The following is a 57091-nucleotide window of genomic DNA, read 5'->3' as shown; positions in this document are numbered from 1 at the left end:
GCGCCCGGTTCCGGGCGTCGTCCACATCCGGTACGACCTCCAGCGTCAACGCCGCGAGCCGACCCGGCCCCGTCGACTCGTCGATCATCGACGGCCCCCGGGCCGCGGCGAGCAGGCCGGCGATCACATGCCGGTCCACGTCGTACAGGACGTCTCCACCGGCACCCAGGTACGCCTCCTCGTCCCCGGCCACCCGACGCAGCACCCCCCAGTGCAGCAGCAACCGGACCACGGCCACCATGTCGGCCCGCCGCTCCCGCCGGTCCAACGCGAACGAGAACCCTGCCGCCGCCAGCGCCGGCTCCGCGGCCCCCGTCACCACCTCCTCGGCCAGCCGGCCCAGCGTGATCTGCCCGTCGGCACGCTCCAGAGCCGCCAGCGCCAGGCAGGTCAGCACGTACCGCTGCCGGGAGAACGGGGTCCGCGACCGCGGATCCCGCGCCGGATGGGTGCCGTCGTGCGGGTCGGCGGTCAGCTTCACCAGCCGTACCGTGTGGGCGTCGGCCACCACCTGCCAGCCGGTCTCCCGGTCGAACCACTCCCGCAGCTCCGCCGCGTACGCCCGGACCAGCCGGTAGGTCTCCGCGTCGGTGAGCCCAGCGACCAGCAGCGGGCGGGCCAGCAGCAGCCGCGCGGCCCTGCGCCGCCGCGCCTCCGGCACGTCGTCGGCGACGGCGCGCCCCCTCACCTGGCCGCCCCGACAAGGTCGATGATCTCGATGAGATGCTCCGGCCCGGTCAGCACCCCGTCCTCGGTGACGACCCGCACCGGTGGGGCCGCGTCGACCCGTCGCAGCCGGACCACCATCGTGCCGTCCGACGTCGTGGTGGTCACCTCCGACTGGTCCGGCCGGCGGGTGGCCAGGGCGTCACCGAGCAGCTGAAGGAACAGCCGGAACTCGGCGGAGTCCAGCTCCGCCAGCTCGGAGAGGCGGATCGGGCCCGGGGTGGCCAGCGCGGCCCGGGCGCGGGCGGTCTGTTCCGCCTCCCGGCGCACCCGCTCGGCGAGCACGCGACGCTGCTCCGACCGGTCGATCACCCGGTTCGGCGCGCCCCGCCGCTCGTAGGAGCCGGTACGGCGCAGCCGAGGGCTGATCTTTAGGCGAGGTGCCTGCGCCCACGGCGTGGCCGCCGGCACCGGCCGCTCCTCGACGGCGGCGAGGGTCTCGGCGGTGGTGGTGAGGTGCCGCGCGGGGGAGAGCCCGAACGCGGTGTGCCAGAGCCGGTGCGCCGCCTCGTCGTCCGGCGCTTCGGCGAACCAGAGGGCGAGTCGGCGGAAGTCCGCCGAGCGGTCCGACCGCCCGGCCCGCCGCTCGTTGATCGCGGCGACCGTGCTCAGCAACTGCCGGATCCCACCGATCGCCGCCGTACGCAGCAGCCGCGCCTGGGCAGGGCGGCTGCTGTCGCCGCTGACGAACCAGTCGCGTAGCCCCGCCCAGCGCAGGCGCCAGGTGTCCAGGGACTGCCGCATGGCAGCGTCGTGCCCACCCCACGCGTTCCGGTCCAGGTCATCCTGTGCGTCCGCGCCGCCGTGCTCCTCGGTGGGAGCGGTGTCGGCGGCCTCGCGGCGCGCCGCCACCTCCAGCAGCGGTGTCACGCCGACCGCCTCGATCTGGCGGGTGAGCGCCGCGATCTCGGCGCCCCGGTTGGCCAGGTCGGCGATGAACCGCTCCAGGTAGGCGATCAGCTGCTCCTTGTAGGCCAGGAACGCCGCGACGTCGGCGTCGGAGAAGTCCATCGTCCGGCGCAGCGACGCCATGAAGGCCTGCGCGTTGTCGGCCAGGCCGGTGAACCGGTCGACGAGGCTCAGCAACAGCAGGTGCGTCTTCGCCGCGTCCGGCGGCTCGCCAGCCGCCGCCGCTTCGGCGACGGCCAGCAGCCCGCGCAGCTGTTCCGCGATGTCGGACAGGGCCACCGACTGCAGGGCGCCCCGCCGCCCGATCGCCTCCTCATACCTGGCGATCGCCTCCTCCGCCGCGTGCCCCTCCCGGGTGAGCTGATAGAGGTAGCGGGCCCGGTGGAAGTCCTCAACCGTTGTCACCCGGCCGGTGTCGGGGTCGGCGCGCAGGTTGCCCCACTCGGCGAGCTGATCCAGGGCGGCGCGAACGGTTTCCAGCGACGGCCCCGCCCCGATGTCGATCAGGACGTCCTCGGGCCGCAGGTGCACGGTGAAGCGCTGCTTCGCCGAAACGAATGCGTCCAGGATCTGCCGATACAGCGCCGAGTTCTGCGCCTGGAGGTGGGCGAACGGTTGCGCCGGTGAACCGGTCCCGAGGGGCATGGCGTTCATCCTCGCATCGTCGGGCGTGATCTTCGATGCTGGGACTCACCGTGCGTGCTTGCCTCAACGCCCAGCGGAACAAGACGTGGGCGGCGGAGCCTGCCTGCCAGCGAGCCGCTTGACTACGAGGGCCGCAGGTCGCGGCCGGCCGCACGCAGATGGACGACCAGCGTGTCCACGGGAATGCCCAGCACGCTCGCGAGCAACGTCAGCGGATCCGGGTGGCCCTTGCCCATGAGGTCCTCATAGATGGCGAGCAGCCCGCGCAGGCGGGCGTCTGCGTCCTCGGGCCGGGGGGAAAGTTCGGCGATCCGCCCTTCCACGTACCGGCGCGCCATGATCTGGAACGCGTTCACGCCGAGCATCACGTCGTCGTCCGGCTCCGGGTGGCGATCCTGGTCGGTCGGCATGGCGGTCCGTCCTTTGCTCAGGGGGTGGGGGTGGTCGAGGGGGTGGCCGCGCCGATCAGCCCGCCGAAGAAGACCATGACCGTCAGCAGGACCATCGGGGCGACGAAGACGTAGCCGAGGACCAGGCCCGCGACGGCCATGCCTCGCCCCGACTTCGCGTTGTTGCGGGTCTCGTTCAGACCGACGTGGCCAAGAATGACGGCGAGCAGGCACGGCAACCCGAACAGGCACCACCCGCCGAGGACGCCGAGAATCCCGAGCACCATCGACGCCACGGCGACGCCAGAGGTCGGCGGCACCTGTACGACAACATGGGCCGCCGGATAGCCGTACGGCGGGCGCGGGCTTGGTGGCGGGGGAAGGGCCGGCACCGGCGGCGAAGGCCGGTACGGGTCGTAGCCGGACTGGTGGGTCACGGTGACTCCTGTCTGGGGTGAACGGATGTGCGGCGCGGGTGCCGTGGAGTGGGAGTTGCTCCGCTGGGTCAACCAGGGGCTCAGCGGGCGGGGCGCCACTCGCCGCACCTCTCGGAGCTGAAGGCGTAGTCCGAGGAGCGGATGGTGACCTGCACCCGCCGCGCGCTGTTGGTGAAGTAGTTGTCGATGATCCGGCCGGAGCTGTTCTGCCGCTCCCAGTAGCAGCCCTCGACGTCGGTGGCGACGTACGTGCCCGGCTTGATCTCCTTGCCGACCCGGAAGGTGCCTGGCCCGAACAGCCGTCCCTCCGCCTCGAGCTTGACGTCGGCCTGGCCGCGCCGGACCGCCTCGCGCCACTTCTTCGCGTACGGGTGCTTCGGGCAGAGCGTCAGGGCACCGTTTCTCTCAGCAATCTGCGCAGGACTGGCGGCGAACCCCGGCTCGGCGTAGACGTCGTCCGGGTCGACGGCGGCGCAGATCTCGTACAGCGTCGAGATGTCCTGGTCGTCGTAGCCGGACGTCTTGTAGGCGGCCTGCTCGGTGGCGGTGACGATGGCGACCGTCCCCTCCACCTCGCACGAGCTCGGCTTCGCCAGCCAGACCTGGCTGAAGTCGGGGCGCCCGTCCGCGCCGGGGGAGATCGTGAGCGCGGAATCCCAGTCCTGACCGGTGTCGCACGAGACGGTGATCGGCCCCTGCTGGGGGACGTTCTTCGGGTCGTCCGGGTACGGGTCGAGTCCGTCGGGCATCCCGTCGCCGTCCCGGTCAGGCGGCGGCGTCGGGCTGGGCGTCGGGGACGCGCTCGCAGTGGCGGACGGACTGGCCGAGGGCGTGGACGCGCTACCCGTGGCCGTCGGGTCGTCGCCGCAGCCTGCCAGGACGACGGCCGTCAGCGCGGCGGTGGCCAGCGGGACGCCGAGCCGGCGGGTGCGCGGGTGTGACCCGGCCCGACGGAGGAGCGAGGAGGCCGGCGACTGAACGGTGGTGGTGTGGCGGGGGAGGAGCATGACCGTCTCCAGGCGTGAGAGTGGGGGATCAGGACGCGACGGTGGCGTGCCAGTCGCGCAGGAACGCGTCGGCCAGGGCGTGCGCCCGCGGGCGTACGTCGAAGGGCTCGCCGACCCGGCGGCGCGCCATGTGCGACAGGCCGTCGGCGGCCTCGTTGAGGGCGTGCCCGCTGTGCCCCCGCACGTGGGCGAACGACAGGTCCGGCCGCTGGCCCACCAGCTCGGCGAGCCGTACGAGGGTCGGCTGGTCCGACCACCGGCGCGGCCGCAGGCTGTAGCCGGCCGGCATGGCGGTGGTGTCGCCGCCCTGCCAGCGGTGCAGGTACCGCAGGGCGCTCAGGCTGTCCAGCAGCACCGTCATGCCGGCCGGCACCGCGTCGTACGCCGACAGCAGGAACTCGACCGCCCGCAACTCGTCGACCAGCACCCGCGAGGCGCCGGTCGGGTCCAGCCGGCCCGTACGCCGGCCGCGCAGGCCGTAGTGGCCGTCGCTGACGACGTACCCGATGCCGCCGGCGCAGCCCTTCCAGCTCGCGTCGGTCGCGGCGACCAGGGTCGCGGACGCGCCCGCCCAGCGGCCCACCCGGCCGCGGCCCCGCTGCTGCTGCGGCTGCGGCCGGCAGGCCGTGCCGTGCTCAGCGGCCAGCCGCTCGGCGGAGTCGAGCAACTGGCCGGCCGAGGCGAACGCGTCGTAGTGGGCCGCGGTGACGGACAGCTTCACGGCATCGCCGATCCGCTGGCAGTCCGGGCAGCGGGTCAGCCGTACGTAGGTGCGCAGCGCGAAGGCGCGCTCGCGCAGCGGACCGGGGAGCAACTCCAGGGCGTGGATGAACTCGTCACGACGCACAACGCCTCCTTGACGTGGGAGTGGGTAGGTGGTGATCAGTCCGCGAGCGTGAAGACCATCTGGACGCCGCTGTCCGGGTGGTAACTCCACGAGGCGCGGATTCCGTCCCACTCGCCGGACCGCCGTCCGTCCAGCGCCCTGGTCGCTTCGACCTCCGCTCGCACGGAGTCCGGCATCTCCAGTTCGGACCAGTAGCACTCGAGCTGGTCGAGGCTCAGGCCGCTGGTTTCCTTGCCGAGGCTGCGCAGGGTCAACGTGCTGCCGTCGTCACCCAACCTCGCGTAGTCGTCCGACGCGGCCCCGCACACCTGGCGGGCCGCCTCGAGCGGGGACTGCCGGTTGACGAGTGCGAAAGCGATGCCAGTCGCCAGGATTACGAGGGCCACCGCGGCTACCACGATCAGCACACTGCGGCGCCTCCGTCGAGGCTGCGTGGGCCAGGTCTCGGGGATGAACGGCATCCCGGGTTGTGCAGACTTGCGCGGTTCCTGGGAATGGTGCGCCGGTATCGGGTTGGTCTGGTCGGTCATGGCGGTCTCCGCTGTTGGCTGACGGGTGGGGGTTGCGTCGGAGGCAGTGGGGCGGGCGGATCACCCGCCCCGACCGAATGCGAGAGGTCAGCTCAGCGCGACGGTGACGCCGCCGGAGAACATCGAGTCGTGCAGCTCGAGCTTGGTGAGCTTGACGTTCTTCGGAATGTCGAAGACGAAGACGCCGGTCACCTGGTTGCCGGGGTTGATCTCCTCGAAGAAGGTGCTCTGGTCCTTGTTGGCGTAGAGGCCGGCCTCGGTGTCGGACGAGTACTCGGTGCCGTCCGCGGCGTAGGCCTTCTGGCTGCTGCCGTCGAGCAGCTGCGCCTCCTTGCCGATGTTCTTGACGTTGACCGTGACCAGGCAGAACTGGCCCTGGGCCTTGTCGCCGAGCATCGAGGTGCCGACCTTGGTCACGCCGCACTTGGCCGACTTGACCGTGAACTCGAACTTCCCGTCGCGGGCCGGCTGGCCGATCTTGGCGGTCTTCGCCGGCTTGTCGTCGCCCTTGGCGCCGCTGTCGCTGCCGGAGCCGCTGGAGCTGTCGGTGGCCCCGGAGCTGCAGCCCAGCGCGACGACGGCGGTGGCGATGAGGGCGAGCGTGGTGGTCTTGCGCATCGAAATCCTCCTGGTGTGAACCGTGGCGGCGTCAATGAGAGCATCATCTGTGAACGCTGTCAACGGACACGATGCTTGACGGGTGTGACACACTTCGGAGGTGCAGGTGAACCCGACCATTACGGCGGCGGAGATCGCCCGGCTCGCCGGGGTGGGTCGCGCCGCCGTCAGCAACTGGCGGAAACGCCATCCCGACTTCCCGGCCCCGGTGGGTGGCACCACGGCCAGCCCCGAGTTCGACCTCGCCGAGGTCGAGCGGTGGCTGCGCCGGCAGGGCAAACTCCCCGAGCTGTCCCGGGCCGACCGGCTCTGGCGCCACCTCGCCGCCGCTGGGGAGACCCCCGCGACCGGGCTGGCCGCCGTCGGCGCCCTGCTGCTCGCCGGGCAACGCGCCGGACGACCACGCCGTGGACACACCGACACCTCCGTCGTCGCCGACCTGCGACCGGAAATCGACGCGCTCGCCGACGAGCTGGGGCCGCAGACCGCCTTCGACGAGCTGTGGCAGCGCTTCTCCGCGCCCGGCCCGGGTCGTCCCTGGGCCACCCCGGACGAACTGGCCGACCTGATGGTCGAGCTTGCCGGTGTCGGTGGCGGCTCCGTCCTCGATCCTGCTGCGGGGTCCGGCGCCACGCTGCGGGCCGCAGTGCGGGCCGGCTGCGTCGCGGCCTACGGACAGGAGCTCGACGACGACCTCGCCCGATTGGCCGGGCTCTGGCTCGCCCTGCGCGAGGTGCCCGGCGAGGTGTGCCCCGGCGACTCACTGCGCGCCGACGCGTTCGCCGGCCGCACCGTCGACGCCGTCATCTGCCACCCGCCGTTCGGCGTCACGAACTGGGGCAACGAGGAACTCGGCTACGACCCGCGCTGGGAGTACGGCGTCCCGCCACGCACCGAGCCGGAGCTGGCCTGGGTGCAGCACGCGCTGGCCCACCTCCGCCCCGGCGGGCACGCCGTGATCCTGATGCCGCCGGCGGCCGCCGGGCGGCGCGCGGGCCGGCGGATCCGAGCCGAACTGCTGCGCCGCGGCGCGCTGCGCGCCGTCATCGCACTCCCGAGCGGGGTGGCCGCGCCGCACGGCGTACCGCTGCATCTGTGGGTGCTGCGACGGCCCACGGCCGACGCGCCCGCCCCGGCGCGGGCGCTGCTGGTCGACGCCGCGGAGGGCGACCTTCCCGACCTCTCGGCACGGGTCCTTGCCGCCTGGCGGGCCTTCATCGCCGCACCCGACGCCGAGATCGAGGAGGTCGGCTTCGCCCGCGCGGTGCCGGTCATCGAGCTGCTCGACGAGGAGGTCGACCTCACCCCCGCCCGTCGGCAACCCGCCGTCGGGGGCGAGCAGAGCGGGGAGCGTCTGGTACGCACCAGAGAGCGGCTGGTTGCCATCGTCGGCGACCTGCCGGCGCTGATGCCGCAGGTCACGCCCGTGCCCGACGGGGTAGCACCGCTCGTCGTCACGGTCGCCGAGCTGGCGCGCAGCGGCGCGTTGCAGCTGATCGGCCCCATCCGGGCCAACTCGTCCACGGATGGTGGCGGATCGACCGGTGGGCCGCCGGTGCTCACCGTGCAGGACGTGCTGGCCGGCGTCGACGCCTCCGGCCAGGCCGACAACCGGCTCGGCCAGGAGATCCCCCTGGCGGTGGGCGATGTCGTGGTGCCGATGATCGCCCGCACGCTCACGCCTCGGGTGATCACCGCCGAGGGAGCCCTGCTCGGTCGCAACCTCTACCTGCTGCGCCCCAACCCGGCCGCGCTCGACCCGTGGTTCCTCGCCGGGCAACTGCGCACCTCGGCCAACGAGAAGCAGGCGTCGAGCCTGTCGGGCACGCTCCGCCTCGACATCCGGCGGGCCCAGGTGCGGCGCCTGCCGCTCGACGAGCAACGGGCGCACGGGGAGGCGTTCCGGCGCCTCGACGCCTTCGAGTCGGCAATCCGACAGGCGGCGTCGCTGGGGGCCGAGCTGGTCCAGCTCACCGCGGACGGCCTCGCGCGTGGATCACTCCAGGCTGAGCAGCGGCCGAGCCGTAAGCGACCGAGCAAGTAAGGGACCAATCGCCGTCCCTGCTGACGAAACGGGCTCCTCGTAACCGGGTGGTGGACTGCACCGCCTCGGCGCACCGGCCATACTCCTTCACTTAAGGCAATCGAAAGGAACCTGGTGAGTACCAAGCACCAAGAGCTCACGGACTTGATCTGGAACGTGGCCGACCTGCTCCGCGGCGACTACAAGCGCTCCGAGTACGGCCGCGTGATTCTCCCGCTGACCGTGCTGCGCCGCCTGGACTGGGTGCTGGAGCCGACGAAGGATGCGGTGCTCGCCAAGCACGCCCAGCTCAAGCAGCTCGGCGTGCAGAACATGGATCCGGTGCTGCGTAAGGCCGCTGGTCTGTCGTTCTACAACACCAGCGAGATGTCCTTCCGCAAGCTGCTCGGCGACCAGGACCACGTCGCGATCAACCTGCGTGCCTACATCGGCGGCTTCTCGCCCGGCGCGGTCGACGTGCTCGACAAGTACGGCTTCGACGCCCAGATCAGCCGGCTTGCCGAGGCCGGTCTGCTCTACCAGGTGGTCGCCAATTTCGTTGACGTCGATCTGCGTCCGGATGTGGTCTCCAACCACCAGATGGGCTACGTCTTCGAGGATCTGATCCGACGCTTCTCTGAAATCAGCAACGAGACCGCCGGTGAGCACTTCACCCCGCGCGAGGTCATCAAGCTGATGGTCAACCTGCTGCTCGCTCCCGACGAGGACGACCTGGTCACCCCCGGCATCGTCAGCAAGATCTACGACCCGGCCTGCGGCACCGGCGGCATGCTCAGCGAGGCCCAGGACCACATCCAGGAGCACAACCCGCACGCCACCGTCGAGGTGTACGGGCAGGAGCTCAACGGCGAGACGTACGCAATCTGCCGCTCCGACATGATGCTCAAGGGCGGCGACCCGACGAAGATCGCCTTCGGCAACTCGTTCAGCCAGGACGGCCACGAGGGCGAGCGCTTCGACTACATGCTCGCCAACCCGCCGTTCGGCGTGGAGTGGAAGAAGGTCGAGAACTACATCAAGGCGGAGGCCGCGCGCGGCCACGCCGGCCGCTTCGGTGCCGGCCTGCCCCGAATCAACGACGGCTCGCTGCTCTTCCTCCAGCACATGATCTCGAAGATGAAGCGCCCCGAGGACGGCGGCAGCCGCCTGGCGATCGTTTTCAACGGCTCGCCGCTGTTCACCGGCGCGGCCGGCTCGGGCGAGTCGGAGATCCGCCGCTGGATCCTGGAGAACGACCTCCTGGAGGGCATCGTCGCTCTGCCCGACCAGCTCTTCTACAACACCGGCATCTCCACGTACTTCTGGATCCTCACCAACCGCAAGGACCCGGCGCGTGCGCGCAAGGTCGTGCTGCTCGACGGCCGCGACCACTGGACCAAGATGCGCAAGAGTCTCGGCGACAAGCGCAAGATGCTCACCGACGAGCACATCGACGACCTGACCCGGGCGTACGTTGACGCGCTGTCCATCGCGGACGATCCGGAGCACCCGCAGCACGCCAAGGTGAAGGTCTTCAAGACCACCGACTTCGGCTACCAGCGGATCACTGTCGAGCGCCCGCTGCGCCTGCGCTTCGAGGTCACCGAGGAGACGGTCGCCCTGCTCGCGGAGGCGAAGGCGGTGCTCAAGTACGCGGAGCGGGAGTCGCTGCTGGCGGCGGCGAAGTCGCTGATCGGTACGGCGTCCGCGACTCGTGCTGACTTTGCGATGAAGCTGAACGGGCTGGGGAAGCTGCCGGCGGCGGTGGAGAAGGCGGTGTGGGAGGCGTTCTCGGTCAACGACCCGGAGGGGGAGGTGCAGACCGACCGTAAGGGCAAGCCGTTGCCGGATGCTGACCTGCGGGACAACGAGAACGTGCCGCTGGACGAGGATGTGCACGACTACCTCAAGCGTGAAGTTCTGCCGCATGTCCCAGACGCCTGGATCGACGAGCCCAAGACCAAGATCGGGTATGAGATTCCCTTCACCCGCCACTTTTACGTCTACATTCCGCCACGTCCGCTTTCGAGTATCGATGCCGAGATCAGGTCCCTCGAAGCGGAAATTCAAGCATTGCTGGCCGAGGTTACGCGATGACTTTCCCGGAAGTTAAGCTGAAGCGGATCCTGTCTAGAAGTGACGCAGGGGCTTGGGGGATGGATCCGCGCTTGGGTAACGGGGTTCCGGTGCTGAGGTCCACCGAAATCAGTGTGGATGGACTGATCAATTCTCAAGGTATGGCGATGCGTGCCTTATCGCCACGAGAGGTATCCACGACGCGTCTACGGGCCGGCGACCTGGTCGTCGTAAAGTCAAGTGGTAGCGATGCGCACCTTGGCAAGACGGGAATTGTGACACGCAACCTCGCCGCAAACGTCGTTGCTTTCTCTAACTTCCTTCAACGCCTTCGAGTCTCCAAACGGTGTGAACCGCGATTCGTCTGGTACTTCCTCAACAGTCTGCTTGTTAAGCGGCAAGTGAGGCAACTTAGCTCCACTTCCACAGGTCTTCAAAACCTGAGTGCCTCGCTGATAGGCGAGCTGGTCATGCCATGTCCGCCCATCGAGGAGCAGCAGCGTATCGCCGACTTCCTCGATGCGGAGTCGCGTCGGATTGGGAAGGTTGAAAGTGGAAAACAAAGGCAGTTGGTCGCACTCGATGAGCGGTGTCTCGCCGAGATTTCCGAATGCCTAACGCCAGGCATTCTAACCCAGCCTGCCGATTCACCCCCTATGCCCTGGCTGCCGAAACTCCCTTCAAATATCCCGCTTGTGCGGCTAGGATTCGTTTGTCGACTGCAGTCGGGTCTTACGGTTGACGGTGCCCGTGATTTAAGTGGTGAGGTGGTTACGCGTCCCTATCTAAGGGTCGCCAACGTTCAGGCCGGCCATCTCCGTCTAGACTCGGTCACTGAAATTACCGTCCCGCGCGCAATAGCTGATCGAAGCACGCTCCAGCGAGGCGATGTTTTAATGACCGAAGGAGGCGATCTTGACAAGTTGGGTCGCGGCGCCGTCTGGCGAGGAGAGCTTGAGAATTGCCTCCACCAAAATCATATTTTCGCCTTGCGGCCCGCCGGGACGCAGCTTGACGGAGAGTATCTTGCGCTAGTAACTCAGTCGCTTCATGGCAGATGCTATTTCGAAAGCACGGGAGTCAAGACTACGAATTTAGCTTCGACAAATAGCGGCAAGATTCTTGGCTTTCCTTTGCCTCTTCCGTCACTCGACCTGCAACGTAGGAAGGTAAGGTCCTTGCGCAGATCGTTGGACTCAACGGAACGAGTTCGAAACCTCATCGACCAGCAGGTGATGCGTCTCCGTGAACGGCGGCAGGTGCTGATAGCGGCGGCGCTGAGGGGTAAGGTTGACGTGGCGACGGCGCGGAGTCTGGATGGATAACTGCATTAAGGCGTCGGGGCGCCTCGGGCATCCGGTCGGTAGGTCAAGGCGCCGCTCCTTGGTGCCGCAGTATCGCAAACTGTCCCGGCGACAGCGGCTCGCCACATCGAATTAGCCGATTTTCGAGAGCTGGAGTCATGGCGCGTCGACCACGGCATTGGCCGATGATCGCAGCATCACAAGCCGAAGCGTCTCTCGCGGTGCGTCTGTATAACGACCCCGCAGAGGAGCGTTCATTCGAGGGTTTCGTGGTGCATATGCATCTCGCTTGGCTATACCTGCTGCATGCGGAGTTCACTCGCGACGGTAAAGACTTCCGCTACAGGCAGCGAGGCAATCCGCGTTTGCTGGAACGTGTCGACGGCGAGCCAAAACGTTGGGAGTTGGCGAAGTGCGTCGCGGAGCGATGGTCAAACGATGACCCTACTCGCAGAAATATAGAATTCTTTATCGGGCTCCGCAACAAAATCGAGCACCGTTACGCAAGCAAGGCGGACCTGTCCCTCACGGTGGCGTTGGGGGGATATGCCCAAGCGCTTCTTCTGAACTATGAAGAGGAGTTGGTTGGGCAGTTCGGTGAGACGGCAAGTCTTGCGGGAATGCTCCGATTCCCTCTTTTCGTCGGCAGTTTCACTGATGCTGGCGAAGTCACCCTTCGCCGGTTGCGTAAAGGTCTTCCTGCGCCCCTCAGGAAGTTTATTGCCGAGTACGAATCAGGTTTGCCAAACAACCTCGTACACGATCGCCGGTATGAGTTTCGCCTTCGCGTAACGAACGAACTCGCCCCAAAAGACCCGGAAGCTCTAGCAATTCAGTACACCCGCTACGACGATATGACTGAGGAGCAGAAGGCAACCGTCGAGGAACTTGGGCGGAAAGGCTTTGTCGTCGTGCGCGAGCAGAAGCGCGGCGTAGTGAACTACGAGCTACTCAAGCCTCGCCAGGTAGTCCATGAGGTGGCCCAGCAGATACCCTTCGTTTTCCACATGGGATACTTCATTAGGGCGTGGCATAAGCTCAAGGTTCGGCCTAAAGGCGGCTCGGAATACCCTGAACGGACCGATGAGAAGTACTGCCATTACGACGAACTGCACGGCGATTATGGTTACACTAAAGCATTCGTCAAAAAGCTCGTGCGACATCTGGATTCTGTCGAAGGTTGGCGCAATTTGTTCGAGGATGATCCCCAGGACAAAGAAACCGGCGAGTGGATCGTCGAGCCAGAGCAACGCCTGCCCGGACAGCGGCGCAGTATAGAGATTGGTCCTACGTCGTCAACTGGTAGTTGAGCGGCAGGTGTGAGATGGGGTTTCTGTGACTGCCGATGCAGGGGAACGGATACGGCGATGAGCGTTCATCAGGAGCAGTCGTTCGAGGCGGCGGTTCAGGGCTGGCTGCTTGCATCCGGCTGGTTGCCCGGCCAGCCCAGCCACCACAGCCGGCTGCTGGGGCTGGACACGGCGGAGCTGTTTGCGTTCGTCGGGGCGACGCAGCCGGACGAGTGGGCGAAGCTGCTGGCGTACCACGGGAACAACCCGGACGAGGCGCAGCGGCAGTTCGCCCAGCACCTCGCCAAGCAGATCGACGAGCGCGGCCCTCTCGACGTTCTCCGCCGTGGCGTCAAGGACAAGGGCGTCCTGATCCGCCTCGCCTACTTCAAGCCCGCACACGCCATCACCGACGACGCGCTGAAGCTCTACCGCGCCAACCGCCTCACCGTCACCCGCCAGCTCGCGTACTCGACCAGCAGCAACAAGACCCTCGACCTGGTCCTCTTCGTCAACGGCATTCCGCTCGCCACGGCCGAGCTGAAGAACCCGCTCACCGGCCAGACCGTCGAGGACGCCAAGGAGCAGTACCGCAAGACCCGCGACCCGAAGGAACTGCTCTTCGCTCGGCGTACCCTCGTGCACTTCGCCGTGGATCCCGACCTGGTCTTCGTGACGACGAAGCTGGCGGGGGAGAAGACTCGGTTCCTGCCCTTCAACACCGGCTCCGACGGGCCGGGCGTCTCCGGCGGCGCCGGCAACCCGCCGGCCGGCGACAAGGGTTACCGCAGCTCCTACCTGTGGGAGCAGATCTGGCACCCGGACACCTGGATGGACCTGGTCCGGCGGTTCCTGCACACCGACAAGGACTCCGGAAGCCTGATCTTCCCGCGCTACCACCAGTGGCACGCGGTCACCCAGCTCACCGACCACGCGGCCCGCCACGGCTCCGGCCACAACTACCTGGTCATGCACTCGGCCGGGTCGGGCAAGTCGAACACTATCGCCTGGCTGGCGCACCGGCTGTCCAGCCTGCACACGGCGCCCGTGGTCGACAACGAACGGCTGCGCCCGAACGAGCCGGTCTTCGACAAGGTCATCATCATCACCGACCGGGTGGTGTTGGACCGGCAGTTGCAGGACACCGTCTTCCAGTTCGAGCACGTGCCGGGCGTGGTGCAGCGGATCGACAAGGACTCCGCGCAGCTCGCCGCCGCCCTCCAGGGCGAGACCGCCAAGGTGGTCATCACCACCATGCAGAAGTTTCCCTACATCCTCGACAAGGTGCAGGGGCTCAAGGGCAAGCGGTTCGCGGTCATCGTCGACGAGGCGCACTCGTCGCAGTCCGGCGACTCGGCCGCCGCGCTGAAGAAGGTGCTGCTCAAGCTCGGCAGCGACGACGTGGACGAGTCGGGCGACCTGCTCACCGCCTCCGCGCTGGCCCGGGGCAGGCACGAGACGCTGTCGTACTTTGCGTTCACCGCCACGCCGAAGCCGAAGACCCTCGAACTCTTCGGCACGCCGCACCCGGTCACCGGGAACCCGCAGCCGTTCCACACGTACTCGATGCGCCAGGCCATCGAGGAGGGCTTCATCCTCGACGTGCTGCGCAACTACGTGACCTACAAGGCGTACTGGAAGCTGGCCAACGCCAACCCCGACGACCCGGACGTCGACCCGAAGAAGGCCGGCGCGCAGCTCGCCCGCTTCGCCAGCCTGCACCCGACGATGCAGGCACAGAAGGCGGAGATCATCGTCGAGCACTTCCGCAAGCACACCGCGCCGCGCCTCGGCGGTCGCGCCAAGGCCATGGTGGTCACCGGCTCCCGCGAGGCCGCCGTCCGCCTGCACACCGCCATCCGCAAGTACGTCGACATGCAGGGCTACGTCGGCTGTGACTCCCTGGTCGCGTTCTCCGGCGAGCTGGAGGTCGACGGCGTCGAGCACACCGAGGCGCGGGTCAACGGGTTCAGCGAGGGTGAGCTGCCCGAGAAGTTCGCCTACACCGCCGCCGACGACAAGCATGCCGGCACGCCGAGGGCCAAGCAGGACACCGAGTACCGGATTCTGGTCGTCGCCGAGAAGTACCAGACCGGCTTCGACCAGCCGCTGCTGACCACGATGTACGTCGACAAGCTGCTCAAGAGCGTCGCCACCGTGCAGACCCTGTCCCGGCTCAACCGCACCCACCCGCTCAAGGCCCAGGGCGACATCTTCGTCCTCGACTTCGTCAACGAGGCCGGCGACATCGCCGAGCAGTTCAAGCCGTACTTCGAAACCGCTGCCACCACGCCCACCGACCCGAACCTGCTCTACACCGCCCAGAACGCGGTCACCGGGTATCCGGTGCTGGTCGACTCGGAGATGCAGGCGTACGCCGAGGCGCTGCTCGCCGCGGAGCGCAAGGCGACCAGCGACACCGGCCTCCAGCGGGCGCACGCCGCGCTCTACCGCTTCACCGACCCGGCCGTCGACCGCTACAAGGCCCTCGCCGCCGACGACCCCGAGGCCGCCGACGGCTTCCGGTCCGCGCTGCGCGACTACACCCGGATGTACGCGTTCCTCAGCCAGGTCGTGCCCTACCACGACGAGGACCTGGAACGCCTCTACCTCTACGGGCGTGCGCTGCTCAACCGGCTGCCGCGCAGGCAGGACCCGTCCGTCGACATCGGCGAGGTGCAGCTCACCCACCTGCGGGTCAGCAAGACCGGCGAGCACGACGCCTCGCTGTCGCCCGAGGGCGAGCAGATGCTGCCCGGCTTCGTCGGCGGGGGAGCGGGTCGGCAGCACGACCCGGAGAAGGTGGCCCTGTCGGAGCTGATCGACGCGTTCAACGACAAGTTCGGCATCGGGCTGGGCGAGGCGGACAAGGTCTGGGTCGAGCAGCAGATCGTCGCCCTCGCCGAGGACGGCACCCTCGAAGCCGCCGCGATGGTCAACGACGAGAGCAACTTCGGCGTCGTATGCGACAAGCGGATCGAGGACGTGATCCTGTCCCGGCACGACGACAACGGCAAACTCATGCAGCGCTACCTCGACGACGAGAGCCTGCGGTCGCAGCTCAACCAGTTCGCGCGCCGGCAGGCGTACCAGATGATCCGCCGCCGCAAGGGCATCGCATAACCTGAATGAATGGTCCCGTGGGTGGGACCGGCTGCTCGCGCTGGGAGGCGATGGCGATGCAGGCGCAGGACCGCGTGGCCGACCGCTACGAACTCACCTACGCGGTCGGTCACGGCGGCATGGGCGAGGTGTGGGCCGGCTTCGACGAGAAGCTCGACCGGCCCGTCGCCATCAAGTTCCTCCGCAGGCTCTCCATCCCGGAGGGCGAGCGGGAAAACGCGGTCGAGCGGTTCATGCGGGAGGCCCGGGTGACCGCCCGGCTCGACCACCCCGGGGTGCCCAGCGTGCACGACGTCGGTGTTCAGGGCGACGACATCTACATCGTCATGCAGCTCGTACCCGGCATGCTCCTCTCCGACCTGGTCGCTGAACGCGGTTGGCTCTCCGTACCGTGGGCCGCGGCGATCGGGGCGCAGATCTGTTCCGTGCTGGCGACGGCGCACGCGGCCTCGCTGGTGCACCGCGACCTCAAGCCGCAGAACCTGATGGTGACACCCACCGGCTCGGTAAAGGTCCTCGACTTCGGGGTAGCTGCGCTGCTCGGCCCGGCAGACGTACCCCGGCTGACCGCCACCGGCCACACCCTCGGCACGCCCACCTACATGGCGCCAGAGCAGGCGCTGAACAGCACGGTGGGCCCGAAGGCCGACCTGTATGCGCTTGGTTGCGTGCTGTTCGAACTGCTGACCGGCAACCCGCCCTACCGGGCGGACAACCCGCTCGGCATGCTGCACCGGCACATGAACGACCCGATCCCCTTGGTGACCGACCACCGCGCTGGCGTGCCGGAGGAGCTGGTGCAGCTCGTGGTGCGGATGCTCGCCAAGGATCCGCAGCAACGTCCGGGGTCCGCCGCCGAGGTGTACGAGATCCTGATGCCTCTCGGTGCTGTCGAGTCGGACCTTGCCGCCGACCTGGCGATGGCGGTGGTGGACGGCCAGCGGGTCGATCCGACGATGCCGTACCGGTACCCCTTTGGTCCGCTGCCGCCCCGGGCGCCCCTCGCCCCCACGAAGATCGACTTGGTGCGGCCGCACAACGCTCCGGAGGTCATCCACGTCCCCTCTCCCGACGAGCTGGCGGAGGTCGAGGAGCGGGCCTGGGAACTGGCAGAGGAGGAGCGGTTCACCCAGGCGGCCGAGCTGCTGGAGACCGCACTGCGCCCGATCCGCAAGGCACACGGCGCGGCCAAGCAGCCGAGGATCCTTGAGCTGCGCGTCAACCTGGCCAACCTTTACGTCCTCGCCGGCGCGTTCCGGCAGGCCCTGCCCGAGTTCCAGCGGCTGATCCCCGATCTGGCCGCGCGACCGGTGCCCGACCAGGAGCTGATCTGGCAGTGCCGGCAGCAGGCGGCTGTCTGCCAGGCGGAACTGGGCGAGGCCACCGCAGCGCTCAGTGAGCTGGAAGCGGTGTTCGTTGAGGAGGAGCGGGTCATGCCACCCGGCTCGCCGGAGTTGGTCGCTCTGCGGCAACAGATCGCCATGCTCGCCGCCGGGATGGGCGATGTTTCCGGTGCGCGACGCAGGCTTCAGGGTCTGCTCGATGACGTCAGCGCCTCCTCCGGGGCACAGTCGCCGGCGGCAGAGGAGATCGAGATGTTGCTGGTTCGTCTCGATCGGCTGGACGGCGGCGTGCCGGGTGTCAAGGGCCACCATGAAATCCGTTGACCACTTGTCCCTGAGGTGCTTGTCGGGAGGTGGCACACTTGCGGTTCAGCCCTTGTTGGACTTTGGGACGCCAATTCTTGATCTTTCGTTAGGATTGGATCTTCATGGCTGAAGTGATAGCTGCGATCGTCGGTGGGGTCTTCGCAGTGCTTGCCGCCATTATCGCGGCCCGCCATCAGCAGAGAACAAGCAAGCGACACGGCCGGGGCAACGGAGGCGCGGCCACGCCCTCGCCCGCGCCTCCGCGAATGGCGGAGAACAAGGGTGGTTCGGTTGGTCGCGACTCGGGGAAGGGTGGGGGTGCCAAGGTTCCTTCGGAACGAGCGGCCGATCGCGGCGACAATGACCCGGAGAAGAGAGAGTTGCCGCTCCATCGTGTGGGTGAATCGTATCGAGGGCTCAGTGGGGAAGATCTGGAAGTGCGGTTCCTGACCGACGCGGAACTGCGCGTTCGGCGGGGCGACACGTTCATCTTCGATGACAAGGCGCAGGATCGATAGCATGTTCATCCCTCCGCGATTTCATAAGTCGATCCTGTCGCATGCGATCTCGGTTGCGGCCTTTCCGAAATACCCCCTACTGCTCGCGGTCCAGGGCCGCCCCGGGGATGGGAAGTCCTATCAGACCCGCGAGAGCCTCCGTGCCGGCGGGTTCGTCGTTTTTGCCCTCTCGGCCGCGATGCTCGGTGGTTCACACGAGGGGGACTCGGTGCAAGGTGTGCGTGACCTGTACGGGAGGGCGCGTGCCTACCGTGAGGCTCCAAATTCTCGCGGCTACCCGGCACTGTTGCTCGAAGATTTCGACCTCAGTCCTGCAAACCAGCGGGCGAACAGCCGTTACACGGTCAACTCTCAGCTTCTGGTGGGGTTCCTGATGAACCTCGCTGATGACATTTCTATGTGTGATGTCGGGACCACCGACCGATACCCGATTTTTCTCACCGGCAACGACTTCAGCTCAATGCATGGGCCCTTGATGCGCCCAGGTAGGTCGAACATATTCACCTGGGAACCGAATGCGGACGAGCGGTCGCAGGTTGTCTTCACCATGCTGCAGCCGTATATTCCGCAGTTGTCCATGAATGAGGCTGCCAAGCTTTCTAACAAGTATTCGGCGGCGCCACTGGCCGCCTATTCGGCTGCGCTGAATGACTGTCTGGCGTCGCACGCCTACGACTATGCGAGCAAATACAGAGTTTATGATGTGAATGCGATCAGGCGAGCATTCAGGGCTCCGAAGTTCGGATTGGAGGAGTATGAGGCCGCATTGAAGTTGCGCCACGACGAGTCCGCCAAGCCGCGCCGATTTCTGTAGGAGGGAAGATGTCTCTCAGCGGTCCCCGCATCAAGGTGAATGTCAGCGCGAAGGTTGCTGCGCTGACCCGCGCCAACGTCATTGGTCACGTCTCGCGCGAGGTCGCGGCAGCCGCCGGGGTCCCGGCCGCCGCACTCAAGACGATATTCGAGGGATTCCGCGACGGGTTGTTGCGGCGAGTCAAAATTGCTCAATACACAAGGTCGGGCGAGCTTGTCGGATACCTTTGCATCGAGGTGGACTGGGAAAAGTACGCGATCAACCTGATACAGGGTGCGACCTCCTCGGTGTTCCGACTCGATCCCTCGGCACCTGTCACCGGGCAGATGGCGCCGCTATTGGAACTCGCGGCTGAGTTCGTGGCGGCGAAGACCAGCGAGAACAAGGTCGAGGAGGTCGTCTGCCACTACAACGCTCTGCCCGACAAGCTCGAGGAGCTTCGGCGCCGCTTCGGCACGGTCCCCCTTACCGATGTGGATCGGAAGCGCATGAGTGAAGCCGCTCTCGATCGGGAGCTTGTGGTGTCGGACCAAAACTTGTCTGAGGCGACGGTCACCTACCGGTATAAGAACCTCGAATCCTGATCGCTGGCCTGCAACGCAGTCACGAACGCGATCCAGGAGCCAGGGGTGAAGACGAGCGCAGTACCGCCGGAGTCCTTCGAGTCGCGGACAGCGACGGTGCCGGGCAGGTTGGTGGCCACCTCGACGCACTCGCCGCCGTTGCCGCCGCTGCGGGTGCTCTTTCGCCAGACGGCTCCGCTGAGGTCAGTCATGCCGCATCTCCCCGATGATCCTCTTGATCGTGTCTCTTGATTCTGCCTCACCTTGTGCCAGCCGTGCGGCACTCGCGAAGGCGGCCTCGTAGGCCTGCAGTTCCGCAGGCTTGTCAAGGTAGAGCGCCCCGGTGAGCGATTCGCTGTACACGACTGACGGCTCGGGTGCCGCCCGGCCGCCTTTGGTGACGGGAAAGTCCAGGATGACGAACGATCCTGCGACGGCGCCGACGTGCGGTCCCGCATCCAACGGCACCACCCGGAGCGAGACGTTGGCACGTTCGGAAGCGTCCACGAGCGCGCTCAGCTGGCCGGTCATGACAGCTTCTCCACCGACCCGACGTCGAAGGACGGCCTCGGAGATGATCACGTCCAGCTTGGGAGGCTGCGGCAGGCGACGAGTCAGCAGGCCCTGTCGCTGTAGGCGGACCTGAACTGCGTGCTCGCGTTCCTCGTCGCTTGCGGCCGGTTGGTCGATGCGAGCGAGCGCCTGAATGTACTCGCGGGTCTGCAGCAGGCCCGGAATCACGGTCTCCTGATACTGCCGCAGTGAGGCGGCGGCGGATTCCAGGCCCACATACAGCTCGAACCAGCTCGGGACCGCGTCCCCGTACGCGTGCCACCAGCCCTTCGACTTCGTCTCCGTGGCAAGCCCACGCATCGCCTCGGTCATCTCGGCGGACACCCCGTACAGCTCGCACATCGCCTTGACGTCGAGCACCCGGACCGGGCCCATGCCGCATTCGATCCGCCAGATCTTCTGCCGGCTGTATTCGAGGGCCTCGGCGGCGGCGTCGAGGGTCACGCCTGCCTCGGTGCGGTACTGGCGCAGCAGCCGGCCGAGTTGCCGGCGCGGCACGGTCGATCCGACATCCTCGGTCACCCGGACACTCCCTGATTCCGTCGCGCAACACTGCGTCACCTGGTCATGTAACAGCTATCGGTAGCAGCAAAGAAAGTCAATACATCTGGGAAGAATTCTGCCGTGGAACGTTGCCTCAACGCTGCGCATCGTCACAGGATGACCACAAGCCCTGGTGTCGTACCGCTGATCGAAGCTGCGGCGGCAGGGCGGGGTGGGCCCGTGCGTGCGGGGAGGGCGGACGGACCCACCCCTTCCAGTACACGAGGGAGAGGCAGGCAGCAGATGAGCGTCCGCAACCAGCGACCGGGAGCGACCTACCGCTCCTCGGCGTACACCAGCCTGCTGCCGTGGCAGGTGCGTGAGCGCCGCTTCAAGTCGGTCGGGCTCGGACGCCGCGGCCTGGAACCGGCCGACGTGTACGGCTTCCTCGACCGCGTCGCCGGCGACATGGCCACCGTCTACGCCGCCCTGGCCGCCAGCGGCCGAGAAACCGCCGTCCTCAAGGACGCGCTGCGCCGCTGGCAGTCCGAGCAGGCCCGCGCCCGTGCCGACCGGGGACACGAGGCATGACCCAGCGGTATGTCATTCACCTGCCCGTCGCCGCCGCCGACCTGCCGGCGGCGCAGCGGCTGGCCCGGGTGATCAGCCGTTGGCTGCTGGTGCTGCCGCAGACCGACCCGGGGGAGATCACCGTCTCCGACGAGGACAACCAGAACGTGCGTCACCGGGTCTTCTGCGACCTGCGGATGTCCGGCGGTCGGCGCTGCCTGCTCCGTGCCGACCACGACGGTGTCTGCTCCCGCCGCCTTTCTCGGTGAGTGTGGTGCCGACTGGTTACGGGAAGCTAGAAGCTGGTGCCGGTTCGGTGTCACGGAGCGGAGGGAACGGCTGCTGTTCGAACAGACCGACTTCACGGCTGAGCTGTGGTGGGTTCTTGGCCGCACCGCACTGCACGACGCGGTTGACCGACTCGACGGTGCTCACGTCGACGGGGACGGCGTCGTGTGCGTCGAGGCCGGTCGGAGCTCGCGCCACTCGCTCATCGCGGCGCTGGATACGCTCCGTGACTTTCCGGACGTCCACGTCGTGGCCGAAGGCGGGCCGGAAACCCATGGCTGGTGGAATGGCCGGCGACTGCTGGTGGTGACCCGTTCGGGACCGGTATGGCGGGCGGAGTTGTGGAAAGGGTTGCTGACCGGTATCGCCGTGTTCGCCCGTGGCATGCCCTTGCGTCCTGCCGACCAGAGATGGACGGCACCCACGCCCGAGGAAGCCTTCGCGCACGCAGAGACGGGGTCGCCAGGTGCGCTGCTTCGGTGAACAGGCGTAGAGGAGCAATCGAGACAGCCAACCTCACCGTTGCCGAGCGGGTTTTGCAGGAGTTGCTGCGGACGCGGCTCCCGCTCGACGACGACGTGCTCGCGCGGCGGCTCGGCGTACAGCTCCGGCAGACGATCAACAAGGTGTGCCGCAGGCTCGAAGAGGACGGACGGATCCGCCGCTACATCGGCTCGAGGGGGAAGATCGTCAACGAGTACCTCGCCGGCACACGTCCCGCAGGCTCAATTGTGCAGCAGGAGGTCCTGCCGGAGCCGGCGGCGGGCGACAGTGCAGCACAGCGACGTGCCGAAAGAGTCATGCTCAGGCTGCTGAGTGATCGGCTTGGTTGTGAGTTGAAGCCGCGCAGATTCACGGTGGCGGACGGGGTTCGGGTGGAGATCGACGGCGCTGACCAGGATTCGACGGTGCTCGTCGAGGCCTGGGCCCATCAGGGACCGCCGAAATCCGCTCAGAAGCACAAGGTCCTGGCTGATGCCAGGCGGCTCCTCTTTGTCGCCTCGACCTTGACGACCACACCACGCCTGGTGCTCTGCCTCTCCGACCAGGAGGCAGCCCGGCACTTTACGACCGCCCGCTCGTGGGCATCCGCTGCATTTCGTAACTTTCACGTCGATGTTGAAGTGGTCGAGCTCCCACCAGGTTGCGCCAGGCGCGGGCGGCGGAGCTGGGCGTCGCGGTGAGCGTTCCCAAGCTCAACAACAACGACGACAGCTATGTGCTGCTGGAGTGGCTGGTTCCGGCCGGTGCAACCGTCGAGATCGGACAGCCGATCGTGGCGGTCGAGACCTCCAAGGCGATCGAGGAGCTGGCAGCGACGCACGCGGGCGTCCTGCGCCAGGGCCTCGCCGCCGGGGCCGACTGCGTCCCGGGCTCGACCATCGGCTTACATCCAGCCGCCGGTGCCGTCCCTGCTGCGGCGCCCCCGGTCGCTGAGCCGTCCGCGTGGCGCTGCCGGGGCGGTCGCTGCCGCCGTCGTAACGCCGCATCGCCGAGGTGGTGACGACCTCACACCGGGAGATCCCGGTCGCCTTCACCGCCGTGCGGGTCGACGTGACCGCCGCCCTCGCGTACGCGCGCCGGGCCGCCGACGAGACCGGCGCCGATGCCAGCCTGACCGAGATCGTCATCGCTGCCGTGGCCAGGTTGCACGAGCAGTTCCCTGCCCTCTACGCCCAGCTCACCGGGGACGGCCGGGTCATCGACGCGGCACAGCCGTCGGTCGGGCTCACCGTGGACGTCGGCACTGGGCTGTTCCTGCCGGTGATCCGCGACGCGGCGAAGCTGGACCTGGGCGACCTCGCCGACGCCGTGGTCGAAGTGCACCGCGAGGTCGTGCTGGACGTCGGAGGTGCGGTGCGCGAGCGCATGACGGCGGACCTCGGGCTGGCCTACGACCACCGGCTGGTCAACGGGGCGCAGGCCGGGGCGTACCTGGCCGCGCTCAGCGCCGCCCTGCAACTGTAACCGTGGAGCCCCCCCACACGAGCATCATCGCCGCGTACGCCCGGCTGTCCGGCGGCGGGTCCAGCAGGTGCGCGCCAGGCGCTGCCGACCTCGCCCGACGCGACGTACGAGGTGCTGGAGGCGCTTCCCGACAGTTGGCTCGGCCCCGCCGCCCCCGGGGCGCCCTCGCCCGCCGCCGAGCTGCGTAGCCCGGCCGCGCTGTGGTCAGTTTCCTGTCACGCAGAACTCGTTGCCGTCGGGATCGGCCAGCACGACGGCGCCGTCTTCACCGACCTCGAGCCGGGCGGCCCCGAGGGAGACCAGCCGGTCGACGTCCGCCTGCTGGTCGCCGCCGGCCGGGGCGAGGTCGAAGCGCTGCCGGTTCCTCACCTCTTTCGGGGCCACGGGTGGGCCTCCCCACGCGACCTTCGTGCCGCCGTGCGGTGACTGGATCGCGGTCTCCTGGTCCTGGTCCCACACCAGCGGCCAGCCCAGCGCCTCGCTCCAGAAGAGGCCGACCTCCCGGGTGCCGTCGCAGGCGAGTTCCCCGAGCAGGCCGCACCCAGCGAGGAAGGCGTTGCCCGGCCCGATCACGCAGAACGCGTTGCCCTCGGGGTCGGCCAGGACGACGTGCCCCTCCTCGGGGCGCTGCCCGACGTCGAGGTGGCTTCCGCCGAGCCTCAGCGCCGTGGCCACCGTGTGCTGCTGGTCGTCGTTGCTGGCGCTGGTCAGGTGAAGGTGCATGCTGCGGTTCGGCCCCACCTTGTCCGCGCGGCTCGGGACGAACCGGAGGCTGAGCTGGCCGTCTTCGCCGGGCAGGAGCGCGCCACCGGCGTCCTCGACGACCTGCCGGCCGAGCATGCCGGCCCAGAACTGCGCCAGATGGGCCGCGTTGTGCGCATCGAAGGTCACCGTCAGCAGTCGCGAGATCATTGCCTCACAGTAGGCAGGGGCCAGCAGGGCAACAAGGTGATTAGCCGGGCCGGACGATTGAGGGTGACGCTTCCCGCCGGGGCGGCGATAGGGCCTGCTGATATTCCGACGTCCACGCCGCCGTGGCGAACGTGCGCTCAACAGCGGCCCGATATACGTCGCACGTTGGAGAGGTGACGTTGGCGCTGCCGCCACGCCGGGTTGGTCGGGCGTTCCGGTGGCGTTCCTACGGTCCGGGTCATGACACCTCGCCCTGCCCACCTCCCACGCGGGAACCCGAGCCGCACGATCGCCGCGCTCGCCGTCCTGACGCTGTCGACCGGCGTGCTCGCCGTGCTGCCCCCGTCGCCGCCGGCCGCCGCCGGACCCGGCGCGGTGGCCGTCGCGGAGGACTTCTCCGACGGCCGGCTGCCCACCGGCTGGCGGGCCGTCGACGGCACCTGGAAGGTGGAGAACGGCCGGCTGTACGGCACGTCCGCCAGCTCCAGCCAGAACAACAAGATCACCTTTGGGCGGCACCTGAACGACTTCCGGTTCGAGGCGACCGTCCGGTTCGAGTCCGTCGCCTCCGCCACCCGCTGGACGGCGCTGGGCCTCGACGTGCCCGCCGACGGCGCGAACCCCTGGTGGATCGCCACGATGCGCAGCGGCACCACCGCGAGCAACGGGCTCGAGTTCGCCCAGCGCACCACCGCCAACACCTGGAACGTCACCAACACCGGCGCCGGCCCGTACGCCGCCGGCACCGGCCGGGACGTGCGGGTCGCCGTGGAGGTGCACGGCAGCCAGGCGCGCTGGTTCGTCGACGGGCGGGAGGCGCTGAGGACCAGCAGCCTGCAACGCTCCGCCGACGGCGGGCAGGCCCTGCTGGTCAACGGTGCCACCGTCTCCTTCGACGACGTGCGAATCACCGAGCTGGCACCCAACGGCTACCTCCGCCCGGACGGCAGCCCGCTCACCGTGATCGCCCACCGCGGCGCCTCGTCGGCCGCCCCGGAGAACACCCTGGTCGCCCAGGAGACCGCGCGGCGGGCCAACGCCGACTGGATCGAGAACGACGTGCAGCCGTCCCGCGACGGCGTGCCGTTCGTGCTGCACGACGCCACGGTGGACCGGACCACCGACGGCGCCGGCCGGATCCGCGACCTCACCGCCGCCCAGCTCAAGGCGCTCGACGCCGGCTCCTGGTTCGCGCCGTCGTACGCGGGGGAGAGGCTGCCCACGCTCGCCGAGCAGCTCGCCGACCTGCGCGTTCGGGGCGGCAACCTGCTGCTGGAGATCAAGGGGGCGCACACCCGCGACGAGGTCGCCCGGATCGTCGAGGTGATCCGCGCGGAGCGGATGACCGGCCGGGTGTTCATCCAGAGCTTCGAGACCGACGCGCTGCGCCACACCCGCGAGCTGGCCCCGGAGCTGCCCCTCGGGCTGCTGCGCGGCAGCCTCGACGCCGACCCGGTGGCGGTCGCCCGCGAGCTGGGCCTGACCGCGTACAACCCGAGCGGGACGGCGCTGCTGACCCGACCGGGCGTGGTGCGCGAGCTGCACGACGCGGGCGTGGCCGTCCTGGTGTGGACCATCGACTCGGCGAACCAGTGGCAGGCTCTGGAGCAGGCCGACGTCGACGGGATCATCACCAACCGCCCGGCCGAGCTGGCCGGCTGGAACGCCGCGTACTCGCAGCGTCCGCCCGCCACGCCGACCGTCGCGATCGGCGCGCCGGCCGACGGCGCCACCCTGGACCGGGCGCAGGCACCGACCGTCACCGTCACCACCACGCACGCCGAGACGGTCACGGTCACCCTCGACGGCGAGCGGGTCGAGCCCGGCGTGGCGCTGGACCTGACCACCCTGCCCGCCGGTCGGCACACGCTGCGCGCCGAGGCCGTCGGACCGGCCGGCCGGGCGACGGCGACCAGCACCTTCACCGTCGCGGTCACCCCGGCCGGGCTCGGGTACGTGATCCTGACCTCCGACGTCGAGCACGGCACCCGCACCGCGCTGAGCACGCTGCTCGTCCAGGGCCGTTACGCCGAGCTGGCCCGCTACGCCGACCAGCAGGCCGGCCAGCGGCTCCCGGTGGAGCTGGCGCGCGTCGTCGCGGCCGACGCGCGGGCCCTCGCCGCAGACTGACCGTACGACGACGACGGCGGCGGGTGGGGATGTTCCCCGCTCGCCGCCGTGAGCGGGTGCTCGCCCACGCCGAACTCGCTGCGGTCGCGAAGGATCCCGCCCTCGGCGAGCGGCACTGCGAACGTGGAGGCGGTCAAGCTCCTCGTGTCGGCCATGCGACTCCATCGCGCCAGCCACCACAGCTCGGACCTGTGGTGGACGGGGCGACGGTGCTGACCGTGTCGGCCTGCGCTTGGGCGGCTGACGGCGGGGCGGGCGCGCTGATCACCAGGCGCAGGGCGCGTAGTCCTTCAGGAAGCAGCCGTACAGGTCTTCGCCCTGTTCGCCGCGGACGATCGGGTCGTAGACCCGGGCCGCGCCGTCGACCAGGTCCAGCGGGGCGTGGAAGCCGGCGTCCGCCAGCCGCATCTTCGTCGGGTGGGGCCGCTCGTCGGTGATCCAGCCCGTGTCGACGCTGGTCATGAGGATGCCGTCGGCCAGCATCTCCTGGGCGCTGGTCCGGGTCAGCATGTTCAGCGCGGCCTTGGCCATATTGGTGTGCGGGTGCCCCGGCCCCTTGTAGCCGCGGGCGAACTGGCCTTCCATCGCCGACACGTTCACTACGTACTTGCGGCGGGCGGTCGCTGCGGCCATCGCCGGTCGCAGCCGGCTGACCAGAACGAACGGCGCGGTCACGTTGCACAGCTGCACTTCGAGCAGCTCGATCGGGTCCACCTCGTGCACCCGCTGCACCCAGCTGTTGACCGGGTCGAGGTCCGGCACCAGACCGCCGGCGTCGATGGCGGTGGCGGCCGCGATTCGTTCCGGCGAGGCGGAGCCGCTGGTCAGCGCCAGCGCGGTCAGCGCGTGCGGGGGGATCGCGGCCGACTGCGGCGGGGCGGCCAGGCTGCCCGCCGGGTCGTCCCGGCCGGCAGGTTTGGCGAACGTGATCATCTCCGGCAGCGGGCCGTCCGGCAGGGCCGCCGCCTCCGCGGCGACGAGTTGCGCGTACGCCCCGGGCGTGCGGCGGACGGTCTGCGCCGCGTTGTTGATCAGGATGTCGAGTGGTCCCTGGCCACTGACCGAATCAGCGAGGGCGATCACCTGGGCGGGGTCGCGCAGGTCGATCCCCACGATCCGCAGGCGGTGCAGCCAGTCTCCGCTGTCGGGCATCGCGGCGAATCGGCGGACCGCGTCGTGGGGAAACCGCGTGGTCACCGTGGTGTGCGCGCCGTCGCGCAGCAGCCGCAGCGCGATGTACATGCCGATCTTCGCCCGGCCGCCGGTGAGCAGCGCGCGCCGGCCGGTCAGGTCGGTGCGGGCGTTCCGGCGCTCCCGGTTGAATGCAGCGCAGGGCGGGCAGAGCTGATGGTAGAAGGCGTCCACCTCGCGGTAGCGCTGCTTGCAGACGTAACAGCCGCGCGGATTGTGCAGGGTGCCGGCCGTGGCACCTACGGTGGGGGAGGTGAGCGGGATGCCCTGGGTCTCGTCGTCGATCCGGCCCGGGGCGCCGGTGGCGGTGGCGGCCGTCACCGCGCGGTCGGCCGCCGCGATGGCATCCCGCCGTTCCTCGCGTCGCCGCTGCTTGATCACCTTGTAGAGTTTCGCGGTAGCCCGTTGCACCCGCACCACGTCGGGGTGGTCGGGAGGCAGGTTCTCCAACGCCTCGAAGACGCTGAGGCAGGTCTCCAGCCGGTCGCGGTCAATGCCGTATTGACCGGTTTCGGTAATGTTGTCCGCCGTCATGCGTCGCTGTCTCATCCCGTTCCCTGCGCCGGGTCTACCCGGTCCCACCCCAAGTCCGACCCGGAACTGTACGCACCGCACGGCCTCCGACGCATCCCGCGTCTGCTGCTCAGCCCAGAGACCGTCGAGGCCAACCTCGCCCCGGGTCTACCGAACAATGCATCTCCAGCCACGGCGAGTTCGGGGCGGCCTTTGGGCAGGCTTGGTTTCTGCGGTTTTGACCGGTTCGGCCAGGTCGGCTGTCGCGGTTGGCGGGATCAAATCGATCAGCATCTTGACGGGTGGGGCGGGATGTGACGTAGTTGATCGAGCGGTTCGAATCGATATCGGCCGGCCCGCTCCGGTCTGTGACGTCTAGGAGGCTTGTCCGTGTCCTTGTCTCGCCGCCAGTTCCTGTCCCGATCGGCCGGAGCCGGTCTCGCCGTGGCCGTGGCCGGTTCGGTCGACGCCCTGTTCACCGCAGCACCCGCGCTGGGGGTGTCCGGCCCGGAGGTCGGGTACGGTCCGCTCGTGCCTGACCCAGCCGGCATGCTCGACCTGCCGGTGGGCTTCCGCTACACGGTGCTGTCGCGCGAAGGCACCGTCCGGCCGGACGGTGGTGTCGTGCCGAGCCGGTTCGACGGTATGGGTTCCTTCGCCGACGAGGCGCGCGGCACCCGCCTGGTCCGCAACCATGAGTGCTCCCCGACCGCGAAGATCACGGTCGTGGCTCCGCCGGAACGGACGTACGACCCGGCCGCCGGGGGTGGGACCAGCACGCTTGCCGTCGACGCGTCGAACCGCGCCGTCTCCGAGCACGTCAGCCTGGGCGGCACGGCCATCAACTGTTCCGGCGGCCGGACGCCGTGGCACACCTGGCTGACCTGCGAGGAGACCGAAGACAAGGCGGGGGTCCGCGGGTACACGAAGGACCACGGGTTCATCTTCGAGGTTGACCCGTACGACGATGCTCGCAACACCGATCCGGCACCGCTGACCGCGATGGGCCGGTTCCAGCACGAGGCGGTCGCGGTCGACCCGCGCACCGGCATCGTCTACGAGACCGAGGACGCGTTCGTGGCACCGCTGGGCAGCTTCTATCGCTTCCTGCCTAACCGGCCGCTCGGCGGTCACGGGAGCCTGCGGGCAGGCGGCGTGCTGCAGGCTCTGCACGTCCCGGACCTGCCGGACCTGTCGGTGGTGACCGAGGCGGGCAACTCCTTCTCCGGCGTCGAGTGGCTTGACGTGCCGGACCCGCTGGCGACGACGGAGTCGGTCCGTGCCCAGGACTACGGCAAGCCGATCACCGGTGGGTACAAGATCGAGGGCGCTTGGTGGGGGGAGAAGGACGGCTGCGCCTACTTCGTCTCGTCGTTCGCCCGGCGTGCGCTGGGCTCGGCCCGCGACCACGACGGCCAGGTCTGGCGGTACGACCCGCGAGCCAACACGTTGCGCCTGGAGACCATCTTCACCCGTCCCACGCCGGCGCCGGAAATCCCGGAGTTCGACGCCCCGGACAACATCTGCATGTCCCCGTACGGGGGCCTGATGATGTGCGAGGACGGGATCGGGGACCAGCACATCCTTGGTACGACCGCCGACGGCGAAGTGTTCGTCTTTGCGCGTAACCGGGTCAACGTCGGCACCACCGGGGACCCGGAGTACGGCGAGCTGGCCGGAGCGACGTTCTCCGCCGACGGCCGGACCATGTTCTTCAACGTCTACAACCCGGGCATCACGTACGCCGTCACCGGCCCCTGGAACCGCCGCCAGGGCTGACTGTGAGGATGGCGCGGTCCTCACAGCCGCCCTGCGGGGCTCCCCGGTCCACATGTGGTCGGGGAGCCCCGCCGCGCCTGGGCCTCGGGGCGTGTGGGTGCCGGAAAGTGTCCCCGCAGATCGTCGTCGATCGACGCGATCGGCGCGGCCGGCCCGCCGAGGTCAGCCCCACGGTTGCGTCGTCCACCTGAAGCTCGGCTGCCTGCCCGCCGGGCCGCAGGAGTATGGGCACTGGTGGTACGGGCCGAACGGAAATGGCTCGGGTTGTGCGGACGGGGTCTCGGGTCAAGGCGGGGCGCCGGTGAGAAACGCGTCACCAGCCCCGCAAACGGCATCGGTCCTGCGGTGAGGCGGGGTCGCCGGTCGTGGGCGGCAAGCAGGTGTCGTACGGTTCGACGGACGGCAATGGGCGGCGGCCGGCGGCTCCTGCCCATCGGCATCCCCTGTCAAGCACCACCTTCGGCGAGGTCAACCACGACGACCGCGTTTTGGAACCCCGCAGGCTGTGCCGGTGCCGCAGTTCATGGACAAGGCCAATGGTGTGGCCGCGACTGATCGGGTCACGGGTGCGCCGTTGGTGGGAGACCGAACCCTGTCAGGTCTTCATTCCCTGGAGTTGGTGACGTGCCGCTGCTTGCGAGCCGACACCACGTCCGATACACAATGGGCAGTGCGAAGGAGCACGCCGGAACGACGACCGACGTAATTCGCCGACATCGATGGAGGCACGTCCATGACGTTGACCCCGGCGGCTGGCGGCGGTTGCGGCGAGTCGTCGACGCCACCCCCGCCGATCCAGTCTCCGAGGCCGTTGAATGCCGACGTCGAGTGGGACAGCTTCGACCCCCAGGCATACGTCCGGCACAACTACGCCGTTCTGCGTGCCGACGATCGTGAGATCCTCTGCCGTACCAGAGATTTTCTCGCCGAGGCGAAGCTCTCCGGCGCGCACTGTGTCGACGTGGGTTCGGGGGCGAACCTCTACCCGGCGCTGTCGCTTCTGCCGTTCGCGCGCACGATCGACCTGTGTGACTGGTCGATGTCGAACGTGAGCTGGCTGCGTACGCAGATCGACGGCTACGACGAGCTCTGGGACCCGTACTGGCAGGTGTGCGCGGAGCACCCGGCGTACTCGGCGCTGACCGATCCGCGGGGCCGTCTGGCGCGGGTGGGCCGAGTGCTGAGGACCAGTGTCTTCGATGCGCCGAGGCGCGCCTGGGACGCCGGCACGATGTTCTTCGTGGCCTGCTCCATATCGGCCGACCACGCGGAGGCCGAGCGGGCGATCGGTCGGTTCCTCGGCGCGCTGCGACCCGGCTCGCCCTTTGCCGTGGCGGTCATGCTCGGCTCCCGCGGCTACAGCGTCGGCCAGCGCCTGTTCCCGGCCGTGGCGCTGCAGCGCGCCGAGGTGGTGGCCAGCATCGCGGCCGGTGCGTACGGCCTGGCCGTCCACGAGGTGCGGCTCACGCCGCCGCTGCGGGACGGGTACCTGAGCATGCTGCTGACCACCGGCCGTGCTCGCGGTTAGTGCCGATGCCTGATCATGGGAGGCGCCGGTGCCGTGAGGTCCGCCCGGCCCGGCACGGGCATTCACACCGCGCCCGATGGGTCGGGTTGCCGACACGCGGCCATCGAAGCTGTTCAAGTGGCACTCGACTGGCCCGCTACCATGTTGTTGCACGTCGTTGTGGACCATTCTGGATCATCGTGTGAACGGCACCACCAGCAGTTTCGAGTCGACGACTACAGCAGACGGCGGTGAATCGTGCGGATACAGCCACGCCAGGAGATCCTCGACATCTGGCGGGCCACGGTGCGTAGTTGCTGGCAGAACGGTGAATGGCACTGGGGTGGTCGAAGTGGCAGCAACTCGATCAGCGATGCGGAGCAACTACTGACCCTGCTGCTCCCGGCGGCCAAGGTCCCCGTGCTGTCGCTCGACGACCCGGATCGCGCCGACGAAGAGGTGATCGAGGCGCTCAGCCCGATCGGCGGCGCGATCGAGATTCCCCGCCGGCTGGTCAGCGTGATCACCGACTACTTCACGCGGTACACCGACGACACCGGCACCCCGATCTTCAGCGGCGGAAGCTACCTCACCCCGCTGGAGGGCGGCTCGGAGCTCACCGACGAGCAACGCTCCCTGGACATCGTCGACTCGTTCGCGGTCTCCGTCACGCTTACCCTGGCGACGATCGGCTTCGTCAAGGTCTACCGTGGCGCCACCAAGCGACGCGACCTGCTGGCGCAACTGGACGCCCTGGAAGCGATGGCCAGCGCGCGGCTCACCGCGGCCATGGTCGGCCTCCTCCGCAGCTTTAGTACCTTCGTCTTCACCTCCACCGACGAGTACGGCCTCCGGCTGTGCGACATGATCAACCAGGACGAGTTGCCGCGCCGCGAGGTCGTGGCCGCGCTGCGCGAGCAGCTGCGGGAAACCATGGCCAGCCTGCGCAGCGTGGTCATCGGGTCGGGCCGGGTGACCGAGGACCTGGACAACAGCGAGATGCTGTTCGAGTGCGGCTGGTCGTGGGGGATCATCGCCGGGGCCGAGGAGGTCCCGACCACCGAGCCGATCGGCCTGCAGCGCGAGGGCTCGGCGGAGAACGCTCCCTACCTCTACTTCACGGTCATCGCGATGGACGCCATCGAGGACCTGAACTCCGAACGCACCCGCCTGCTCGGGCTGCTCAACGAGGAACAGCAGCGGCTGTCCCGGGCGCTGCAGCTGCGCTGGGAGCTGACCCGGACCTACTGGGCGACGGTGGCGACCTTCGGCAACCGACGGCGGTGGCCCATCGAGGACATTCCCTGGCGGACGACCGACGGTGACCGGACCGACTACTACACCCTCCAGGCCACCTCGCTGGCGGTGAAGGGCCTGATCGCCGGCGGGCGCGGCGCCGACGAGGAGCTCGGCCGGATCGCCTCGGTGCTGGTGGAGCTGGCGCAGCGGGCGCGGATCACCCGGCGTGCCTCACCCGACGAGCCGGCGCTGCTCCTGCACGCGCCAGGCAAGCGGGTGACCCTGAACGACGACACGTCGAAGCCGATCATGACGTGGAACGTGAACGAGTACTCCACGGTGCTGCTCCAGCGGGCGGCCACCGTCGCCGGTCTGCTGAGCAACGCCCGGCAGCGCAGCGAGCTGCTCGAGCTGGCGGACGAGGTGTGGGACCACCTGCTGCTGCGGCGTATCCCTGACGGCCAGCACCGAGGGCTGTGGGACCACGCCGGCGGTGCTTTCCCCGGGCTGGCGCCGAAGCCGGACGCACCCTCCTGGTATCTGACCGAGCGGGTGGTGGAGGCGCTGGTCAGCGCCGGTCAGCTGCTCTGGGACCGGCCGTTCCCGCGGGCTGGCCGGCTCGCCGCGTACGCGCAGGATCTCATCGACGAGGCCGAATACCTTTTCGACCGGGAGTTGATGCGCGGCACGTTCGCCGGTGAGGCGATGCAGCGCAGCATGCGCAGCATCCGGGCCAGCCTGCGCCGGGCGCAGCTACTGGTGGACGAACGCCCCGGCACGGCGGCCGCCCTGGCCAACACCCTGCTGCTGCTGCTCAACGACGTTGCCACCGGGCAGCAGAAGGCCAGCGAGGGGATCTGAATGCTGGTCTTCGTCACGTCGCACAAGGGCGGTACCGGGCGTTCGGTGACCGCGGCGAACATCGCCTACCGCAGCGCGTTGTCCGGCCGCCCCACCTGCTACCTGGACTACGATTTCGGCTCGCCGACGGCCGGCATCACGTTCCAGATCCCGCAGGCCGTCAACGGGGTGGAGGGCGCCGGGCCCAACGGCGGCGGCCTGCACCGGTATCTGCGCGGGGAGATCCCGTCTCCGGAGCAGTTGGACGTGTGGGCCACGTCGGAGCGGGCCAGCCTGCGGCAGCGTCCCATCGGGTCCGGTCCGCTGGTGCTCCTGCCCGGGCAGCGCAACGGCAGCGAGTTCGGTTTCACCAACGACATCGCCAAGCGCTGCGCCGAACTCTTCCTTCGTCTGGAGGAGGAGTTCGACCTGACTCTGGTGGACCTCAGCGCCGGCCGGTCGTACGCCAGCCAGATCGCGCTGGCAGCCACCGCCACCCCGACCCTACGCAAGGTCACCGTTCGCTGGTTGGTCTTCCACCGGTGGACTCCCCAGCACGTCACCGCGGCTGCGGATCTGGCCTTCGAGGCAGGCGGGATCGTGGCCATGGGCAAGGAGTACGGTCACGAGCCGGAGCGGCTGCGGGAGTCGCTGCGGTTCATCCGCACAGCGGTGATCGACTCACGCGGCCCCGAGGTCGGCTACCTCGACCTTGCGCAACAGGCCTTCCTGCGCAAGTGCGACGCGGAGCTGTCGGAGTTGGCCCGACGGCGGGGCGTCGGGCGCACCACGCTGTTCGGCGCGGTGCCGCTGGATCCTCTGTTGCAGTGGCGGGAGCAGCTCATCTCGGACCACGACGTGCAGAGCAAGATCGCGAACGTCAAGACCGTGGACGCCTTCGTGGATCTGACCGAGAAGCTCTTCGACGAGACGGCATGGGAGACCGTGTGATTGGCGTGGATGTCAGGTTCCAGGAGGCAGCTGCGGTGCGACGTACAGAGAGCGTGGCGTACTCGCATCTGTCCGTGGAGTTGGGGCACTTCTACGCGGAGGACTTCGGCGACGGGTGTCAGGAACTGCGGCGCAAGTTCGAGCGGATCGCGGACTGGTCGGCCGCGATCCCGGCCCTGGCCCGACGAGGCCTGCCCCCGCACCGGCAACCGCGGATCAGCACCTGCTTCATGGTGGACGACTACTTCCACCGCTTCGGTACCCCCGGTGAGGTGATCCCGCAGGTGCAGAGCGCCGCGGCGGAGCACGGCCTGACGCTGGACTACGTCGCCCGGGAGTCCAGCTTCGCGCGGCACGACGGTGTCGAGCTGGCCCAGCTGGTGGTCGACACACTGGTGGTGGAACCGCCCCGGCACACCACCGGGAGTCGCCCACCGCTGAGCGAGTCGGGTTGGCTGTCCAACGGCAAGCGGTCGCCCGGGCACGTCGACGCCCCGGCGATGACCCTGCCGCGGCCGTGGTCCCCGCCGGTGCAGTCCGGCGATCCCCAGCACTCCATCTTCGTCGACATCGAGCTGTGGTCCGACGAGCCGAACACCCGGGTGTGGGCCTGCGCGCTGCTCGCCTCGGTCTGGCAGTTGACCCGGCTGGGCGTGCTACGGCACCGGGGTGAGACGATCAGGCAGCCGTGCCGGCTTGCCGGGGAGCTGCCCAACGACTGGGACGAGCTGCCGGCGATCGTCCAGCTGAATCCGGCCGCCGCGCCGTTCTGCGCGTACCGCACGCTGACCCTCATGGACACCCAGTACCTGCCGGTGGAGCTGGCCGTACGGACCATCCTCGGCCAGGTGGCGGTACCGCCGGCAGTCGCGCAGCAGGTCGCCAAGCGAGCCGGCGGCGAGGGCCTGCAGCTGCCGAGCGAGCTGGTCGACCGGTTGAGCTACGTGTTCATCGGCGAGTGAGCGTGGTCAGCGGCCGCACGGCTGCTTGACCGCCACCCGGTCGGCCAGGTCGCGCAGCAGTGCCATGTTGTTCACGCTGATCTGATCCCGGATCCAGTTGACCGACGACTTCCACTGCCGGCTGAACCCGGGTACCTGCTCCAGGCGGTCCCAGATCGGCCGCAGCCGCGGGTGGACCCGAGCGCCAGGCAGCCACAGGTGCAGCAGGTGCTCCAGCACCGGCCGCAGCCGCTCGATGTGCTCCTGCCCGGAGGCCGGTCGGGTGACCGCGGCCTCCACCAGGGAGGACAGCATGGTCAGCAGCCAATCGTGCAGCGCGAGATCTTCGCAGAGGCCGGCCACGGCGGCCGGCACGTCCTGCGGGCCGACCACGAGTTCGACCGTGCGCAGCGTGGGGGAGTCCACGGTGACCACCGCCGAGACGGCTCGGCCCGGCTGCTGGTCTACCTGCGCGGTCCAGCGCAGCCGGGTGCGCGCCGAGCGCAGTGGCGGGTGCCGGTCCAGCAGGTCGGACATCTGCACGCCGTCGAGTACCCGGCCGGTGATCGCCTCCAGGTTCAGCACGTCCGCGTTGTTGCCGTGCAGGAAGCCTGCGGTCAGGTCCGCGGCGTCCAGCCTGCCGACCGTCTCGAGGACGCCGGGGTTGGCCAGATAGTGCGACCATGGCTGGCGGCGATCTCCGGCGACGACCTGGATGACCGAGGAGGCCTGCACGATTCGGCCGCCGGTGATGATGGCCCGGGTGACCACCGCACCCACCCCGCGCAGTTGGCGCTTCCTGGCGCTGGGAAGCCAGCAGTCCACGCCGGTGCGGACGTCGGGCGACACCGCGTAGAGCGAAGGACGTCGGGAGGTCAGCACGACCTCGCCCTCGACCAGACCGAGCACCTCGGAGCTCTGCTCCTGGGTCAGCGCCGTGCTGTGCTGCAGCAGGCTGGTGTGCACCTCACCCACCGTGAGCATGGCTTCCTCCGCATTGCCGGCACCGGTCCGCGGTCGTCCGCGGAATGCGGTCCCATGGTGATTGACGTACGCCGCCGTGACCCGCACCGACACGGATCCGGGTGGGATTACCGAAACTCCCCGTGAGCACGGGATTCGGCTCGCCCGGATCCGTATCTGTCCTGTCGCCATCATAGGCCCACCGTTGGCGGGATTCCCATGTACGGCAGGGGTGGCGAGTGTTTGCGGGACAGAGGGATGTGAAGGCAGCTGATATTTTCATTGGTGCGGTCGCCAGCCACCCCCTGGAGTTTGCCGTTCATGAAGGTCTACATTTCGGCCACCCAAAAGGACCTGCTGGAATATCGTGCTGCCGTGCACGTCGTGGCACGTCGTCTCGAGATCGAGGACGTGGCCATGGAGGCGTACGGCGCCGACGTCCGGCCACCGCTGGAACGCTGCCTGGCCGACGTGCGCCGGTGCGATCTCTACGTGGGGCTGTTCGCCTGGCGGTACGGGTTCCGGCCGCCCGGCCAGGACTCCTCCATCACCGAACTGGAGTACCGTGAGGCACTCGCGGCCGGAAAGCCCTGCCTGATCTTCCTGCTCGCCGAGGACACGCCCTGGCCGGTCGGCATGATCGACCGGGACGCCGACTGGCAGCAGATCGTCGCGCTGCGCCGGGAGCTCAAGGAACGCCACCTCTGTGCCTTCTTCTCTGGGGTGGACGACCTCGCCGCCAAGGTGACCGTGGCACTGGCCGAGGTGCGCAGCGGCCGATCCCCGGCGCGCGAGCCCGCCGACCCGGACACCCACCTGCCGGAAGCCGTGCGCAGCCAGTACTACAAACAGCTGGCGCTGAGGTATCAGGCCGTTCCGCTGGACGCGGTCTCACCACGCCCCACCATCGGATATCTCACGGTCGGGTTACCGAAGATGTTCGTGGAGCCTCGCGTGCACGAGGACACCCGGCCGGAGATGCCACTGGCCTGGTGGCGTTGGGTCAGCTCCACAGGCGACGATTATGCCAGCGGGCTGCCCGGGGTGGTCAACCCGGAGGAGGTGGAGCGGCTCTGGGAAGAATACGCGGCCAAGGACGCGCTGGCCCTGTTCGACGTGGTGTGCGATCCGGGCCGGCGAGCGATCGTGCTGCTCGGCGACCCCGGCTCCGGCAAGTCGGCGGCCGCGCGGTACCTGGCGCTGGCGCTGGCCGGGGTCTGCGCCGAGCCCCGGCTGGCGGCGCTGGACCGGTACCTACCCGTCCTGATCGAGCTGCGCTCCTACGCCGCGCACTGCGGGGACGGGCGGTGCGACGGCCTGCTGGACTACGTGGGCCACCGCCACCAGCAGGGACTGGCCGGAATCGACCAGGGCGTGCTGGAGGCGTACCTGCGGCAGGGCGGCCAGGCGCTGTTCCTGTTCGACGGCCTGGACGAGGTGTTCGACCCCGCGCAGCGGGAGGAGGTGGCCGCGCAGATCGCCACGTTCGCCAGCGAGTACCCGGGGGTGCGGACGATGGTCACCTCGCGGGCGGCCGGTTACCTGCGGCACACGTTCGCCAACGCCGGCTTCGACCACTTCACCCTGGAGGATCTCGACGACGAGCGAATCGCCCGGTTCCTCGGCAACTGGTACCGCTACGTGATGCCCACCCCAACGGCGGAAGCGGACCGGCAGCGGCGACAGATTCTCGACGTGGTGCGCAGGTCCCGAGCGATGCACGAGATCGCCGGCAACCCCCTGCTGTTGATGCTCATGGCGATCGTCGGCCGGGGCCACCCGCTGCCCCGCAACCGGCACCGGCTCTACGCGCACGTCACGGACGTCCTGATCTCCGAGTGGGACGTGACCAAACAGTTGCGGGAAAGCCACAGCGACGTGCCGCTGCTGGACCTGCAGGCGAAGCGCCGGTTGGTGCGCCACCTGGCGTATTGGATGCAGTTCCGGGAGTCCGGCCCGGCAGGAAACTACATTGAATCCGACGAGCTGGCCCGCATCTTCCGGGACGACCTCGTCGCGTTCTACGGTTTCGAGAACGAGCGGGCGCTCGCCATGGCCTACTCGATGATCGACAAATTGCGTCAGCGAAGCTTCATCCTGGAACGGTACGGACTGCGACTGTTCGGGTTCGTGCACCGCACGTTCCTGGAGTTCTTCTGCGCAGAGGAGATCGTGGACAGGTTCGAGCACGATCCGGACGCCTGGGGCCTCGACCAACTGCGCGCGCTGTTCCGGGAGCACTGGGCCGACCCGTCCTGGCGGGAGGTGCTCCGGCTGGTCGCCGGCGCCCTGCCCGCCCAGACCGCGAACGACCTGGTCATCCTGCTCGCCACCGAGGCCAACCAACCCTGGCCGCCGCTGAACCTGACCGGCCCGCCATGGAACCTGGTGCTGGCCGCGCAGTGCGTGGCGGAGGCGCCGCAGCCCGCCGAGCTGGCCGGCGCGGGCGACGCGGTGCTGTGCCAGGTCGTGCGGCTGGTCGAACACGGCATTTCCGCCGACGACCCCAACCTGGTGGAGCTCACCGAGCAGGAGCTGCTGTCCTCGATCCGGGCGCTCGGACCGAGCTGGCCCGGCCGGGAAGCCTTCCTGCACTGGTACCGCCGTCGCGGGGTGCGGACCAGCTGGCGTTCCGGCTCCGCATTCGCCACCCGGATCGCCGCGGCGCTCTCCACCGCCGAGGAGCAGCTGGAGGAACTGCTGGTCCGGGAACTGGGGCAGGGCCGCGAGCGGCAGGCCCACCTCACCCTGGTCGCGGGGCTGGCCGAGGCCGCCGGCCGGCTGGACACCACCACCAGCCGCAGCCGCCGCCGATGCCGAGACCTTTTGCTCGCCCAGGCACAGGCCGAGGTCTCCACCGCGGTGCGGCAGGCCGCCGTACGGGCTCTGGTCGCGCACTTCGGCGCCGACCCCGACCACGTCGACGTGCTGCGTAACCTTGCCGACTCACCCGATCTCGCGGTGCGCGCGCTGGCCGTGCAGTCCCTCGGCGGCCGGACCGAGCTCTCCGAGGACGTCCGCCAGGTGCTGGCCAGGGCCACCGAAGACCCCGCCACCGCGGTGCGGCGGGCCGCCGCCGGAGTGCTCACCACGCGCTGCGCCGACCTCCCGGAGGCCCCCGAGACGCTGCAGCGACTGCTGGCCACCGACACCGACCCGGGCGTGGTGCAGTGCGCGCTGGAGGGGCTGCTGGCCCTGCCGGAGCACGCCGGGACCGCCCGCACCCGGGCGCTGGAGCGGGTGACCGGCGACTCCCCGGACGAGGTGCGGCGCTGCGTGGTGAGCGAGCTGCTGCCGGGGCGGTCCGGCCCGGAGAGCATCGAACTGCTGCTGAAGCTGGCCGGCTCGGACACCTCCGCGCGGCTCCGCGCGGTCGCCGTGCAGCGGCTGGCGCTCGTATCCGACCCGGAGGGACGCTGCCGAGCCCGGCTGGTCGATCAGATCGAGCAGGACGAGGACGCCTCCGTGCGTGCCGCCGCCGTGACCGCGCTGATCGACCGGGACCGCGCCGACGACACCGGATGGACCGTGGTGGCGCACGCGGCCCGTGCCGACGAGGACGCGACGGTGCGCCTCGCCGCGGTGCGCGCGCTGGCTGAGGCATACCCGGACCACCGCACCGGAGAACTGCTGCTGGAGAAAGCTCACCGCGACCCGACCGCGAGCGTCCGGCTCGCCGCGGTCGACCTCCTCACCGGTCGGCCGCTACTCGGGCACGCCACTCGTGATCTGCTCATCAGCCGCGCTTCCCAGGAGCGGGACGCGATCGTCCGGCTGCGGGTCACCCTCCGCCTGACCCGCCTCGCCGACCCGCCCGACCCTGAGGTGCTGGAGTGCCTGGCCGAGCAGGTCAGCCGGGACCCCGACCCGAACGTGCTGCGCGCGGCCGCCCAGGCGCTGGCCCGCCACGGCGAGACCGACGGCCTGATGGAGACACTGTGCCGGCGGGCCCGCCGAGACAGCTACGTCGGCATCCGGCTGGCCGCCGTGCAGGCCCTCTGCGCGTACGGGAGCCCCGATCTGGTGACCGACGTGCTGCTGGAGTGCGTCGAATCGGACAGCGACCCTGCCGTGTTCGACGCGGCGGTGTGCTGCCTGACCGAGCAGGGCTCGGCATCCATGGCGGTGACACTGCGGCTCCTGCGCCGCCTGGCAGACCAGGACCCGGCGATCCGCGCCCGCATCGCCGCCGCGCTCGGCGCGCACTTCGGAGCCGACCCGGAGGTCCGGGTACTGCTGGTGGGGCTGGTCCGCGACGACCCGGACCTCGAGGTCCGGCGCCGGGCCGTGGAACAGCTGGGAGCCACGCTGGCCGGCCGAGTGGGGGTGCAGGAGCTGCTGCTACGGCTGGCTGACGACAATGACTGGGAGATCCGGCGGACCGCGCTGCTCGGGTTGACCCGCCACTACTGTAGGGACATCCGGACCCGGGTTGTGCTCGCGCGGCTTGCTCGCCAGGAGGACGACGCCACCGTACGGCGGCTGGCCGGGCAACTGCTGGCCGCGCTGCCCGACACCAAGCCCGACGACTTCCCGTGACCGGGCCCGACCGGCCGGGCGGTGCCGTCGCCCGTGAGCAGGTCGAGCCGGACGGGGCACCAACCGCAGCCGCGTCCGCCGTCAGCAACACGCTCGCACCGACCGCGGCATCGGCCTGCGCGTGGTCCCGTACCCGCACGGGCGACCGGTCCCGGCCGCGGAGACGGCCTCCGAGCGCGGTGGTCCCCGCCGCCGGCCCGCCCGAGCTGGTAGCGCGGAGGCGGGTGCGCCGAGCGCGGTCCTGATCGACCTCGTCAAATATCATCAGGCTCATGACAGACCCGGTCGCCGGCTCGCCCCGCCTGGTCGAATGGTGGCTTCGAGTCGTGTTCGGAGTCATCGGACTGGCCGCCTTCATACTCGGCTACGTCGGCTTCGAGCGCCTGCTCCAGGCCCGGCCGGACACCGCGCACGACCCGTACGACGTGCTCTACTACGACCTGCAACTCTTCGTCTTCGGCGCCGAACCCTTCCAGAACTCCGGACCCTACCCGTGGCAGCTGCAGGTCGCCCGGTTCGCCGCCCCGCTGTTCACCCTTCTCGCCGTGGCCGAGGCCAGCCGGCTGCTGCTGGCCGCCGAGAGCCGCCGCCTGCGGGCCCGGCGAGCCCGTGGCCACGTCCTGGTCTGCGGCGACTCCCAGTTCGCCCACATGCTCGCCGACCGACTCTTCGCCGACGGCGAACGCGTGGTCGTGGTGCGCTCCGAACCGTTCGGACCGCTGGAGTATCGCCTACGCCGGTATCTCGGCGTCATCGGCGACCCGGCCAGCCCCCAGGTGTTGCGCGGCGCCGGCCTGCCCCGGGCCCACACCATCTACGCCTGCAGCGAGGACGACGACCGCAACCACGCGATCGCCAACACCGCCAGCCGGCTCACCCAGGACCGACGGCAACCACCCCGGGTCTACGTACTGGTCCACGACTCCGAGATGTGCCTGTCACTGCAGGCCCGACGACTCGGCGCCGCTGGATCCAGCCGGCTGCGGCTGGACTACTTCCACGTCGACGACGTCGCCGCCCGCGCACTGCACCGGCACCACCCGCTGCCACCCGTGACCGGCCGACCCACCAAGGTCCTCATCGCCGGCACCGGCGCCTTCCGCCGAGCCCTCCTGGTGGAAACCGCTCGGCACTGGCGGGCACGCCACGCCGACACCCCTCCCGGCCAGTTCGTGCCACCCCTGCGGGTGGACCTCGTCGCCCCGGACGCCGACACCGAACTCGCCGTCGCGGCGTCCCGCTACCCGTTCCTGACCACCGTCTGCCAGCTCACCGCGTACAACCGGGACCTCGACGGCCTCGTCGGGCTCGACCAGCTCGACCGAGGCCGCTACGACCGCATCTACGTCTGCGCACCGGACGAGACCAGCGGCCTGCAGTTCGTGCTGGACACGCCCGCCCTCTGGCAGAGCGCCGAAAGCTCCGTCTTCGTACCGGTCTACCAGCAGGCGGCGCTCGCCGCCGCCTTCCACGGCGACTCCCGCCACGACCTGCTAGACGAGGTGCACGGCAAGCTCCGCCTCTATCCGGTGCTGACCCGCGCCTGCGATGCCCGGTTGATCGCCGAGGACCTCACCGAGCGGCTGGCCCGGCTGATCCACGAGCGGTACCTCCAGGCCCGGCAGGGCGCCGGGGTGCGCCCCGGCGACGCGCCGGCGATGGTGGACTGGTCGCGGCTGCCCGAGTCGCTGCGGCGGGCCAACAGGGCCCACGTCCAGGACATCGCCGCGAAGCTGTTGAATCTCGGGTGCGTCGTGGCGCCCCGGCGCGGCGGCACCGGCGACGCTTCCGCCGCCGGGCAGGTCATCGACGACCGGATCGAGGAACTCGCCCGCCTCGAGCACGAACGGTGGTGCCGGGAACGGCGAGGGGAGGGCTGGACGTACGGCGAGCCCCGCGACGACGCCCGGCGGCGGCATCCCGCCTTGCGGCCGTGGGACCAACTGCCCCCCGGCGTCCAGGAGCAGAACCGCGAGGAGATCCGGGCGCTGCCCGACGTGCTGTCCGACAGCGGGTTCGAGCTGATCCGGCTGGCACCCGCGGTGCCCGCGCAGCGGAGAGGACCGGGGGATGCCGGCTGATCCCGCACCGGTGCGCGTCGGCATGACCGGGCACATCAACCTGACCCGCGACACCGAACTGCTCGTCGCCGACGCGCTCCGCGTCGAGTTGCGCCGGATCAGCGACCGGCCGGTGCACGGCGTCACCTGCCTGGCGGCCGGTGCGGATCAGGTCTTCGTGCGCACGATTCTGGAGATGGGCGGCACGCACGAGGTGATCCTCCCGGCCCGCGACTACCGGACCGCCGTGATCCGCCCGGAGAACCGGACGGCCTTCGACGAGCTGCTCGCCCGGGCGGCGGCGGTCGTCCACACCGGCTACGACCGCTCGCACACCGCCGCCTACGTGGCCGCCAACCGGGAACTGGTGCGACGGGTGCAGCGACTCGTGGCGGTGTGGGACGGCGAACCTGGCTGCCACGCGGCGTCGACGGACCGGACCGTCGGCTGGGCGCGGCGCCACGGCATCCCGACCACGGTCCTCTGGCCCGTCGGCGCCCGCCGGATGGTCCTCGGGGACTGACGGGCCAGCAACGGCGGGCGGCTGCCTGCGACGAAAGCTGGATCCGTTGGGTTCGAGAACCTGAACACGTGGGTCGGGTGACGCCACGATTTTGTTGGCAACGGTTTTCATTGTAACGTTCACCGCCGGAGGGCTCGGGCCTGCGGCGTTACCGCCGGGCGGCAGCTACGCGGGCGACGAAACCGATCTCGTTTTCTGGGGGTGTGGTGGGGCAGGTGGTTATGACCACTACCGACCTGTGGGTACACGGGAACGGTCGCGCGCTCGTCTCCGATGTCAACCTGACGTGTGCGCCGGGCGAGCGTGTCGCGTTGGTCGGCGCCTCCGGGTCCGGCAAGAGCCTCACCGCGAAGGCCGTGCTGGGTGTCCTGCCCCTGGGCCTGGTCGTCGCCGGCAGCATCCGCATCGCCGGCGAGGAGGTGCTCGGTCTGCCGTGCGCCCGCCGCGGCGCCGCGTTCAGACCCGCTGCGGTGCTCCAGGACCCCGCACTGGCGCTGCACCCGTTGGTCACCATCGGTGAACAGGTCGCCCTGCCACTGCACCGCGACGTCCGGCGCGCCGACACCCGGCGGGTGCTTCTCGAACTGCTGGCCGCTGTGGGCCTGCCGGACCCGGAGCGGGTCGCCGGCCGCTACCCGAGCCAGCTTTCGGGCGGGCAACGCCAACGCGCCTGCCTCGCCGTGGCCCTGGCCGCCCGCCCGCCACTGCTGATCGCCGACGAACCGACGACCGCCCTCGACGTCGTCACCCAGGCCGCGATCGTGCGGCTGCTACGGGAGCGTACCGGCGGCCCGGACGGCCCGGCGCTGCTGTTCATCACGCACGACCTCGCCGTCGCCGCCGAGCTGTGCACCCGCATCGTGGTGCTGCACGAGGGGCGCGTTGTCGAGGACCGCCCGGCCCTCGACGTGCTGCACGACCCCCGGCATCCCCGGGCCCGTGACCTCGTTGACGCCGCCCGGCTCTCGGCGGACGCCCTGGCCGCACGCCGATGACCGTCATCGAGTGCAACCGGCTTCGGCACGCCTACCCGCCGTCCCACCGCTCGGCGTCCGCCCTGCCCGTGCTCGACGGCGTCGACCTCAGGATCGCCGCCGGTGAACGCGTCGCGTTGGTCGGCCGGTCCGGGTCCGGAAAGTCCACTCTGGTACGGGCGCTGCTCGCCCTGGAACCGGTGCAGGCCGGGGCAATCCGCTGCGACGGCCGGGACGTGACGCCCGGACCGGTCCACCGGCTGCGCTGGTTCCGCCGGGTCGTCCAGTACGTGCCGCAGGACCCCGGGTCCACCCTCGACCCGCGCGCCCGGGTCCTCGACATCGTCGCGGAGCCGATTCGCCGGCTGTGCGGGGTCACCGACCGGGCCCGGCTCACCGCCGCGGCCGTGGCGGCGCTGGAGGCCGTACGGCTGCCGGCGGACCTGCGGACGGCCCGCGCCCGGGATCTCTCCGGCGGGCAGGCCCAGCGGGTGGCGATCGCCCGGGCGCTGAGCCCCGAGCCGCGACTGCTGATCGCCGACGAGCCGGTCAGCGGCCTCGACGCCCCGCTGCGGGCGCACGTCGTCGACGCCCTGCGCCAGGCGTCCGAGACCCGGGGGACCGCGCTGCTGCTGGTCTCCCACGACCTGTCCGCGGCGGCTGCCCTGTGCGACCGGATCACGGTGCTGCACGAGGGCCGGATCGTCGAGGACCGCCCGACCGGCGCCCTGCTCGCCGGCCCCGAACACCCGGAGACCCGCGCGCTGCTCGCCGCGGTGCCCCGATTTCCGGCCTGAAACACCGGAGTCCCCTACCCATCGGAGAATCACCGTGCCTTCATCCCGCCTACGCCTCGCCGCCGCCGTTGCCGGCGTGCTGCTGCTGAGCGGCTGCTTCAACGCCGGTGGCGACACCGCCGAGGCCACCGGCGACGACCGGATCTCGGTGGCGATGCTGCTGCCGCCGCGCAGCGGACTGACCCCGTTCAGCGACGACGCGTTCAAGCTGTCCCGCTGGTCGACGGCCGAGACCCTGGTGACCCTCGACGCCGACGGCATCGCGCAGCCTGCCCTCGCTACCGCCTTCACCCCGCTCGACGACCCGAGGACGTGGCGGTTCGAGATCCGGAGCGGGGTCACCTTCCACGACGGCACCCCGCTCACCGTGGCGTCGGTGGTGGCCGCCCTGACCGCGGCGACCAAGGCCAGTCCCAAGCCCCGCATCCTCGACGGCGTCGAGCTGACCGTGCAGCCGGATCCCGCGGCCGCCGACAAGGCGGTCCTGGTCACCACCCGTGAAACCGACCCACTGCTGCCGCAGCGGCTGTCCAGCCCGCAGCTCTCCATCCTGTCCGCCGCGGCCTACGGAGCGGACGGCGTGGTCAACCCCGCCGGGCGCGGCACCGGCCCGTTCAGGCTGATCTCCAGTAACACCACGACCGCCAAGCTGGACCGTTACGACGGCTACTGGGGCGGGCCCGCGAAGGCCGCCGGGATCGACGTCAGCTTCGTCCCGGACGCCACCGCGCGGGCGGCGGCGCTGCGGACCGGCACGGTGGACGTGGTGGAGGCCGTCCCGGTGTCGCAGGCCGGTCTGCTCGACGCCGACAAGGTGTTCGAGGTGCCGATGCCCCGCACCAACACGCTGTACCTCAACACGAAGAAGGGCCCGTTCGCCGACCCCGCCGTGCGGGCCGCCGCCCGCCAGGCGATCAACCGCGAACCGATCGTCGACACCGTCTACGAGGGCCGCGCCGACGTCGCCGCCGGCCTGCTCGGTCCCGCTCTGCCCTGGGCGGCCGAGGCACGCCTCGAGCGGGAGAACACCGCCGCGAAGAAGGTGAACGGCACCCCGATCGTGCTGGCCACCTTCACCGACCGGGCCGAGCTGCCCGAGGTCGCCGTGCAACTCCAGCAGCAGCTCGAAGCCGCCGGCTTCACGGTGCGCCAAGAGGTACGCGAGTACGCCCAGATCGAGGCCGACGCCCTGGCCGGCAGGTTCGACGCCTTCGTCCTGTCCCGCGCCACCGTCCTGGACTCCGGCGATCCGGTCGCCTACATGTACAGCGACTTCTCCTGCGAGGGCTCGTTCAACATCGCCCAGCTCTGCGACCCGGCCATCGACGCCGCCCTGAGAACCGCCGCGGCCACCACGGCCGGCCCGCGGCGACAGGCGGCCATCATGCGGGCGGAGAAGCTGATCCTGGAGTCGGACGCCGCGATCCCGCTGCTGCACGAGCGGGTCATCCAGGGGGAGTCCGGCGCGTTCACCGGCGTGGAGCGCGACTCGCGCGAGCGTACGCTGATCACGGCCCGAACCGCGCCAGCGTGACCGCCGCACCCCTCCTGAAAGCCGGGCCCCGGCCGTTTCCCGGGGTGACCGCCCTGTCCCGGATCGGCGCGGCCGGGGCGGTGATCGCCCTGGTCGGCGTCCTGCCCTGGCTGTCCGGGCGCGACCCCGCGCTCACCGTGCTGCGCGGGCGTTCCGCCGAGCAGGAGGCCACCCCCGAGGCGCTGGCCTCGGTCCGCGAGCAACTCGGCCTCGACGCGGGCCCGCTCGCGCTGCTCGACCGCTGGCTCTCCGGACTGCTGCGCGGGGACCTCGGCACGTCCTGGGTCAGCGGCCGGCCCGTGCTGCCGGACCTGCTCACCGCCACCGGGGTCTCGCTGACCCTGACGGCCTTCGCCGGGCTGGTCGCCGCCGTGGTGGCCGGGCTGCTGACGCTGCCCGCACTCCGGGCGGCGCTGCGCGGCACCCCGCGACGCAGCGGTGGGGCGGGGGCCGCAGCCCTCACCGCGCTGCCGGAGTTCCTGCTCGCCTCGGTCCTGCTGATCGTCGGGGCGGTCGGTCTGCGCGCTTTTCCGCCGTACGGGTGGGACTCGGCGCACCACGCCGTGCTGCCGTCGCTGGCGCTGGGACTCCCGGCCGGCGGGCTGATCGGGATGCTCCTGGCCGACGCGGTGTCCCGTACCGCGGCGGAGCCGTGGACGATCACCTGGGCGACCGCCGGGGCCGGCCGTGCCCGTACCGCCGCCGCCCTGCTCCGGCGGGCGCTGCCCGCGCTGCTCCCGCAGATCGGGCTGGTGCTCATCGGCCTGACCGGCGGGGGCGTCGCCGTCGAACGGGTCTTCGCCGTTCCCGGGCTGGGCCGGGTGACCCTGGGCGCGGCCCAGACGCAGGACCTCCCGATGCTGCAGGGCGGCGTGCTGATCCTGCTCGTCCTCGGCGTCGTGGCCGGCATCGGCGCCGAACTGCTGCGCCGCGCACTGCTCGGCCCCGCGCTGCGTTCCGGCGCCCTGCCGGTGGCCGCGCACGCCCCGGCCCCGCACCGCGGCCTGTGGATCACGACCGGCGTGGCGACGCTCGTGCTCACCGTCCTCGTCGTCGCCGGGCTGGCCGGCGACCCCTACGCCGCCGACCGTGGCCGGTTGACGGCTCCCTCGTGGGACCTGCCGCTGGGCGCCGACGCCTCCGGGCGGGACCTGCTCGCCCGGCTGGGCCACGGCGCGGCCACGACCATCGGCACCGCGCTGCTGCTGTGCGCGGCGTGCCTGCTGATCGGGCTCGTGGTCGGACTGCTTCCCCGGGCGGCGACCGGCCCGATCGAGATGGCGAACGCGGCGCCGCCGGTGCTGGCCGGGCTGCTCGTCGTCGCGGTCACCGGCCCGTCGACCGGCGCCGCGGCCGCCGCCGTACTGCTGGTCGGCTGGGCGCCCCTGGCAGCGCACACCGCGGCTCTGGTCGTGGAGGCACGGGCACAGCCGTACGTGGCGATCCTGCCCGTGCTCGGTGTCGGACGGGCCCGGACCCTGTGGTGTCACATCCTTCCCGGCGTGCTCGGGCCGCTGACCCGCCACGCGCTGCTGCGCATCCCGGGCATCGCGCTGGCCCTGGCGGCACTCGGCTTCCTCGGCCTCGGTCCGCAACCACCGACCCCGGACTGGGGCCTCGTGCTGTCCGAGGGCATGCCGTACGTGGAACGCGCCCCATGGACGGCCTTCGGACCGTGCCTGTCGTTGGTCGCCCTTTCCGTGCTCACCGTCACGGCCTCAGCACTGCGGCGTTCCCGCTGAGAGACACCACCCCACCAGGCTGTCAACGGACGGCGGGTTGGACGCGGGTCATGGTGGACTGGTAACCGCCACCGGGCCAGGCCCACGCTCCGGTGGCGCTGGTGCCCTCCGCGTCGAAGGTCCCGCGGTACCTCGCCGGCGAGCCTGGCTCGCCGAACCAGATGGTCAGCTCGCGGTCGGCCACCTCGTACACGTACTCCAGGATCTCTCCCGTGCTGCCGAAGAAGTGCGACTTCAGGGTGCCGCTCCCGGGGTCGTATCCGATGTACTCGATGCCGGAGGTGGTGTGGTCGTCCTGGACAAGGTGGACGCGTTGGACCAGGAAGTGTCCGCCCGGCATCCACTCGTAGGTGACGGTGCCGTGGTGCCCGGGCCCGGAGACATCCCAGGTGCCGACCAGTACGTCAAGGGTCTTCAGGGCTGGGTGGGGGGTGCTGGCGGACGCGCCGCCGAGGGTCTTGTCGGTCATGGCAATGGTTCCTTTCACCGGGTCGGGCGTTCGAACGGTTGGGGTCTCAACGGGTGGGGGTAGGGCGGCGCATCTGAGCGCGGCGGCTGTAGGCGACGACCGCCGCGAGTAGCAGGAACGCGGCTGGCACCGTGGGGTTGGCGCCGATCAGCACGTTGGTGACCACGGCCCCGGCCATGAGCCCGGTCAGGCCGAGGGCGGCCAGCGCGGCCAGCCGCGGAACCAGCAGACCGAGGGCGCCGGCCACCTCGCACACGCCGACCAGGTAGCGCAGCCACTGCCCCGCACCGATGTCGGTGAACAGGTCGACCATTCGCGCGTCGCCGATGAGCTTCAGCACCCCGCCCGAGACGAACTGCACGGCGAGGAACACCTGCACCACCCACCGGGCGATGGATCCGGTGCGGCGCAGACCGGTCGGGCGGCTGGCGGAACGGGTGGCGACGTTGGCGGTCATGGGGCTCTCCTCGTCGGGTCGTCGTTGTACCCGGGACGTCGGAGCCGGCCACCCGTTCTCTACACGCCGGTCGAGATTCGCTGCCAAGATCTTTCCGCCGGTGACGGAGGCGCCGGGAGGATGGGTGCGGCCGGCGGGGAACAAGGCCGGCGTTGTGGCCGCCGGTCGGATTCGACCGTTGTGATCGAAATGCGTAGCGCGCAGACCCCCGGATTCAGCCGTGGGGATAGCGCGTCGACTGTGGGCGGACAGTAGATAGCGGTGGATTGTATGCTGGCTGGGTGTCCGTCACGGTGCGGTCGAACGGCGACGTCGTCTTCCAGTGCGCCTTTCATGTGGTGTGGTGCCCAAAGTATCGGCGCAAGGTGCTCGACGGCCGGGTCGAGGAACGGCTCACGCAGCTCATCCGGGAAGTAGTTGAGGACAGAGGGGCGTGGCTGGCGGCCTTGGAGGTCATGCCGGACCATGTCCACCTGGTGGTGGAGGTGGACCCGCAGTATGGCGTCCACAGGCTCGTCAAGGCGATCAAGGCACGTACCTCGCGGGTGTTGCGGGAGGAGTTCCCGTCGTTGCGTTCCCGGTTGCCGACGTTGTGGACCAACTCGTACTTCGTGGCGACCACGGGCGGCGCCCCGCTGGCGGCGATAGAGCGGTACGTCGAGTTGCAGAAGGGCCGCTGAATGCTTGCCGGCCGTCGTTACCTGCTTGCGTTCACCGATGAGCAGGTCGCCTACGCCGAGCAGGTGGGGGCGGCGTGTCGGGCGGTGTGGAACACCGCGTTGGAGCAGCGCCGGGAGTACCGTCGACGGGGCGGGTTCATCGGCTATGTCGAGCAGGCCCGGCAGATGGCCGAAGCGAAGAAGGACCCTCACTGCGCGTGGCTGGCCGACGCTCCGTCCCACACGCTTCAGCAGACGTTGCGGGACCTGGACCGGGCCTGCAAGACGCATGGCACGTGGAAGGTGCGGTGGCGGTCGAAGTCGCGTACCGCACCGTCGTTTCGGTTTCCCGACCCCAAACACCTCGCGGTGCGTCGGCTCAGTCGGCGGTGGGGTGAGGTGCGCCTGCCGAAGTTCGGTCCGGTGCGGTTCCGTTGGACCCGGCCGGTCGGCGGCACGATCCGCAGCGCCACGGTCAGCCGGTCCGGTGGACGCTGGTATATCTCGTTCTGTGTCGAGGACGGCGTGAGCGAGGCGGTGCCGAACGGCAAGCTGCCGGTCGGAGTCGATCGAGGTGTGGCCGTGGCGGTCGCCACCTCAGACGGCGAACTGTGCGACCAGGAGTTCGTCAGGCCAGGCGAGGCGGTGAGGCTCAAGCGGTTGCAGCAGCAGTTGTCCCGGTCGGTGCGTGTGCATGGCCGTAACCGTCGGTCGGGCCGCCGCGACGCGGCGCGTGGCGAACTCGCCCGCCTTCATGCCCGCATCCGCGACCGGCGGGCCGACTTCGCCGCCCGGACCGCCGTGCGGCTCGTCCGTCACCACGGCATCGTCGTCGTGGAGGACCTGCGAATCAGGAACATGACCGCCAGTGCCAAAGGCACCACCGAGCAACCCGGCCGCAACGTTCGGCAGAAGGCCGGTCTGAACCGGGCCATCCTCACCAAAGGCTGGGGCGGTCTTCTGCTCGCTCTCGAGCACGCCGCCCGGTACCACGGGGCGCAGGTCGTCAAGGTCAACCCCGCGTACACGTCGCAAACCTGCAACGCCTGCACGCATGTCGCCTGGGAGTCCCGCGAGAGCCAAGCGGTCTTCCGGTGCGTCGCCTGCGGGCACCAGGACAACGCCGACGTGAACGCGGCCAAGAACATCCTCGCCGCCGGGCTGGCGGTGACAGGGCGTGGAGACCTCGCCGTCGGGCGGTCTGGGAAGCGTCAACCACCCGAACGGCTCGCGGCGTGAAGACGCCTCAGCCACGGGAATCCCCCGGCTTCAGCCGTGGGGAGGAAGTCAACTGGTATCAATGTCCGATCGAGTGAACGCGGAGGGTGACGGTGTGAAGTACATGGTGATGACCTACGGTGGCCCGTCGGCCTGGGAAGCACTGGCCGGCACCGGCCCGGATGCGATGTCGCCCGAGGAGATCGCCGCCCACTTCGAGGCGATGCAGGCGTTGCAGAGGGAACTGTCCGCCACCGGCGAGCTGGTCAGCGCCTTCGGGCTGTCCGAGCCGGCACGCGCGCAGACGGTCGACCTCCGCGGCGGCACGCCGGTGGTCTCCGACGGGCCCTACGCCGAAACCAAGGAGTTCCTCGCCGGGTTCGGCATCATCGATGTGGCGACCCACGACCGTGCGGTCGAGTTGGCAGCCCGGTTCGCCGGCGTCGTGTCCACCCGCGTCGAACTGCGACCCGTGCACGGATGAGCGATGACCTGCTGCGCGAACTGGCGCCACAGGTCCTGGCAGCGGTAACGCGCCGCTACGGGCACTTCGACGAGGCCGAGGACGCCACCCAGGAGGCGCTGCTGGCGGCGACGACGCAATGGCCCGCCGAAGGCGTACCGGACAACCCGCGGGGTTGGCTGATCCGGGTCGCCTCCCGACGCCTGATCGACCACCTGCGCAGCGAGCAGTCCCGTCTGCGGCGCGAGGCGACACTCGCGGCGCAGATACCACCCGCCGACTGGCTGGCTCCGGCGGCCGACACCGGCGAGGCGTCCGACGACACCCTGACGCTGCTTTTCCTGTGCTGCCATCCCGCGCTCACGGCGGCCTCGCAGATCGCTCTGACCCTGCGAGCGGTGGGCGGGCTGACCACGGCGGAGATCGCCCATGCCCTGCTCGTGCCGGAGGCCACGCTGGCACAGCGGATCAGCCGGGCCAAGCAGCGCATCAGGGACGCGGGCGCCAGGTTCGAACCGCCCACCCGGCACGACTACGAGGGTCGGTTGCGGGCGGTGCTACACACGCTCTACCTCATCTTCACCGAAGGGCACACGGCGACCTCCGGTGTCGCCCTGCAGCGTACGGACCTGGCCACCGAGGCGATCCGACTGGCCCGTACGGTCCACCGGACCCGCCCCGACGACGCCGAAGTCGCCGGCCTGCTCGCATTGCTGCTGCTCACCGACGCCCGGCGGGCGGCGCGCACCGGCCCCGCCGGCGAGCTGGTGCCGCTGGCGGAGCAGGACCGCGGTCGCTGGGATCGCCGCACCATTCACGAGGGCATCACGCTGCTCGCCGCGGCACTGGCGCACCGCCGACCGGGCCCCTACCAGATCCAGGCGGCGATCGCCGCCGCGCACAGCCAGGCCGCCCGTGCTGAAGACACCGACTGGCCGCACATCCTCAACCTGTACGACATGCTCCAGCGTTTCGACGACAACCCCGTCGTGACGCTCAACCGCGCCGTCGCCGCCGCCATGGTCCACGGGCCCCGGGCCGGCCTGACACTACTGGAAGCGCTCGACTCCGATCCCCGGATGACGGGCAACCACCGCCTGGCCGCCGTGCGGGCCCACCTGCTCCACCAGGCCGGTGATCACGAGGCTGCCGTGGCCCATTACCAGGCCGCGGCACGGCAGACGGCGAGCATTCCGGAACGCGAGTATCTGCTCCGACAAGCCCGACTCGCCGCCCGGTAACCCACGGTGGGGACCGGCGGTGGCTCAAGGGGCACCGATCCGGGCTCTCACGCCATCGGCTCCGCAACCTCAAGTTGGACATTTCCCCATTTTCGGGAGGTTCGGTGTGCTTAGCTGCGAGGAGGAGCGGCGGCCCGACCGCGGAAGGGACTGACATGCATGGGCGTGAACTGCGCAGCCTGCTGCATCCATTCCTCCTGCTCCTGATCTTCGAGCGACCCAGTCACGGGTACGACCTGATCGAGCGACTTGAAGCGATGGGAATGTCCGACGTGGAATCCGGTCAGGTCTACCGGGTGCTGCGCGGGCTGGAGCGCGACCGTTCGCTGCTGTCGAGGTGGGAGGCCGCCGAGGCGGGCCCGGCGCGTCGGCGCTACGAGCTGACGGCGAAGGGACGCAACGACCTCCGGTCGTGGATCGCCCGCCTGGCGCAACTGGACCACGTCATGGATGCCTTTCTGCGGCGCTCGGCGGACGCCTTCGAGAGGCCGCGGGACGGGCATGACTCGTATGCCGCTTCCCGAGGTTGAAGGAGGACGATGCAATCGTCCGTGTTCCCGGCGGTTCACCGCGCGTTCGCCCGCCGGGTGGCCCCTGCGGAGGCGCTCGCCGGCGACGCCGCGCAGGTCGCGCGGGCCTGTTACGAGATGTCCCAGCGCTTTCATCGTGGCGGCAAGCTGATCGTCTTCGGCAACGGCGGGCCGGCCACCGACGCCCAGCACATCGTGGTCGAGTTCGTTCACCCCGTCATCGTCGGCAAGCGGGCGCTGCCGGCGCTCTCCCTCACCAACGACGCCGCCACCCTCACCGGGATCGCCCGGGCGGAGGGTTTCGACGAGGTGTTCGCCGCCCAGATGCGCCTGCTCGCCACCCCGCAGGACATCGCGGTCGGGCTCTCCGTCGACGGCCGTTGTGTCAACGTCCGCCGAGGCTTGGAGACCGCCCGCCACCTCGGCCTCCTCACCGTGGCGCTGGTGGGGGGAGACGGCGGGGACATTGCCCGGGACGCCACCGCCGACCATCTCGTCGTCGCTCGCTCGGATGATCCGTGCATCGTGAAGGAGGTCCACGTGACGGTCTATCACCTCCTGTGGGAGTTGGTGCACGTGTTCCTCGAGCAGCCCGGTCTGCTCGAACCGGAGGAGGCCCGGTGACCCGGGACGCGTTCTTCCCGCCGGCCGGTCGGCCGAGCACGGCGATCGCGGCCGACTGTCACGGCGACGCCTGCATCACCTGTTCCGACGCCGCGGTCGCGGTTCGGATCCGGGAGCTGGTGCCCGGCCACCTGGCCGTGGTCGACACGGACGGCGGGCCGGAGGAGGTCAGCGTCGCGCTGGTCGACGCGGCGGCCGGCGACGTGGTGCTCGTACACGCGAAGGAGGCCATCGCGGTCGTGGAGAAGGCTCGGTGAGCGCCCGCGTCGGGGGCGCACTGGGGGCGCTCTATCCGTTCCTCGACACCCGGGCGGCCGACGCCGGCACGGTGCTCGCCGACGTTGCCCGATCCACGGCGGACAAGGCGAGGGAGATCGTCACCCTCCGCGAGTCGCTGGTGGCCGAGCACGGGTGCCGGCTGGTCGAATGCGCCCGGGCGCTCGCGGCGGCGTTCCAGGCCGGCGGCAAGCTCTTCACGTTCGGCAACGGCGGCAGCAGCACCGACGCCCAGGATCTCGCGCAGTTGTTCCTGCACCCGCCGACGACCGCCCGACCGTTGCCGGCCATATCGCTGACCCACGATGTCGCGGTGCTCACCGCGCTCTCCAACGACGTGGGGTTCGAGGTGGTGTTCGCCCGGCAGATCGGCGCGTTCGGTCGCGCCGGCGACGTCGCGGTGGGGCTCTCCACCAGCGGCGGATCGTCCAACGTCCTGCGGGCCTTCGAGGAGGCCACCCGGCGGGGCATGGTCACCGTCGGTCTCGCCGGATACGACGGCGGCCGGATGGCCGAGTCGGACGCCGTCGATCACCTGTTCGTGGTGCCGTCCTCGTCGGTGCACCGGGTGCAGGAGGCGCAGACGACGGTCTATCACGTGCTCTGGGAACTCACCCAGCAGGCACTGGCCGGCGAACTCTGACGGCCGGCATGGTCACGCCTGATCCGAGGCGGGTACGGGTCCGCGTCGAGGGCATCGTGCAGGGCGTTGGCTTCCGTCCGTTCGTGCACGCCCTGGCCAGGGAGTACGACCTGGCCGGGTTCGTCGGCAACGACACCGGAGGCGTCTTCGTCGAGGTCGAGGGGGACGGGAACCAGCTGACCGCGTTCGTGACGGACCTCAGCCGGCGTGCACCGACACTCGCACAGGTGGAGCGGGTCACCACCGAAGCGGTGCCCCGGACGGGGCGGCCCGGCTTTGCCATCGTCGCCAGCGTCACCGGCGCCGGCCGGGAGGCCTTGATCTCCCCGGACACCGCCACCTGCCCGGACTGCCTCGCGGACGTTTCCGATCCGACGGACCGCCGCCACGGCTACCCGTTCACGAACTGCACCAACTGCGGGCCGCGGTTCACGATCGTGACGGACGTGCCGTACGACCGGCGCGCCACCACGATGGGGGAGTTCCCACTCTGCGCCGGCTGCGCCGCCGAGTACGCAGACCCTGGAGACCGACGCTTCCACGCCGAGCCGGTGTGCTGTCCGGAGTGCGGCCCGGCTCTCCGGCTCGTCGACGCGGACGGCGCCCCTGTCGTCGGCGATCCCGTGGACACCGCCGCACGGTGGCTGCGGGACGGCCGGATCCTCGCGGTCAAGGGGCTGGGCGGCTACCACCTGGCGACCCGTGCCGACGACGAACGGGCGGTGTCGGCCCTGCGCGCCCGCAAGCGCCGCGAGGAGAAACCGTTCGCCGTGATGGCCGCCGACCTCCGGGCGGCGCGCACCCTGGTCCACCTGACGCCGGCAGATGCGCGGGTGCTCACCGGTGCACGCCGTCCCGTGGTGCTGCTGCCACGCCGCGCCGACGCACCGGTCGCCGCGTCGGTGGCACCGGACAACCGCGACCTGGGCGTCATGCTGCCGTACACGCCGCTGCACCACCTCCTGATCGGCCGGCTCGGCATGCCCATCGTGCTGACCAGCGGCAACACCTCCGACGAACCCATCGCCCACAGGGATGACGACGCGCGGCAGCGGTTGGCGCGGATCGCCGACGGTTTCCTGGTCCACGACCGGCGCATCCACGTCCGCACCGACGACTCGGTGGTGCGCGTGTTCCGGGGCCGCGAGCTGCCGGTGCGGCGGTCCCGCGGTTACGTGCCCGCCCCGGTGACGGTGCCGTGGCGGTTCGACCGACCGGTACTGGCGTGCGGCGCGGAGTTGAAGAACACCTTCTGCGTGGCGAAGGGACGGCGTGCGTTCGTCTCGCACCACATCGGCGACCTGGAGAACTACGAGACACTGTGTGCGTTCACCGACGGGATCGAGCACTTCAGCCGCCTCTTCGACGTCCGACCGGAGATGGTCGCCCACGACCTGCATCCCGAGTACCTGTCGACGAAGTACGCGCTCCAGCGCGATGACGTCGAACTGGTCGGCGTCCAACACCACCACGCCCACGTCGCGTCCTGCCTGGCCGACAACGGCGAACGCGGCCCGGTGATCGGGGTCGCCTTCGACGGCCTCGGGTTCGGCCCGGACGGCACCCTCTGGGGAGGTGAGGTGCTCGTCGCGGACCTGATCGGGTTCGAGCGGGTCGGCCACCTGGGCGCGGTGCCGATGCCGGGCGGGGCCGCGGCGATCCGCGAGCCGTGGCGGATGGCGGTGGCGTACCTCGACGACATCTACGGCGACGCCGTGCCCGACCTGGCGGTGCTGCGGCGACACGAGCGGCGGTGGCCCGTGATGGTGGCGCTGGCGCGGAGCGGGACGAACTCGCCGCGTACCTCGAGCGCGGGCCGGCTGTTCGACGCCGTCTCGGCGATCCTCGGCCTGCGGGACCGCGTCACGTACGAGGGCCAGGCCGCGATCGCCCTGGAGCAGCGGGCTCGTCGCGACGAACGCGGCGGCTACCGGGTCGAGGCGGCCGGGACGACCCCGCTCGCCGACGTCGGACGCGGCCTGGTCCGGTGCGTGGTCGACGACCTGCTCTCCGGTGTGGACCCCGGC

52 protein-coding genes (2 of these 52 only partly in view) are annotated in these 57091 nt (G+C 69.9%); 37 read left to right on the top strand and 15 right to left on the bottom strand.

The features are described 5' to 3' along the window. The 8 genes from ACZ6Q9_RS21010 to ACZ6Q9_RS20975 form a co-directional block, all read right to left on the bottom strand. Positions 1-688: the 5' portion of a TIGR02678 family protein gene (locus tag ACZ6Q9_RS21010; RefSeq protein WP_396829439.1), read on the bottom strand. 557 nt of this gene lie to the left of the window's left edge; 688 of the gene's 1245 nt are visible here — the first part of the coding sequence; it begins with the start codon at positions 686-688; its stop codon lies beyond the left edge, outside the window. Further along, the gene (locus tag ACZ6Q9_RS21005; RefSeq protein ID WP_396829438.1) at positions 685-2289 is read right to left on the bottom strand and encodes a TIGR02677 family protein; all 1605 of its coding nucleotides are present in this window, start codon (positions 2287-2289) and stop codon (positions 685-687) included. The genes ACZ6Q9_RS21010 and ACZ6Q9_RS21005 overlap by 4 nt, the downstream gene beginning before the upstream one ends. Positions 2290-2402: 113 nt before the next feature. After that, positions 2403-2690 (bottom strand): hypothetical protein, encoded by a 288-nt coding sequence (locus ACZ6Q9_RS21000; protein WP_396829437.1) that lies wholly within the window; start codon positions 2688-2690, stop codon positions 2403-2405. A gap of 17 nt (positions 2691-2707) precedes the next feature. Then, complete coding sequence (locus tag ACZ6Q9_RS20995; RefSeq protein WP_396829436.1) at positions 2708-3106, bottom strand: DUF4190 domain-containing protein; 399 nt, start codon at positions 3104-3106, stop codon at positions 2708-2710. Positions 3107-3186: 80 nt separating this feature from the next. Beyond that, a complete protein-coding gene (locus ACZ6Q9_RS20990; RefSeq protein WP_396829435.1) occupies positions 3187-4113 on the bottom strand; it encodes a hypothetical protein in 927 nt (308 codons plus the stop codon). A gap of 28 nt (positions 4114-4141) precedes the next feature. After that, complete coding sequence (locus ACZ6Q9_RS20985; protein WP_396829434.1) at positions 4142-4960, bottom strand: ribonuclease HI; 819 nt, start codon at positions 4958-4960, stop codon at positions 4142-4144. 35 nt (positions 4961-4995) lie between these two features. After that, a complete protein-coding gene (locus ACZ6Q9_RS20980) occupies positions 4996-5490 on the bottom strand; it encodes a hypothetical protein (RefSeq protein ID WP_393449441.1) in 495 nt (164 codons plus the stop codon). An 87-nt stretch (positions 5491-5577) separates the two neighbouring features. Beyond that, positions 5578-6108: a DUF4352 domain-containing protein gene (locus ACZ6Q9_RS20975; protein WP_393262504.1), complete on the bottom strand. Its 531-nt coding sequence runs from the start codon at positions 6106-6108 to the stop codon at positions 5578-5580. 106 nt (positions 6109-6214) lie between these two features. On the opposite strand from ACZ6Q9_RS20975, the gene ACZ6Q9_RS20970 reads away from it, so the two are divergent. The 9 genes from ACZ6Q9_RS20970 (at position 6215) to ACZ6Q9_RS20930 (ending at position 19488) form a co-directional block, all read left to right on the top strand. Further along, on the top strand, positions 6215-8152 hold the full coding sequence (locus ACZ6Q9_RS20970; protein WP_396829433.1) for an N-6 DNA methylase: 1938 nt from the start codon (positions 6215-6217) through the stop codon (positions 8150-8152). Positions 8153-8266: 114 nt separating this feature from the next. Further along, positions 8267-10228: a type I restriction-modification system subunit M gene (locus ACZ6Q9_RS20965; RefSeq protein WP_396829432.1), complete on the top strand. Its 1962-nt coding sequence runs from the start codon at positions 8267-8269 to the stop codon at positions 10226-10228. Continuing rightward, on the top strand, positions 10225-11532 hold the full coding sequence (locus ACZ6Q9_RS20960) for a restriction endonuclease subunit S (protein WP_396829431.1): 1308 nt from the start codon (positions 10225-10227) through the stop codon (positions 11530-11532). Before ACZ6Q9_RS20965 ends, ACZ6Q9_RS20960 begins: the two co-directional genes overlap by 4 nt. A 164-nt stretch (positions 11533-11696) precedes the next feature. After that, positions 11697-12821, top strand: coding sequence for a DUF3644 domain-containing protein (locus tag ACZ6Q9_RS20955; protein ID WP_396829430.1), 1125 nt, complete (start codon positions 11697-11699; stop codon positions 12819-12821). A gap of 57 nt (positions 12822-12878) precedes the next feature. Further along, positions 12879-15923 carry a type I restriction endonuclease subunit R gene (locus ACZ6Q9_RS20950; RefSeq protein ID WP_396829429.1) on the top strand — a complete coding sequence of 1015 codons (3045 nt, stop codon included), beginning with the start codon at positions 12879-12881 and terminating at the stop codon, positions 15921-15923. Positions 15924-15928: 5 nt separating this feature from the next. After that, positions 15929-17590 (top strand): serine/threonine-protein kinase, encoded by a 1662-nt coding sequence (locus ACZ6Q9_RS20945; protein WP_396829428.1) that lies wholly within the window; start codon positions 15929-15931, stop codon positions 17588-17590. Positions 17591-17694: 104 nt separating this feature from the next. Beyond that, a complete protein-coding gene (locus tag ACZ6Q9_RS20940; protein ID WP_396829427.1) occupies positions 17695-18090 on the top strand; it encodes a hypothetical protein in 396 nt (131 codons plus the stop codon). A gap of 1 nt (position 18091) precedes the next feature. Next, entirely contained in the window at positions 18092-18904 is an 813-nt protein-coding gene (locus tag ACZ6Q9_RS20935; protein ID WP_393262490.1) for an AAA family ATPase, read from the top strand. An 8-nt stretch (positions 18905-18912) separates the two neighbouring features. After that, positions 18913-19488 carry a hypothetical protein gene (locus ACZ6Q9_RS20930; RefSeq protein ID WP_393262488.1) on the top strand — a complete coding sequence of 192 codons (576 nt, stop codon included), beginning with the start codon at positions 18913-18915 and terminating at the stop codon, positions 19486-19488. Here the strand turns inward: ACZ6Q9_RS20930 and ACZ6Q9_RS20925 are convergent. Both ACZ6Q9_RS20925 and ACZ6Q9_RS20920 read right to left on the bottom strand, forming a co-directional pair. Continuing rightward, positions 19461-19679: a DUF397 domain-containing protein gene (locus ACZ6Q9_RS20925; protein ID WP_393262485.1), complete on the bottom strand. Its 219-nt coding sequence runs from the start codon at positions 19677-19679 to the stop codon at positions 19461-19463. The two genes, ACZ6Q9_RS20930 and ACZ6Q9_RS20925, sit on opposite strands and share 28 nt — an antisense overlap. Then, entirely contained in the window at positions 19672-20562 is an 891-nt protein-coding gene (locus tag ACZ6Q9_RS20920) for a helix-turn-helix domain-containing protein (protein ID WP_396829426.1), read from the bottom strand. Before ACZ6Q9_RS20920 ends, ACZ6Q9_RS20925 begins: the two co-directional genes overlap by 8 nt. A gap of 264 nt (positions 20563-20826) precedes the next feature. Here ACZ6Q9_RS20920 and ACZ6Q9_RS20915 point away from each other — a divergent pair, with 264 nt between their 5' ends. From ACZ6Q9_RS20915 to ACZ6Q9_RS20890, 6 genes are read left to right on the top strand one after another with little or no spacing between them, the layout of a single operon-like run. Next, a complete protein-coding gene (locus ACZ6Q9_RS20915; RefSeq protein WP_396829425.1) occupies positions 20827-21114 on the top strand; it encodes a DivIVA domain-containing protein in 288 nt (95 codons plus the stop codon). Further along, positions 21111-21362, top strand: a complete 252-nt coding sequence (locus tag ACZ6Q9_RS20910; RefSeq protein WP_396829424.1) for a hypothetical protein — start codon at positions 21111-21113, stop codon at positions 21360-21362. The genes ACZ6Q9_RS20915 and ACZ6Q9_RS20910 overlap by 4 nt, the downstream gene beginning before the upstream one ends. Beyond that, complete coding sequence (locus ACZ6Q9_RS20905; protein ID WP_396829423.1) at positions 21319-21864, top strand: hypothetical protein; 546 nt, start codon at positions 21319-21321, stop codon at positions 21862-21864. Before ACZ6Q9_RS20910 ends, ACZ6Q9_RS20905 begins: the two co-directional genes overlap by 44 nt. Continuing rightward, positions 21861-22565 (top strand): hypothetical protein, encoded by a 705-nt coding sequence (locus ACZ6Q9_RS20900; RefSeq protein WP_393449480.1) that lies wholly within the window; start codon positions 21861-21863, stop codon positions 22563-22565. The genes ACZ6Q9_RS20905 and ACZ6Q9_RS20900 overlap by 4 nt, the downstream gene beginning before the upstream one ends. After that, positions 22562-22885 carry a lipoyl domain-containing protein gene (locus ACZ6Q9_RS20895; RefSeq protein ID WP_393449483.1) on the top strand — a complete coding sequence of 108 codons (324 nt, stop codon included), beginning with the start codon at positions 22562-22564 and terminating at the stop codon, positions 22883-22885. Before ACZ6Q9_RS20900 ends, ACZ6Q9_RS20895 begins: the two co-directional genes overlap by 4 nt. After that, positions 22882-23349, top strand: a complete 468-nt coding sequence (locus ACZ6Q9_RS20890; protein WP_396829422.1) for a 2-oxo acid dehydrogenase subunit E2 — start codon at positions 22882-22884, stop codon at positions 23347-23349. Before ACZ6Q9_RS20895 ends, ACZ6Q9_RS20890 begins: the two co-directional genes overlap by 4 nt. 204 nt (positions 23350-23553) lie before the next feature. Here ACZ6Q9_RS20890 and ACZ6Q9_RS20885 read toward each other — a convergent pair whose 3' ends face one another. Continuing rightward, on the bottom strand, positions 23554-24261 hold the full coding sequence (locus ACZ6Q9_RS20885) for a VOC family protein (RefSeq protein WP_396829421.1): 708 nt from the start codon (positions 24259-24261) through the stop codon (positions 23554-23556). Between the two features lie 240 nt (positions 24262-24501). Between ACZ6Q9_RS20885 and ACZ6Q9_RS20880 the strand changes: the two genes are divergently transcribed. Then, positions 24502-26391: a glycerophosphodiester phosphodiesterase family protein gene (locus ACZ6Q9_RS20880; protein ID WP_396829420.1), complete on the top strand. Its 1890-nt coding sequence runs from the start codon at positions 24502-24504 to the stop codon at positions 26389-26391. A 264-nt stretch (positions 26392-26655) separates the two neighbouring features. On the opposite strand, the gene ACZ6Q9_RS20875 is transcribed toward ACZ6Q9_RS20880, so the two are convergent. Beyond that, a complete protein-coding gene (locus ACZ6Q9_RS20875; RefSeq protein WP_393262481.1) occupies positions 26656-28131 on the bottom strand; it encodes an SDR family NAD(P)-dependent oxidoreductase in 1476 nt (491 codons plus the stop codon). Between the two features lie 354 nt (positions 28132-28485). Between ACZ6Q9_RS20875 and ACZ6Q9_RS20870 the strand changes: the two genes are divergently transcribed. The 5 genes from ACZ6Q9_RS20870 (at position 28486) to ACZ6Q9_RS20850 (ending at position 35373) form a co-directional block, all read left to right on the top strand. After that, on the top strand, positions 28486-29874 hold the full coding sequence (locus ACZ6Q9_RS20870; protein ID WP_396829419.1) for an alkaline phosphatase PhoX: 1389 nt from the start codon (positions 28486-28488) through the stop codon (positions 29872-29874). A 733-nt stretch (positions 29875-30607) separates the two neighbouring features. Then, entirely contained in the window at positions 30608-31402 is a 795-nt protein-coding gene (locus ACZ6Q9_RS20865) for an SCO2525 family SAM-dependent methyltransferase (RefSeq protein WP_396829418.1), read from the top strand. A gap of 237 nt (positions 31403-31639) precedes the next feature. Next, the gene (locus ACZ6Q9_RS20860) at positions 31640-33481 is read left to right on the top strand and encodes an SCO2524 family protein (RefSeq protein WP_393262476.1); all 1842 of its coding nucleotides are present in this window, start codon (positions 31640-31642) and stop codon (positions 33479-33481) included. Beyond that, positions 33482-34411, top strand: a complete 930-nt coding sequence (locus ACZ6Q9_RS20855; RefSeq protein ID WP_393262474.1) for an SCO2523 family variant P-loop protein — start codon at positions 33482-33484, stop codon at positions 34409-34411. After that, complete coding sequence (locus ACZ6Q9_RS20850) at positions 34396-35373, top strand: SCO2522 family protein (protein ID WP_396829417.1); 978 nt, start codon at positions 34396-34398, stop codon at positions 35371-35373. The genes ACZ6Q9_RS20855 and ACZ6Q9_RS20850 overlap by 16 nt, the downstream gene beginning before the upstream one ends. A gap of 6 nt (positions 35374-35379) precedes the next feature. On the opposite strand, the gene ACZ6Q9_RS20845 is transcribed toward ACZ6Q9_RS20850, so the two are convergent. Continuing rightward, positions 35380-36336, bottom strand: coding sequence for an SCO2521 family protein (locus ACZ6Q9_RS20845; RefSeq protein WP_393262470.1), 957 nt, complete (start codon positions 36334-36336; stop codon positions 35380-35382). A gap of 300 nt (positions 36337-36636) precedes the next feature. Here ACZ6Q9_RS20845 and ACZ6Q9_RS20840 point away from each other — a divergent pair, with 300 nt between their 5' ends. The 7 genes from ACZ6Q9_RS20840 to ACZ6Q9_RS20810 all read left to right on the top strand — a co-directional run bounded on the left by ACZ6Q9_RS20840 (position 36637) and on the right by ACZ6Q9_RS20810 (position 48484). After that, on the top strand, positions 36637-40854 hold the full coding sequence (locus tag ACZ6Q9_RS20840; RefSeq protein ID WP_396829416.1) for a HEAT repeat domain-containing protein: 4218 nt from the start codon (positions 36637-36639) through the stop codon (positions 40852-40854). A gap of 272 nt (positions 40855-41126) precedes the next feature. Then, positions 41127-42935, top strand: a complete 1809-nt coding sequence (locus ACZ6Q9_RS20835; RefSeq protein WP_396829415.1) for a RyR domain-containing protein — start codon at positions 41127-41129, stop codon at positions 42933-42935. Next, positions 42925-43437 carry a hypothetical protein gene (locus ACZ6Q9_RS20830; RefSeq protein ID WP_393262463.1) on the top strand — a complete coding sequence of 171 codons (513 nt, stop codon included), beginning with the start codon at positions 42925-42927 and terminating at the stop codon, positions 43435-43437. Before ACZ6Q9_RS20835 ends, ACZ6Q9_RS20830 begins: the two co-directional genes overlap by 11 nt. Positions 43438-43658: 221 nt before the next feature. Then, positions 43659-44432, top strand: coding sequence for an ATP-binding cassette domain-containing protein (locus ACZ6Q9_RS20825; protein WP_396829414.1), 774 nt, complete (start codon positions 43659-43661; stop codon positions 44430-44432). After that, a complete protein-coding gene (locus tag ACZ6Q9_RS20820) occupies positions 44429-45208 on the top strand; it encodes an ABC transporter ATP-binding protein (protein ID WP_396829413.1) in 780 nt (259 codons plus the stop codon). Before ACZ6Q9_RS20825 ends, ACZ6Q9_RS20820 begins: the two co-directional genes overlap by 4 nt. Before the next feature lie 34 nt (positions 45209-45242). After that, complete coding sequence (locus ACZ6Q9_RS20815; protein WP_396829412.1) at positions 45243-46742, top strand: ABC transporter substrate-binding protein; 1500 nt, start codon at positions 45243-45245, stop codon at positions 46740-46742. Then, positions 46739-48484: an ABC transporter permease subunit gene (locus ACZ6Q9_RS20810; protein ID WP_396829411.1), complete on the top strand. Its 1746-nt coding sequence runs from the start codon at positions 46739-46741 to the stop codon at positions 48482-48484. Before ACZ6Q9_RS20815 ends, ACZ6Q9_RS20810 begins: the two co-directional genes overlap by 4 nt. A 22-nt stretch (positions 48485-48506) precedes the next feature. Here ACZ6Q9_RS20810 and ACZ6Q9_RS20805 read toward each other — a convergent pair whose 3' ends face one another. Then, positions 48507-48953 (bottom strand): hypothetical protein, encoded by a 447-nt coding sequence (locus ACZ6Q9_RS20805; protein ID WP_396829410.1) that lies wholly within the window; start codon positions 48951-48953, stop codon positions 48507-48509. Between the two features lie 46 nt (positions 48954-48999). Next, positions 49000-49410, bottom strand: a complete 411-nt coding sequence (locus tag ACZ6Q9_RS20800; protein WP_396829409.1) for a DoxX family protein — start codon at positions 49408-49410, stop codon at positions 49000-49002. A 281-nt stretch (positions 49411-49691) separates the two neighbouring features. Here ACZ6Q9_RS20800 and tnpA point away from each other — a divergent pair, with 281 nt between their 5' ends. From tnpA to hypF, 9 genes are all read left to right on the top strand, one after another. Beyond that, on the top strand, positions 49692-50090 hold the full coding sequence (tnpA, locus tag ACZ6Q9_RS20795) for an IS200/IS605 family transposase (protein WP_396829408.1): 399 nt from the start codon (positions 49692-49694) through the stop codon (positions 50088-50090). Next, positions 50091-51308 (top strand): RNA-guided endonuclease InsQ/TnpB family protein, encoded by a 1218-nt coding sequence (locus ACZ6Q9_RS20790; RefSeq protein ID WP_396829407.1) that lies wholly within the window; start codon positions 50091-50093, stop codon positions 51306-51308. A 103-nt stretch (positions 51309-51411) separates the two neighbouring features. Then, positions 51412-51771 (top strand): YciI family protein, encoded by a 360-nt coding sequence (locus tag ACZ6Q9_RS20785; protein ID WP_396829459.1) that lies wholly within the window; start codon positions 51412-51414, stop codon positions 51769-51771. Beyond that, complete coding sequence (locus tag ACZ6Q9_RS20780; protein WP_396829406.1) at positions 51768-52991, top strand: RNA polymerase sigma factor; 1224 nt, start codon at positions 51768-51770, stop codon at positions 52989-52991. Before ACZ6Q9_RS20785 ends, ACZ6Q9_RS20780 begins: the two co-directional genes overlap by 4 nt. Positions 52992-53146: 155 nt before the next feature. Beyond that, positions 53147-53521 carry a helix-turn-helix transcriptional regulator gene (locus ACZ6Q9_RS20775; RefSeq protein WP_393449516.1) on the top strand — a complete coding sequence of 125 codons (375 nt, stop codon included), beginning with the start codon at positions 53147-53149 and terminating at the stop codon, positions 53519-53521. 9 nt (positions 53522-53530) lie between these two features. Continuing rightward, complete coding sequence (locus ACZ6Q9_RS20770; protein WP_393262446.1) at positions 53531-54145, top strand: D-sedoheptulose-7-phosphate isomerase; 615 nt, start codon at positions 53531-53533, stop codon at positions 54143-54145. Then, positions 54142-54402 carry a HypC/HybG/HupF family hydrogenase formation chaperone gene (locus ACZ6Q9_RS20765; protein WP_393262444.1) on the top strand — a complete coding sequence of 87 codons (261 nt, stop codon included), beginning with the start codon at positions 54142-54144 and terminating at the stop codon, positions 54400-54402. The genes ACZ6Q9_RS20770 and ACZ6Q9_RS20765 overlap by 4 nt, the downstream gene beginning before the upstream one ends. Then, positions 54399-55064: a D-sedoheptulose-7-phosphate isomerase gene (locus ACZ6Q9_RS20760; RefSeq protein WP_393449519.1), complete on the top strand. Its 666-nt coding sequence runs from the start codon at positions 54399-54401 to the stop codon at positions 55062-55064. The genes ACZ6Q9_RS20765 and ACZ6Q9_RS20760 overlap by 4 nt, the downstream gene beginning before the upstream one ends. 8 nt (positions 55065-55072) lie before the next feature. After that, positions 55073-57091 carry the 5' portion of a carbamoyltransferase HypF gene (hypF, locus tag ACZ6Q9_RS20755; RefSeq protein ID WP_396829405.1) on the top strand. 267 nt of this gene lie beyond the right edge of the window, so only the first 2019 of its 2286 coding nucleotides appear in the window; its start codon is at positions 55073-55075; its stop codon lies beyond the right edge, outside the window.

The organism is Micromonospora sp. NPDC049139 (assembly GCF_055586845.1).
The sequence above is the reverse complement of the archived record's forward strand: the minus strand, read 5'-3'. Positions and strand labels throughout refer to the sequence as shown.

Coding starts and splice junctions, on each gene's coding strand:
- ACZ6Q9_RS20990 (WP_396829435.1), bottom strand. CDS start 4,113: ATGCTCCTCCCCCGCCACACCACCACCGTTCAGTCGCCGGCCTCCTCG.
- ACZ6Q9_RS20855 (WP_393262474.1), top strand. CDS start 33,482: ATGCTGGTCTTCGTCACGTCGCACAAGGGCGGTACCGGGCGTTCGGTG.
- ACZ6Q9_RS20770 (WP_393262446.1), top strand. CDS start 53,531: ATGCAATCGTCCGTGTTCCCGGCGGTTCACCGCGCGTTCGCCCGCCGG.
- ACZ6Q9_RS20785 (WP_396829459.1), top strand. CDS start 51,412: ATGGTGATGACCTACGGTGGCCCGTCGGCCTGGGAAGCACTGGCCGGC.
- ACZ6Q9_RS20940 (WP_396829427.1), top strand. CDS start 17,695: ATGGCTGAAGTGATAGCTGCGATCGTCGGTGGGGTCTTCGCAGTGCTT.
- ACZ6Q9_RS20800 (WP_396829409.1), bottom strand. CDS start 49,410: ATGACCGCCAACGTCGCCACCCGTTCCGCCAGCCGCCCGACCGGTCTG.
- ACZ6Q9_RS20915 (WP_396829425.1), top strand. CDS start 20,827: ATGAGCGTCCGCAACCAGCGACCGGGAGCGACCTACCGCTCCTCGGCG.
- ACZ6Q9_RS20945 (WP_396829428.1), top strand. CDS start 15,929: ATGAATGGTCCCGTGGGTGGGACCGGCTGCTCGCGCTGGGAGGCGATG.
- ACZ6Q9_RS20935 (WP_393262490.1), top strand. CDS start 18,092: ATGTTCATCCCTCCGCGATTTCATAAGTCGATCCTGTCGCATGCGATC.
- ACZ6Q9_RS20950 (WP_396829429.1), top strand. CDS start 12,879: ATGAGCGTTCATCAGGAGCAGTCGTTCGAGGCGGCGGTTCAGGGCTGG.
- ACZ6Q9_RS20875 (WP_393262481.1), bottom strand. CDS start 28,131: ATGAGACAGCGACGCATGACGGCGGACAACATTACCGAAACCGGTCAA.
- ACZ6Q9_RS20805 (WP_396829410.1), bottom strand. CDS start 48,953: ATGACCGACAAGACCCTCGGCGGCGCGTCCGCCAGCACCCCCCACCCA.
- ACZ6Q9_RS20980 (WP_393449441.1), bottom strand. CDS start 5,490: ATGACCGACCAGACCAACCCGATACCGGCGCACCATTCCCAGGAACCG.
- ACZ6Q9_RS21000 (WP_396829437.1), bottom strand. CDS start 2,690: ATGCCGACCGACCAGGATCGCCACCCGGAGCCGGACGACGACGTGATG.
- ACZ6Q9_RS20960 (WP_396829431.1), top strand. CDS start 10,225: ATGACTTTCCCGGAAGTTAAGCTGAAGCGGATCCTGTCTAGAAGTGAC.
- ACZ6Q9_RS20825 (WP_396829414.1), top strand. CDS start 43,659: ATGACCACTACCGACCTGTGGGTACACGGGAACGGTCGCGCGCTCGTC.
- ACZ6Q9_RS20910 (WP_396829424.1), top strand. CDS start 21,111: ATGACCCAGCGGTATGTCATTCACCTGCCCGTCGCCGCCGCCGACCTG.
- ACZ6Q9_RS20820 (WP_396829413.1), top strand. CDS start 44,429: ATGACCGTCATCGAGTGCAACCGGCTTCGGCACGCCTACCCGCCGTCC.
- ACZ6Q9_RS20925 (WP_393262485.1), bottom strand. CDS start 19,679: ATGACTGACCTCAGCGGAGCCGTCTGGCGAAAGAGCACCCGCAGCGGC.
- ACZ6Q9_RS20780 (WP_396829406.1), top strand. CDS start 51,768: ATGAGCGATGACCTGCTGCGCGAACTGGCGCCACAGGTCCTGGCAGCG.
- ACZ6Q9_RS20845 (WP_393262470.1), bottom strand. CDS start 36,336: ATGCTCACGGTGGGTGAGGTGCACACCAGCCTGCTGCAGCACAGCACG.
- ACZ6Q9_RS21005 (WP_396829438.1), bottom strand. CDS start 2,289: ATGAACGCCATGCCCCTCGGGACCGGTTCACCGGCGCAACCGTTCGCC.
- ACZ6Q9_RS20880 (WP_396829420.1), top strand. CDS start 24,502: ATGACACCTCGCCCTGCCCACCTCCCACGCGGGAACCCGAGCCGCACG.
- ACZ6Q9_RS20790 (WP_396829407.1), top strand. CDS start 50,091: ATGCTTGCCGGCCGTCGTTACCTGCTTGCGTTCACCGATGAGCAGGTC.
- ACZ6Q9_RS20885 (WP_396829421.1), bottom strand. CDS start 24,261: ATGATCTCGCGACTGCTGACGGTGACCTTCGATGCGCACAACGCGGCC.
- ACZ6Q9_RS20840 (WP_396829416.1), top strand. CDS start 36,637: ATGAAGGTCTACATTTCGGCCACCCAAAAGGACCTGCTGGAATATCGT.
- ACZ6Q9_RS20955 (WP_396829430.1), top strand. CDS start 11,697: ATGATCGCAGCATCACAAGCCGAAGCGTCTCTCGCGGTGCGTCTGTAT.
- ACZ6Q9_RS20775 (WP_393449516.1), top strand. CDS start 53,147: ATGCATGGGCGTGAACTGCGCAGCCTGCTGCATCCATTCCTCCTGCTC.
- ACZ6Q9_RS20835 (WP_396829415.1), top strand. CDS start 41,127: ATGACAGACCCGGTCGCCGGCTCGCCCCGCCTGGTCGAATGGTGGCTT.
- ACZ6Q9_RS20865 (WP_396829418.1), top strand. CDS start 30,608: ATGACGTTGACCCCGGCGGCTGGCGGCGGTTGCGGCGAGTCGTCGACG.
- ACZ6Q9_RS20975 (WP_393262504.1), bottom strand. CDS start 6,108: ATGCGCAAGACCACCACGCTCGCCCTCATCGCCACCGCCGTCGTCGCG.
- ACZ6Q9_RS20930 (WP_393262488.1), top strand. CDS start 18,913: ATGTCTCTCAGCGGTCCCCGCATCAAGGTGAATGTCAGCGCGAAGGTT.
- ACZ6Q9_RS20830 (WP_393262463.1), top strand. CDS start 42,925: ATGCCGGCTGATCCCGCACCGGTGCGCGTCGGCATGACCGGGCACATC.
- ACZ6Q9_RS20850 (WP_396829417.1), top strand. CDS start 34,396: ATGGGAGACCGTGTGATTGGCGTGGATGTCAGGTTCCAGGAGGCAGCT.